General features: G+C 57.1%; 45 protein-coding genes and 1 pseudogene. 22 read left to right on the forward strand and 24 right to left on the reverse strand.

Annotation, left to right across the window (positions count from 1 at the left end; all coding sequences use genetic code 11):
• Positions 1-499: 499 nt before the first annotated feature.
• Positions 500-781 carry a hypothetical protein gene (locus C6W55_RS15245; protein WP_286893617.1) on the reverse strand — a complete coding sequence of 94 codons (282 nt, stop codon included), beginning with the start codon at positions 779-781 and terminating at the stop codon, positions 500-502.
• A gap of 63 nt (positions 782-844) precedes the next feature.
• Here C6W55_RS15245 and C6W55_RS15250 point away from each other — a divergent pair, with 63 nt between their 5' ends.
• On the forward strand, positions 845-2,206 hold the full coding sequence (locus C6W55_RS15250) for a sodium-dependent transporter (protein ID WP_286893619.1): 1,362 nt from the start codon (positions 845-847) through the stop codon (positions 2,204-2,206).
• Between the two features lie 108 nt (positions 2,207-2,314).
• Here the strand turns inward: C6W55_RS15250 and C6W55_RS15255 are convergent, their stop codons facing one another.
• On the reverse strand, positions 2,315-3,061 hold the full coding sequence (locus C6W55_RS15255) for an NADPH-dependent oxidoreductase (protein ID WP_286893621.1): 747 nt from the start codon (positions 3,059-3,061) through the stop codon (positions 2,315-2,317).
• A gap of 149 nt (positions 3,062-3,210) precedes the next feature.
• Between C6W55_RS15255 and C6W55_RS15260 the strand changes: the two genes are divergently transcribed.
• On the forward strand, positions 3,211-3,717 hold the full coding sequence (locus C6W55_RS15260; RefSeq protein ID WP_015256219.1) for a MarR family transcriptional regulator: 507 nt from the start codon (positions 3,211-3,213) through the stop codon (positions 3,715-3,717).
• Between the two features lie 83 nt (positions 3,718-3,800).
• Here C6W55_RS15260 and C6W55_RS15265 read toward each other — a convergent pair whose 3' ends face one another.
• Together C6W55_RS15265 and C6W55_RS15270 are read right to left on the reverse strand one after the other, a co-directional pair.
• Positions 3,801-4,844 (reverse strand): FecCD family ABC transporter permease, encoded by a 1,044-nt coding sequence (locus tag C6W55_RS15265; RefSeq protein ID WP_286893622.1) that lies wholly within the window; start codon positions 4,842-4,844, stop codon positions 3,801-3,803.
• 2 nt (positions 4,845-4,846) lie between these two features.
• Positions 4,847-5,854, reverse strand: a complete 1,008-nt coding sequence (locus tag C6W55_RS15270) for a FecCD family ABC transporter permease (protein WP_286893624.1) — start codon at positions 5,852-5,854, stop codon at positions 4,847-4,849.
• Between the two features lie 184 nt (positions 5,855-6,038).
• Here C6W55_RS15270 and C6W55_RS15275 point away from each other — a divergent pair, with 184 nt between their 5' ends.
• The gene (locus C6W55_RS15275; protein ID WP_286893626.1) at positions 6,039-7,073 is read left to right on the forward strand and encodes an ABC transporter substrate-binding protein; all 1,035 of its coding nucleotides are present in this window, start codon (positions 6,039-6,041) and stop codon (positions 7,071-7,073) included.
• Between the two features lie 90 nt (positions 7,074-7,163).
• On the opposite strand, the gene C6W55_RS15280 is transcribed toward C6W55_RS15275, so the two are convergent.
• From C6W55_RS15280 to C6W55_RS15300, 5 genes are all read right to left on the reverse strand, one after another.
• On the reverse strand, positions 7,164-8,516 hold the full coding sequence (locus tag C6W55_RS15280; RefSeq protein WP_286893628.1) for an LLM class flavin-dependent oxidoreductase: 1,353 nt from the start codon (positions 8,514-8,516) through the stop codon (positions 7,164-7,166).
• A 49-nt stretch (positions 8,517-8,565) separates the two neighbouring features.
• On the reverse strand, positions 8,566-9,573 hold the full coding sequence (locus C6W55_RS15285; protein WP_286893629.1) for an ABC transporter substrate-binding protein: 1,008 nt from the start codon (positions 9,571-9,573) through the stop codon (positions 8,566-8,568).
• Positions 9,574-9,597: 24 nt separating this feature from the next.
• Complete coding sequence (locus tag C6W55_RS15290) at positions 9,598-10,434, reverse strand: ABC transporter permease (protein ID WP_286893630.1); 837 nt, start codon at positions 10,432-10,434, stop codon at positions 9,598-9,600.
• Positions 10,431-11,231: an ABC transporter ATP-binding protein gene (locus tag C6W55_RS15295; protein ID WP_286893632.1), complete on the reverse strand. Its 801-nt coding sequence runs from the start codon at positions 11,229-11,231 to the stop codon at positions 10,431-10,433. Before C6W55_RS15295 ends, C6W55_RS15290 begins: the two co-directional genes overlap by 4 nt.
• Before the next feature lie 308 nt (positions 11,232-11,539).
• A complete protein-coding gene (locus C6W55_RS15300) occupies positions 11,540-13,006 on the reverse strand; it encodes an Eco57I restriction-modification methylase domain-containing protein (RefSeq protein WP_286893634.1) in 1,467 nt (488 codons plus the stop codon).
• Positions 13,007-13,155: 149 nt separating this feature from the next.
• Between C6W55_RS15300 and C6W55_RS15305 the strand changes: the two genes are divergently transcribed.
• On the forward strand, positions 13,156-13,803 hold the full coding sequence (locus C6W55_RS15305) for a 2OG-Fe(II) oxygenase (protein WP_286893635.1): 648 nt from the start codon (positions 13,156-13,158) through the stop codon (positions 13,801-13,803).
• 112 nt (positions 13,804-13,915) lie between these two features.
• Positions 13,916-14,188 (forward strand): annotated as a pseudogene (locus tag C6W55_RS15310) (DoxX family protein); the annotation flags it as partial.
• On the opposite strand, the gene C6W55_RS15315 reads toward C6W55_RS15310, so the two are convergent.
• Entirely contained in the window at positions 14,182-14,334 is a 153-nt protein-coding gene (locus C6W55_RS15315) for a hypothetical protein (RefSeq protein WP_286893637.1), read from the reverse strand. The pseudogene C6W55_RS15310 and the gene C6W55_RS15315 overlap by 7 nt on opposite strands.
• Before the next feature lie 269 nt (positions 14,335-14,603).
• On the opposite strand from C6W55_RS15315, the gene C6W55_RS15320 reads away from it, so the two are divergent.
• The 3 genes from C6W55_RS15320 to C6W55_RS15330 are packed head-to-tail and all read left to right on the forward strand — an operon-like array spanning position 14,604 to position 15,408.
• The gene (locus tag C6W55_RS15320) at positions 14,604-14,921 is read left to right on the forward strand and encodes a PadR family transcriptional regulator (RefSeq protein ID WP_286893680.1); all 318 of its coding nucleotides are present in this window, start codon (positions 14,604-14,606) and stop codon (positions 14,919-14,921) included.
• Positions 14,918-15,055, forward strand: coding sequence for a hypothetical protein (locus C6W55_RS15325; protein ID WP_286893639.1), 138 nt, complete (start codon positions 14,918-14,920; stop codon positions 15,053-15,055). The genes C6W55_RS15320 and C6W55_RS15325 overlap by 4 nt, the downstream gene beginning before the upstream one ends.
• Positions 15,052-15,408 carry a hypothetical protein gene (locus C6W55_RS15330; RefSeq protein ID WP_286893641.1) on the forward strand — a complete coding sequence of 119 codons (357 nt, stop codon included), beginning with the start codon at positions 15,052-15,054 and terminating at the stop codon, positions 15,406-15,408. Before C6W55_RS15325 ends, C6W55_RS15330 begins: the two co-directional genes overlap by 4 nt.
• A 513-nt stretch (positions 15,409-15,921) precedes the next feature.
• Here the strand turns inward: C6W55_RS15330 and C6W55_RS15335 are convergent.
• The gene (locus C6W55_RS15335; protein ID WP_286893642.1) at positions 15,922-16,254 is read right to left on the reverse strand and encodes a sensor histidine kinase; all 333 of its coding nucleotides are present in this window, start codon (positions 16,252-16,254) and stop codon (positions 15,922-15,924) included.
• A gap of 2 nt (positions 16,255-16,256) precedes the next feature.
• Between C6W55_RS15335 and C6W55_RS15340 the strand changes: the two genes are divergently transcribed.
• From C6W55_RS15340 to C6W55_RS15350, 3 genes are all read left to right on the forward strand, one after another.
• Positions 16,257-16,685 carry a Ger(x)C family spore germination C-terminal domain-containing protein gene (locus tag C6W55_RS15340; RefSeq protein WP_483316370.1) on the forward strand — a complete coding sequence of 143 codons (429 nt, stop codon included), beginning with the start codon at positions 16,257-16,259 and terminating at the stop codon, positions 16,683-16,685.
• A 196-nt stretch (positions 16,686-16,881) separates the two neighbouring features.
• A complete protein-coding gene (locus C6W55_RS15345) occupies positions 16,882-17,988 on the forward strand; it encodes a GerAB/ArcD/ProY family transporter (protein WP_286893643.1) in 1,107 nt (368 codons plus the stop codon).
• A 99-nt stretch (positions 17,989-18,087) separates the two neighbouring features.
• The gene (locus C6W55_RS15350) at positions 18,088-19,632 is read left to right on the forward strand and encodes a sensor domain-containing diguanylate cyclase (RefSeq protein ID WP_286893645.1); all 1,545 of its coding nucleotides are present in this window, start codon (positions 18,088-18,090) and stop codon (positions 19,630-19,632) included.
• A gap of 57 nt (positions 19,633-19,689) precedes the next feature.
• Here the strand turns inward: C6W55_RS15350 and C6W55_RS15355 are convergent, their stop codons facing one another.
• From C6W55_RS15355 to C6W55_RS15385, 7 genes are all read right to left on the reverse strand, one after another.
• A complete protein-coding gene (locus C6W55_RS15355; RefSeq protein ID WP_286893646.1) occupies positions 19,690-21,678 on the reverse strand; it encodes an ABC transporter permease in 1,989 nt (662 codons plus the stop codon).
• Entirely contained in the window at positions 21,671-22,438 is a 768-nt protein-coding gene (locus C6W55_RS15360) for an ABC transporter ATP-binding protein (RefSeq protein WP_286893648.1), read from the reverse strand. The genes C6W55_RS15355 and C6W55_RS15360 overlap by 8 nt, the downstream gene beginning before the upstream one ends.
• Positions 22,439-22,575: 137 nt before the next feature.
• Positions 22,576-23,580: a sensor histidine kinase gene (locus tag C6W55_RS15365; RefSeq protein ID WP_286893650.1), complete on the reverse strand. Its 1,005-nt coding sequence runs from the start codon at positions 23,578-23,580 to the stop codon at positions 22,576-22,578.
• A 2-nt stretch (positions 23,581-23,582) separates the two neighbouring features.
• Entirely contained in the window at positions 23,583-24,254 is a 672-nt protein-coding gene (locus tag C6W55_RS15370) for a response regulator transcription factor (RefSeq protein WP_286893652.1), read from the reverse strand.
• A 237-nt stretch (positions 24,255-24,491) separates the two neighbouring features.
• Positions 24,492-27,845 carry a DEAD/DEAH box helicase family protein gene (locus tag C6W55_RS15375; RefSeq protein ID WP_286893654.1) on the reverse strand — a complete coding sequence of 1,118 codons (3,354 nt, stop codon included), beginning with the start codon at positions 27,843-27,845 and terminating at the stop codon, positions 24,492-24,494.
• Positions 27,846-27,870: 25 nt separating this feature from the next.
• The gene (locus C6W55_RS15380) at positions 27,871-29,034 is read right to left on the reverse strand and encodes a restriction endonuclease subunit S (RefSeq protein ID WP_286893656.1); all 1,164 of its coding nucleotides are present in this window, start codon (positions 29,032-29,034) and stop codon (positions 27,871-27,873) included.
• Positions 29,027-30,496, reverse strand: a complete 1,470-nt coding sequence (locus C6W55_RS15385; protein WP_286893658.1) for a type I restriction-modification system subunit M — start codon at positions 30,494-30,496, stop codon at positions 29,027-29,029. The genes C6W55_RS15380 and C6W55_RS15385 overlap by 8 nt, the downstream gene beginning before the upstream one ends.
• Positions 30,497-30,705: 209 nt before the next feature.
• Here C6W55_RS15385 and C6W55_RS15390 point away from each other — a divergent pair, with 209 nt between their 5' ends.
• On the forward strand, positions 30,706-32,148 hold the full coding sequence (locus C6W55_RS15390) for a hypothetical protein (protein WP_286893659.1): 1,443 nt from the start codon (positions 30,706-30,708) through the stop codon (positions 32,146-32,148).
• 78 nt (positions 32,149-32,226) lie between these two features.
• Here the strand turns inward: C6W55_RS15390 and C6W55_RS15395 are convergent, their stop codons facing one another.
• Together C6W55_RS15395 and C6W55_RS15400 are read right to left on the reverse strand one after the other, a co-directional pair.
• A complete protein-coding gene (locus C6W55_RS15395; protein WP_286893661.1) occupies positions 32,227-32,952 on the reverse strand; it encodes a CPBP family intramembrane glutamic endopeptidase in 726 nt (241 codons plus the stop codon).
• A gap of 57 nt (positions 32,953-33,009) precedes the next feature.
• Positions 33,010-35,280 carry an alpha/beta hydrolase family protein gene (locus C6W55_RS15400; RefSeq protein WP_286893662.1) on the reverse strand — a complete coding sequence of 757 codons (2,271 nt, stop codon included), beginning with the start codon at positions 35,278-35,280 and terminating at the stop codon, positions 33,010-33,012.
• Positions 35,281-35,431: 151 nt separating this feature from the next.
• Between C6W55_RS15400 and C6W55_RS15405 the strand changes: the two genes are divergently transcribed.
• Complete coding sequence (locus C6W55_RS15405; RefSeq protein WP_286893664.1) at positions 35,432-36,160, forward strand: response regulator transcription factor; 729 nt, start codon at positions 35,432-35,434, stop codon at positions 36,158-36,160.
• Positions 36,150-37,610, forward strand: coding sequence for a sensor histidine kinase (locus tag C6W55_RS15410; protein ID WP_286893665.1), 1,461 nt, complete (start codon positions 36,150-36,152; stop codon positions 37,608-37,610). Before C6W55_RS15405 ends, C6W55_RS15410 begins: the two co-directional genes overlap by 11 nt.
• A 4-nt stretch (positions 37,611-37,614) precedes the next feature.
• On the opposite strand, the gene C6W55_RS15415 is transcribed toward C6W55_RS15410, so the two are convergent.
• A complete protein-coding gene (locus C6W55_RS15415; protein ID WP_286893667.1) occupies positions 37,615-38,658 on the reverse strand; it encodes a DUF1835 domain-containing protein in 1,044 nt (347 codons plus the stop codon).
• Between the two features lie 103 nt (positions 38,659-38,761).
• Positions 38,762-39,319 carry an NADPH-dependent FMN reductase gene (locus tag C6W55_RS15420; protein ID WP_213483936.1) on the reverse strand — a complete coding sequence of 186 codons (558 nt, stop codon included), beginning with the start codon at positions 39,317-39,319 and terminating at the stop codon, positions 38,762-38,764.
• Positions 39,320-39,606: 287 nt separating this feature from the next.
• On the opposite strand from C6W55_RS15420, the gene C6W55_RS15425 reads away from it, so the two are divergent.
• Both C6W55_RS15425 and C6W55_RS15430 read left to right on the forward strand, forming a co-directional pair.
• On the forward strand, positions 39,607-40,008 hold the full coding sequence (locus C6W55_RS15425) for a DoxX family protein (protein ID WP_286893668.1): 402 nt from the start codon (positions 39,607-39,609) through the stop codon (positions 40,006-40,008).
• A gap of 44 nt (positions 40,009-40,052) precedes the next feature.
• Positions 40,053-40,430 (forward strand): VOC family protein, encoded by a 378-nt coding sequence (locus tag C6W55_RS15430; RefSeq protein WP_213483934.1) that lies wholly within the window; start codon positions 40,053-40,055, stop codon positions 40,428-40,430.
• Between the two features lie 381 nt (positions 40,431-40,811).
• Here the strand turns inward: C6W55_RS15430 and C6W55_RS15435 are convergent, their stop codons facing one another.
• Complete coding sequence (locus tag C6W55_RS15435; protein WP_213483933.1) at positions 40,812-41,282, reverse strand: MarR family winged helix-turn-helix transcriptional regulator; 471 nt, start codon at positions 41,280-41,282, stop codon at positions 40,812-40,814.
• Between the two features lie 234 nt (positions 41,283-41,516).
• On the opposite strand from C6W55_RS15435, the gene C6W55_RS15440 reads away from it, so the two are divergent.
• Genes C6W55_RS15440 through C6W55_RS15450 form a run of 3 tightly spaced genes read left to right on the forward strand, consistent with a single transcriptional unit; the run spans position 41,517 to position 45,533 of the window.
• Positions 41,517-42,704 (forward strand): FAD-dependent oxidoreductase, encoded by a 1,188-nt coding sequence (locus tag C6W55_RS15440; protein ID WP_286893669.1) that lies wholly within the window; start codon positions 41,517-41,519, stop codon positions 42,702-42,704.
• Positions 42,705-42,739: 35 nt separating this feature from the next.
• Positions 42,740-44,833 (forward strand): multicopper oxidase family protein, encoded by a 2,094-nt coding sequence (locus tag C6W55_RS15445; RefSeq protein ID WP_286893671.1) that lies wholly within the window; start codon positions 42,740-42,742, stop codon positions 44,831-44,833.
• Positions 44,834-44,843: 10 nt separating this feature from the next.
• Positions 44,844-45,533, forward strand: coding sequence for an MBL fold metallo-hydrolase (locus C6W55_RS15450; RefSeq protein WP_213483930.1), 690 nt, complete (start codon positions 44,844-44,846; stop codon positions 45,531-45,533).
• A gap of 44 nt (positions 45,534-45,577) precedes the next feature.
• Here the strand turns inward: C6W55_RS15450 and C6W55_RS15455 are convergent, their stop codons facing one another.
• Positions 45,578-46,675 carry an oxidoreductase gene (locus tag C6W55_RS15455; protein ID WP_286893673.1) on the reverse strand — a complete coding sequence of 366 codons (1,098 nt, stop codon included), beginning with the start codon at positions 46,673-46,675 and terminating at the stop codon, positions 45,578-45,580.
• Positions 46,676-46,808: 133 nt separating this feature from the next.
• On the opposite strand from C6W55_RS15455, the gene C6W55_RS15460 reads away from it, so the two are divergent.
• The 3 genes from C6W55_RS15460 to C6W55_RS15470 all read left to right on the forward strand — a co-directional run bounded on the left by C6W55_RS15460 (position 46,809) and on the right by C6W55_RS15470 (position 50,147).
• The gene (locus C6W55_RS15460; protein ID WP_286893675.1) at positions 46,809-47,675 is read left to right on the forward strand and encodes a LysR family transcriptional regulator; all 867 of its coding nucleotides are present in this window, start codon (positions 46,809-46,811) and stop codon (positions 47,673-47,675) included.
• 168 nt (positions 47,676-47,843) lie between these two features.
• On the forward strand, positions 47,844-48,962 hold the full coding sequence (locus C6W55_RS15465) for an SIR2 family protein (protein ID WP_286893677.1): 1,119 nt from the start codon (positions 47,844-47,846) through the stop codon (positions 48,960-48,962).
• A gap of 9 nt (positions 48,963-48,971) precedes the next feature.
• Entirely contained in the window at positions 48,972-50,147 is a 1,176-nt protein-coding gene (locus tag C6W55_RS15470) for a helicase HerA domain-containing protein (RefSeq protein WP_286893679.1), read from the forward strand.
• Positions 50,148-50,295 lie beyond the last annotated feature (148 nt).

Consider the following 50,295-nt stretch of genomic DNA (forward strand, 5'->3'; position numbering starts at 1 on the left):
GAAAGGGCAAGAAAGGCCAGGCGAGAACGGAACATGAAAACCAACCTTGGTTCAAAGACTTGCAGCGCTACCGTGCAGCAGGAGAGGCCAGGATCAGCCTCCTCAAGCGAAAGTACGGTTTAGGCCGAAGCAGGATGGGGATGAGGTGATGTTCACGATCGGACTTTTTCAGGAGCAACCAATTAAGGTGCAACACAATGCTCATTCAATGCGCAAGGAATATCAAGGTAAATTCATACCTATAGTCCATGAGCATCTGCTAATTTTTCGGAAGTAACTTTTTACGACTGAGTATGGTTTCAGTATGCAACCACATCAAACAACCAAATTATTACTCAATTCCTAACTTAGCCTCAACCTTTTAATTCGACATCTTGTAGGTGACGGAGCCGTCGTCGTTGATTGTGGCTTCGCTGACGCCTTTGGATTTCGCGTTCTCGATCGCCTGTTCGACGTCCTGGTCGCCGAAGAATGAAGCGGGGAGGGTGATTTCGACATTTCACGAGCCTTTGTCAACCTCGATCCCCGACGAATTGCCGTCTTCCTGCTTGCTGTTGTCCTGATTGGATGCTGCATCCGTTTGTGCGTCTGCATCAGTCAGCGAAATGTGCTCATTCTTGCTGCCGCCCGAGCAAGCCGACAGGGTCAATAGCGCGATGATTGCCATGAAAACAAGCTTCTTCATAAAAGTAAAAATCACACTCCGTTCAATATTCTTTTGCAATATATAAGGATTTCCTGATTTTTGCAATTCATCTTGTCGAATTGCATGTTTGCTCATGTTAAGCACTGTGCTATATTTGAATCGTCTCGCGCGAATTTGTACAGAAAGGACCGACCAGGCGTGAACCATCCGACATCTCGGAACGGGGCCGACCAACCGTCGAAAAAAGAACTGTTCACGTCATCCGGCTTCATTCTGGCCGCGATCGGCAGTTCGGTCGGACTCGGCAACATGTGGAAGTTTCCTTATATTACGGGACAGCACGGGGGAGCGGCATTTTTTCTGCTGTTCATCGTCTGTCTGCTCATCACGGGGCTGCCGGTGCTGCTCGCGGAGATGACGATCGGACGCAGCGGGCGCCGAAACGCCGCCGGTTCCTTGTACCAGCTCACGGGAAACCGGTTTTGGGGCGTTGTGGGGCTGCTGTTCATCCTGACCGCTTTCCTGATCATGTCGTACTATGCCGTGGTGGCGGGATGGACGCTCCATTATACGGTGGAATCGTTCACCGGGCTGCTGTTCAGCGAAGGAACGGATTATAAGGAGAAGTTTATTTCCTTCGCTTCGGGCTATCTGCCGGTCTTCTGGCAGGCGCTGACGATGCTGGTCACCGGCTGGGTCATTGCCCGGGGCGTATCCGGCGGCATTGAGAAGTTCAATAAAATCTTGATCCCCAGCTTTTTCATCATTCTGGTCGTGTTGATGTGGCGCTCGCTGACGCTCCCGGGTGCGGGTCAAGGCGTGGAGTTCTTTCTGCGGCCCGATTTTTCGAAGCTGGATGCGGAGTCTGCGCTGATCGCCCTGGGACATGCCTTCTTCTCGTTGTCTCTGGGGATGGGCTGCATGATGACCTACGGTTCCTATGTGAATCAGAAGCAATCGCTCGGATCCGCAACGTGGGCCATCGGTTTCGGGGACATGCTGTACGCGTTTATCGCGGGTCTCGTCATTTTCCCGACGGTGTTCTCCTTTGGCCTGGAACCGGGGGAAGGCGTGGGGCTGGCGTTCATGGCGCTGCCGGCGGCGTTTTCGCAGATGCCGCTCGGCTTTCTGTTCGGCGGGTTGTTTTTCCTGCTGCTCAGCATCGCCGCGTTGACCTCCGCTGTCTCCATTCTTGAGGTGCCGGTCGCCTATGCGATGGAACGGTGGAAATGGAGCAGAAAAAAGGCAGCGGTCATCGTCTCGAGCGTCTGTTTCGCTGTCGGTGTTCCGCCGGCGTTGTCCGTCGGCGGCGTGCTCGGTTCATGGCAGCCTGGCGGCAAGACGATCTTTGATTGGGTGGATTTCAGCACCGCGTATATTTTGATGCCGTTCTGCGGCCTGATTGTCACCCTGTTTGCCGGTTATGCATGGAAACGGGCGGGAGAAGCAGCGGGATTGACGGGATTTTGGTACCGGGTATGGATGTTTTTGCTGCGCGTGGTAGCGCCGGCCATGATTGTGCTGGTGTTCCTTTATTTCATGGGTGTCATTTCGGTGTAGGCTGCCGGTGAATGAGCTGCCGGAAGCCGCCGAATAGCTGGACGGATGGATCCCCGCTCGGCCGTGTGCCGGGCGGGGATCCTTTCGCTTGGGTCCCTGCGGTCCCGCTTATTCGACCAGATAGAACCCTTTGTGCCGGACATATTTCGTGTACATGTCGACCGGCAGCTTCTGGCCCAGAATCGCGGTGAGCTTGCCCGACCAGTCGGCCTTCCGGCGGTTGAACAGGCGCGAGCCGTAATAGTCCGCGATCTGCCGGTCAAATTCATCGATGGCGGCTTTGAGATTCGGATTGTACCGGTTCTCGAAAAATACGGCGGAACGCGGCAGACGCGGCTTCTGTTCGGGGGATTCGTCGGGAACGCCGACCGCCAGCCCGCACAGCGGGATGACGAATTCGGGCAGCTCAAGCCACTTGTCCAGTTCGGGGAGGGCTTCGTTGATCCCGCCGATCATGACGGCCCCGAGTCCCATCGATTCGGCCGCGACATTGGCGTTCTGCAGGGCAAGCCCGGCGCACAGCACGGCGGTCTGAAAGACGTACGTGGAGCCGAGGTTGCGCTTCATGGCCGCCTGCCGGGCCGGATCGCCGGCCGCCAGGATGCGGTACAGATCGGCGCAGAAGATGAAGAAGTAGCCGCATTCGCCGATGCAAGGGTTGTTCGAGCGCTTCGCGATTTTCTCCAGCAGCTTCGGGTCGGTAACGCCGATGATCGAGAACGGCTGCATGTGCATCGAGGAAGGCGCCATCTGCGCCGCTTCCACGATGGCGTCGATCTGTTCGTTCGTCAGCGGAACAGGCTTGAACTTGCGGATCGAGCGGTGACTGCGGATGACTTGCAACACGTCGTTCATTCAGGTTTGCCTCCCATTCATCGATTGGGGCCATCCAGATGGTTTCCACGGAAACCATAATAGCAGGCGGCGATGGGGTTGTCAAATGGTTTCTGTGGAAACTATATCGGTGCCATGCTATAATCGACGGTGAAAGGCAGGGATCCCGCGTGGATGAACGGTTGCTCGATTTCAAGAAACGGATCGAATCCGCCATGTACCGGATCTACGTCAGCGAGTCGGACGAAGACCAGGACCGGCTCTGGCTGATGGAGCGCATCACGGACGACAGACTCAGGAAACTGCTGCCCCGCATGTCCATTTCCGGCCTGCATGTTCTGGACGTCATTGAGGCGCACCCGGACGGCATCAAAGGCATCGATATCGCCCGCGAGCTGGGCATCACGAAGGGGACGGTCTCGAAAATTACGCGCAAGCTGCTGGAGCAGGAGTTGATCCGGAAAGTGCAGCGGCCGGACAATTTGAAGGAGATTTATTTTCTTGCGACCCCGCTGGGGGCGGAGCTGGCCGGGCTGCACCGGTTGTTCCACCAGGAGCAGGACAAGAAAGCGATGGCGCTGCTGAGCGGTTACGATGCGGCGTCGCTGGAGATTGTGGCGGATTTTCTGGAGAAGCTGGCCGATCTTCGCCAGGAGGCGGAGCCGGAGGAAGGCTGAAACATTTGAAAGCGGTCGACCAAATGAAAAAATCCCCGCCAGGCCGTGTGCCGTGCGGGGATTCCATCCTTTTATCGTTATGCTCAGGCCCGCCGATGGCGGAAGATCAGGTAAATAAAGAACGGCGCGCCGATCGCGGCGGTGAAGACGCCGGCCGGAATATCCAGCGGGATGAACGCGGTTCGCGCGGCTAGATCGGCCAGCATCAGGACGAGCGAGCCCGTGAGCGCGGATACGGGCAGGACGCCGCCGTAAGCGGGCCCGACCAATTTGCGGGCAATGTGCGGCGCCATCAGGCCGATGAAGCCGATGGTGCCGCCGATCGCGGCCGCCGACCCCGCCAGTGCGACGCTGATGATCAGAAGCATCGTCCGGTTGAATTGCACGCGGCTGCCGACGCCGATCGCCACTTCATCGCCCAGCGCCTGCACGTTCAAATGTCTCGCGTTCATGAAAGCGAGCGGCATGAGGATCACCCACCAAGGCAGCAGCGTCAGCACGTCGCGCTCCCATGAGGTGCCGTAAATGCTGCCGGTCATGAAGGTGAACGCTTTGACGGCCACCGCGGTGGGGGTGAACTGCGCGCTCAGGATAAGCATATAGGTTACCGCCGTGATCGCGGTCGCCATGCCGATGCCGATCAGCACGAGCCTCAGCGGCGTGATCCCGTGCCGATAGGCAAACAGATAGATCAGCAAAGCCGCGCCGAATGCGCCGATGATGGAGCTGACGGGCATGAACTGAATGCTGAGGTGGGAGAAATACAAGATAAAGACGACCGTCCCCAATGCGGCGCCCCCGGTGATGCCGATCACATCCGGCGAGGTGAGCGGGTTGCGCACGATGCCTTGCAGCACGGCGCCGGATACGGCCAGCATCGAGCCGATCATGATTGCGATGACGACGCGGGGCAAGCGAAGCTTGAGGATGATCATCGACGCCGCGGCGTCGCCATGTCCCAGCAGGGCTTTGACCACGTTGACGGGACTGATCATCGTGCTGCCGAGACCGGTGCACAGGATCATGACGACCGCGTTGGCGATCAACAGCAGCACGATCATGGACAAGGTTCGATTGCCGATACGGAAGGCACGCTTGGCGCCTTGCGGCGTCAGCCCGTTGTTCATGCTCAGGACGCATCTCCTCTTCTGGCGATATACACAAAGAACGGCACGCCGATAACGGCGGTCATGACGCCAACCGGCACTTCTTTCGGAAACGCGATGTAGCGCGACCCGACATCCGCATACAGCAGCAAGATGCCGCCCAGCACCGCGCTGTAGGGAATGACCCACCGATGGTCGAGGCCGACCAGATGCCGCGTCAGATGCGGGATCATGATGCCGACAAACGCGATGGGACCGGCAATGGACACGGAGCCGCCGGCCAGCAGGACGACGAAGATGCCGGCGATCAGCTTGATGGTGAGCGTCTTCTGCCCGAGTCCCGTGGCGACATCCTCGCCCAATGTCAGCAGGTTCATATGCCGGGCCATGATCCATGCGCCGATCAGGGCGACGGCCATATAAGGAGCCGCCGACAGGAAAATATCCAGATCCCGGCCGGCGACGGAACCGACGAACCAGAACAGGACCTGGTCAAACGTCTGTCCGCTGGTCATCAGCACGCCCAGGGAGAGGGAAGAGAAGAAAGCGGTCATGGCGGCGCCCGCCAACGTCACTTTGAGCGGCGTGAGCCCGTCGCTTCCGATGGAGCCCAGAATATAGACCAGTGCGGCGGCAGCGGCGGCGCCGATGAACGCGAGGGTCGCGAAGGTCGAAAGGCCCCCCGCCCCGAAGAAGGCGGAGCCGGCGACGACGAAGAACGCGGCCCCGGCATTGATGCCGAACAGGCTCGGCGACGCCAGGGGGTTGCGCGTGACGGCTTGCATCAAGGTGCCGGCAACGGCAAGGCTGGCGCCCGCCGCCGCGGCAATCAACGCGCGGGGAAGTCTGGCCGTCGTGACGATGAGATGCTCCTGCGAGCCGTTGAAATTCGTGAACGCCTCGATGACCGTCCGCCAATGGATGTTGGCCGCGCCGAAGGCGATGCTGCAGATCATGCCGATGATCAGGATGAGGAACGCCAGGATGAATCCCGCGATTCGCTGTGCGCGTGTATGGAGAAGCGCGTTCATAGAATCCCCGTTTCAGCCAATGAAATGGAAAGAATCAAGTGTAATTCTAGCGGATCGGGGAACAAGCGTCAATGATTTTGAAAATCATTATCAAAAATCTATTGACTTCGGGCGGCGCCCCTGCTATAGTTTTGCTTCGAAATGTTGTTGAGAATGATTTTCACTTGCAAGGGAGAGAGATGACTTGTTCCAGTATAGGGCACACAAGACGGTCTGGGCGGCAGCCGCGATTGTGCTGGCCATCTCCTTGATCCTGGCGGGGTGCGGCCAATCGAACCCGAACGCCTCGAATGACGGAGCGAATACGCCGTCGGCAAGTCCGCAGTCCGGGAATCCGGCGCCGGAGCAGCATGGACCGAACGGCGGCGACGGCGGCCGGAAAATCGTCCACGCCATGGGCGAGACCGAAGTTCCGGACAACCCGCAGCGCGTGGTCGTGCTGACGAATGAAGGCACCGAAGCGCTGCTTGCGCTCGGCGTCAAGCCGGTCGGCGCGGTCAAATCGTGGACCGGCGATCCGTGGTACAAGCATATCGAGGACCAAATGGAGGGCGTAACGGTCGTCGGCGATGAAAGCCAGCCGAACATCGAGCTGATCGCAAGCCTGCAGCCCGATCTCATCATCGGCAACAAGCTGCGCCAGGAGAAAGTGTACGACCAGTTGAACGCGATCGCGCCGACGGTGTTCTCCGAAACGCTGAGAGGCGAATGGCAGACGAACTTCATGCTCTATGCCGAGACGCTCGGACTGAAAGCGAAAGGCGAACAGCTCATCGCCGATTTCGATCGCCGCGCCGCCGAGTTCAGAGAGAAGGCGGGCGACAAGCTGAACGAGAAAGTCTCCGTGGTCCGTTTCATGGCAGGCAAAATTCGCATTTACCTGGAAGACACCTTTACCGGCGTCGCCTTCTCCAAGCTGGGCCTCACGCGTCCCGACCATCAGCTGAATTACAAGGATACGTTCGTGGAGGAGATTACGAAGGAACGTCTGCCGGAAGCGGATGCGGACCGGATCTTCTATTTTACTTATGAGACCGGCGACGGCAAAGGCAGCGAGATGGAGCATGAGATCCTGAACGATCCGCTCTGGAAGAGCCTGAAAGCCGTTCAGAACGGGAAAGCGATCCGGGTGGACGACGCGATCTGGAACACGGCGGGCGGCATTATCGCAGCCAATCAGATGCTGGACGAGATCTACGAAATTTACGAGATTGAATAAGCTTCATGCAGGCAGTGCAAGGGAAGTCCTTGCGCTGCCGATTTTGCATGGGCCAAGCTTTCCGCTTGGTCCATTGCCTGTTGAACGGTCTTAGTTCTGTGCCACCGTCTGTCTGGCGAATTGGTTGACCGGCCGCTCCAATCCCAGATGCTCGCGCAGCGTGCTGCCTTCATATTCCTTGCGGAATATGCCGCGTTCCTGCAAGATCGGGATCACCAGTTCCACGAATTCGTTCAGGCTTTCCGGGAATACCGGCGGCATGACGTTGAAGCCGTCGGCGGCGCCGTTCTCGAACCATTCCTGCAGTTGATCCGCGATTTGTTCCGGGGTGCCCAGGATCTCCCAATGCCCGCGTCCCGTGATGACGCGGCCGATCAGCTGACGAATGGTCAGCTTCTCACGCTCGGCCATGCTCCGGATAAGTTCGAACCGGCTCTTGTTGCCGTTGATCTCTTCCACCGGCGGCAGCTGCGGCAGCGGTCCGTCCACATCATACCGGCTCAGATCCACCCCCAGTTGGAACGACAGCCGTTCCACCCCGACCTGCAGGGGGACCAGCTCTTCCAAATACTTCTTCTTCGCCCGGGCCTCTTCTTCCGTCCGGCCGATGATCGGGAAGACGCCCGGCATGATCTTCAGCTCATCGGGCGAGCGGCCGTATTTGGCCAATCTGCCTTTCACATCGCGATAGAATGCCTGCGCTTCCTCCAGCGTCTGCCATGCCGTAAAGACGACTTCGGCGGTTCTGGCCGCCAGTTCTCTGCCGGCTTCGGAAGAGCCGGCCTGCACGATGACGGGATAGCCTTGCGGCGGGCGCCCGATGTTGAGCGGACCGCCGACCGACAAATGCCTGCCTTCGTAATTCACTCGGTGGACTTTGCGTTTGTCCAGGAATACGCCTTTCTCCTGATCGTAGAGGATCGCGTCGTCTTCCCAGCTGTCCCACAGTTTCTTCACGATGTCCAGAAATTCATGGGCGCGCTCATAACGCAGGTGGTGCGGCCAGTCCTGGTCCCGCTTGCCGAAGTTCCGCGCGGCCTCTTCGCCGGTGCTCGTCACCACGTTCCAGCCGGCGCGGCCTTTGCTCAGGTGATCCAGCGACGCAAATTGACGGGCCAGGTTGAAAGGCTCGTTATAGGTGGTGGAAGCGGAGGCGACGAAGCCGATCTTTACCGTCACGGCGGCCAGGTAGGAAAACATCGTGAGCGGTTCGAACTGGGTCACGCGCGCCCCGTATTCGAACGCCCTGGAGGTATAACCCGCCGACACGCCGTCCGCCACAAAGATCAAGTCGAATTTTCCTTTCTCGGCCGTTCTCGCCAGTTCCGCCAGATAGCCGGGGTTCCACAGATTCTCCCGCTTCGTGGAAGGATCGCGCCAGGCTCCCGCATGCTGACCGGGCAGCATGAAGAATGCGCCGAGGCTCAATTGACGTTTGCTCATCGGTTTCTCTCCTCTCCTTGTTAACGGATTTTTTGAATCTATGAGTGGTTTAGTCGACGTAGGGATTGAATTCATTGGTGAAGACATCGGCAGCTTTCACCCGGCCGGATGCGATCTCGCCGTTCTCCTCCAGCCAATCCAGCACCACCTGGAAATCTTTTTCCGAGAGCCGTCCGCCTTCCGTCGAGATGCCGGGTTTTTTGTAGTATTGAAGCAGCGCCGTCGTCTCATTGTTCCCGCGGCTGCTTACGATGTCTTCGAATTTGGCGATGACTTCTTCCAGCGGTGTCGCCTTGATCCATTCGATCGCTTTGGCGACGCCTTCCGTGAATTCTCTGACTGTACCGGGATTGTTCTTGATGTACGATTCGCTGAAGAAGAAGCTGTTGGAAATGTAATCCCCGACCACCTGATGTTCCGCAAACAGCTGCTTCAACCCGCCGTTCTCAAGCGCCAATTCCTGCTGCGCGCCGCTGAGCAGAACCAGGTCGACCTGCCGGTTGCGCAGGCCCAGCTCGTAGTTCGACGCAGGCAGGGTGATGAACGAGACGGTCTTGATTTCGTCATCCGTCAGCCCTTCATTTTTCAGATAAGCTTTCGTCACGAACTCCAGATTGGCGCCCAAAATATTGACCGCCACTTTCTTGCCGATCAGGTCTTTGCCGGAGTTGATGCCGCTGTCTTCGAGCACATAGCCGAACAACCCGTTGCCGTTGCTTGTTCCCGATGAAGCGACCACCGCCTTGACCTTGACCCCTTTGGCATAGGACTTCAAGATCGCGCCCTGGAAGGCGATGCCGAAATCGATCTCGCCCGTCGCCGCCAGTTGAATGCTTTCCGGCCCGCCGACGGCATTGCCCACTCTTTCCAGCTTGATCGTCTCGAAGTATCCCAGCGCTTCTGCCAGTTCGGGGAGGATCACCGCGCCCGGCGAACCGAGATATTGCAGCACCTTGTCTTCCTCACCGCTTTTGGCGTCGGAGGTGGCGCATCCGGCGGCGGCCAGGGCGATCAGGGTCACAGCAGTCATCATCCGCGACAGTCTTCTGGTTCTCATCGCACTTCCTCTTTTCTCACAGTTTCATTGCGGGTTCGGTTCCTGTTTCCAACGGGACAACCGGCGCTCGATGCTGACGAGTCCGTAGTTGATCAGCAGGCCGAGCAGGGAAATCGTCAGAATGCCCGCGTACATCTCCGAGATCAGGAAGTTGTACTGGGCGTACGTAATGTAGTAGCCAAGCCCGGCTTTCGCGCCCACCATTTCGGCGGCGATCAGGACCAGGATGGCGCCCGTGCCCGCCATACGTATTCCGGTAAAAATAGTCGGGATTGAGGCGGGCAAAATGACGCTGCAGAACAGTTTGAACGAGCCGAGATTCATCGAGCGCGCCGATTTGATGAGCAGCGGATCGACATCCCGCACGGCCGAAATCGTATTGAGCAGCACCGGCCAGAAGCAGGCGAAGGTGACGATGGCGACTTTGGACACTTCGCCGATTCCCAGGATCAGGATGAATACCGGAAGCAAGGCCAGCGCCGCCGTGTTGCGGAACAGCTCCAGAAACGGCTGCAGCAAATCGCGCGCGAGCGGATACCAGCCCACCAGCAGCCCCAGCGGGATGGCGGTAAGCAGCGCCAGCGAAAAGCCGAAGACGGAACGAAAGATGCTCGATTCAAAGTGATACCACAGCTCGCCCGAAACCATCATGTTCCACCAGGCTTGCACGACGTCGGAGAACGGCGGCAGAAACAGCCGGTCCACCAGGTTGATGCGGGAGGAGAACTCCCACAGCAGGAGGAACAGGAGGATGACGATCGACTTTTTCAGCGCACCCAGCAGGGAAAATCGGTTCCACCAGAGCCTGGAGGGGATGGTGACGGGTTTGCCGATGCTCTCGGTTTTGTGAAGCGATGTCATGGTTTCTTCCTCCGATAGTCCAATTCGTGGAGCAAATTCCAAACCTCCGAACGCGCCTTGAGATATTCCGGATGGGCGTTGATGTCCGTTTCGAACAGGCGGTTTTTCAACGGAACCTCGACGATCTTTCTCACGGTGCCGGGATGGGGAGTCAGGACGACCACCCGCTGCCCGAGAAACACGGCTTCATCGATGCTGTGCGTAATGAAGATGACGGTCTTCCGCGTCTTCTCCCAAATCCGCAGCAGTTCGGCCTGCAAGGTCTCCCGGGTCTGCGCATCCAGTGCCGCGAACGGTTCATCCATCAGCAGCACATCCGGATTGCAGGCCAGGCTTCTCGCAATGGCGACGCGCTGCTTCATTCCGCCGGACAACTCGTGCGGGTAGTGGTTCACGAAGTCCTTGAGGCCTACCAGCTCCATGTAGTACTCCGCCCGTTCTTTGCGCTCTTTCTTCGGAACGCCCTGGGCTTCCAGGCCGAATTCCACGTTTCCCCTCGCGGTCTTCCACGGGAACAGCGCATACTGCTGGAACACGATGCCGCGGTCCAGACCGGGTCCCCTGATCACCCGCCCGTCGATCAGAATTCGCCCTTTCGTGGGCCTGCTGAGCCCGAGCAGCAGATCGAGCAGGGTGGACTTGCCGCAGCCGCTGGGGCCGACCAGGGTGAGGAACTCCCCGGACTTAACGGCAAAATCGATGTCCCGCAGCGCGGTGAAGGTCCGGGTTCCGCCGTTTCGTCCGGCGTCCCGGATTTCGAACGTCTTGGTCACGCTCTCCAATCGGATTTTCTCCATCTCCAACTCCTTTGCACCCGTCATGATGAAACAACAAAGAGGCATAAACGCTCGATAGGAAAGAATCCTGCGATTCGCTTCATATCAAGCATTATGCCTCTATTCGCATAGTGGGCTGTTCGAATGAACAACAGCTTGGCCGCCGGCAGGCCTGAGGTTATGGAATTCCAAGATCACCCCATCAGGGTGAGTGAGCCCAATATAAACCAACCATTCACATGTGTCAAGTGTGATTTTTCACCCGGGCCGGGGGACCGGGTTGGCCGCGGCGTCGAAAGTTTTGTTGAGTTTTGTTGATGTCCCCGGCTTCATACCGCTTCATACAGGTTCCCGCAAAATTGCTCCAATAGCTTTCTGTCGGCAGGATCGACACCGTAAATCTCGTAAATCAACGCGTCGATCTCGCACTGCAGCGGACGATAATCGAACTGCGGGTTTGCTTTTTTGGACGCGACGATGGTCCGGGCAATGTCCGCGATTCGGGTCTTGAGTTCCGGAGCCGGCTCGATGTACGGGATTCTTTTGATATAACCGGCTGTCACCATGTTCGTCCGGTTGAACACGGCCCGGATGATATATTTGGCCAGCGTGCTGTTCAGCAGGGCCAGCACATAGAACAGGTGCTCCCGGTCATCGGAGAAGAAGTTGGCGTTGACGCCGAAGAGGCAGCCGGCGGGCATGTAGGAGGCCGAGAACTCCACGCCCATCGAGGAGCAGGTGATGCCTTCCTTGAAATAATGCTGCGCGTTCCGCGTCATGAAGTCTTTGTACTGGCGGCCGGGGGTTTCCCAGTCCCGGTGGATGCGGTACGGCGTTTCGTAGAACCAGGCGTCCTTGGTCCCGCCGTTCTTGTAGAAAGGCACCCAATCCGGGTCTTCTTCCGCGGTCCCGGATGGCTTCCGGAGGAATTTCGCGTCGTTTCCGGTCGAAATCCCGGTCCCGCCGTCGACGACATGCCCGAGCTTAAGCGGCGTTTTCAAAATGATGTCGATGATCGACACCGGCACATTGATGAAGAAGTTGTGCTTCTCCATTCGTTCGAAGTACCGCTGCTCCAGCTTCTGGACCTTGTCCTGCGGCGGATGGAAATAGTCGTCTTCCTCCTGCAGGCGGTCGATCAAGGTCATCACGTGGGCGCTTCGTTTTTCCCGATTTTCCGGTCCCGTGCATTTCGTCAGCGTGATGATGGCCGTGCGGACATCGGCGTCGGTGTGATGGAACAGTTTCCGCGGGGCCAGCACAATCTCATCGATCAGGCAATGGTCGAGGATGAACCTTCGAAAATCCTGATAATAGACGTTCGTCAGAAAAGAGTCCTGCACGATGAAACAAAGCGTGCCGCCTTCTTTCAGGTTCGACAGGGCATGATGGACGAACATGGCATACAGATTCCGGATGCCGATCTCCCCGAATTGCCGCTCCAGTCTCGCCTTGTTTTCTTTGATATACCGGCTTTCCCGTTTCGATTTGTAGGGCGGGTTGCCGATGATGGCGTCGAATTCCCCGCCCTGCACGGTCAGGAAGTCCTGGTGCCGGATGTTCGGGATATGGGCGTTCGCCTGCACCGCATCGGGATCAATGTCGAAGGCATGGATGAACGCGGGGTTTACGCCGCTCGCCATCAATCGTTCCACGAAAACTCCGTCGCCGACCGCGGGATCGAGAATTTTCGGCGATTTGAGGTGCCGGATTTTTTCGATGACCTTCCGCACCATGTAATCGACGGTCCGCAAGGGTGTCGAATATTGTCCCAATGCTCTTTTGGCGGTCAGCATGCGCGTGCTCCTCATGAAATCTTTCCATCTATTATACCTGATCGAAATGTCGGGCGCGGGGGATATTCGGCAGGCGCCGGCTGTTGTATAATTAATGTATCAGTAAAAAAATGTAAATTCCATTCTGCAGTCCGCAAGAGGTGAGGGATATGAGCGAGGAGATGTCCATCTTGCCGGTTCAATCCTTCTACTCGCTCGATGACGGCGTCGTGGAAGCGACGGTGCTCCATCAAGAGCCTTTGATCGTAAGGTTCGAACGGCTGCTCTCGGACGACGAATGCCGGCAGTTGATCGAGACGGCCGCTCCCCGTCTGAAAGAATCGAAGCTCGTGAACAAGGTGGTCAGCGACATCCGCACGAGCCGCGGGATGTTTTTCGAGGAAGAGGAGAGCCCGTTCATTCACCGCATCGAAAGGCGCATCGCGCAGCTCATGAATGTGCCGATCGAGCATGCGGAAGGGCTGCAGGTCCTTCACTACGGTCCCGGCCAGGAATACAAGGCGCACCATGACTTCTTCACCCCCGGCAGCCCGGCCGCCCGGAACAACCGGATCAGCACGCTGATCATCTACCTGAACGATGTGGAGGAGGGCGGAGAGACGGTCTTTCCCTTGCTCGAGATTGCGGTGAAGCCGAAGCGGGGATCCGCGCTCTATTTCGAATATTTCTATCGCAACCAGACCCTCAACGACCTGACCCTGCACAGCAGCGTGCCCGTCGTCCGCGGCGAAAAATGGGTCGCCACGCAATGGATGCGCCGGCAGCGAATCCGACAGTATGGTCTCATATCGAGCTGATCTGGAGTTGTGTAAATGCGAATCCACTGCCGTTCGGGTGGTGGATTTTTTTGTTGTTACAGATGTTTACAGGGCGCCGAATGGCGGCGTATAATAAACGCGGCACCAAAAGGTGACGAAAATCGGTTATCCGCTCTATGTCCTGACCATTCTCGGGGTATGGAAGCTGCTCGGAGCCGCCGCGCTCGTCGTGCCGGTTTTTCCCCGGCTGAAAGAATGGGCGCATACGGGCATTTTCTTCCTCATGACCGGAGCGGCCCTGTCTCATGTGATGGCCGGCGGGCCTTGTTCTGCAAGGGGTACAGATCCAGCGCCAGGAGCTGCGGAATCGTGTTGTGGATGCGCAGCACTCCCTTCTGCCTTATCGCGTGCAGACGTTTATTGATGCTTCAGTTCTTGCAATAACCAGTCCAGCCACTTGCCCTCCATTTCGTAATAGGACTTCAAAAATCTGACGTTGGCTCTTCGCCTCAGATAAATGTCCTTGTTCTCGATATCTTCCTGCGAAAATTCCGACAGGATGCTGTCCACGAACCAAAGTATTCTGACGAGGAAAGGTGGACAGACTTTATGCGTACAGTAAATGTAACAAGCTTTGATGCCAAAGGGATGAAGCTTGTGAAAAGAAAATCTCGTCAGAAGAAGAATGCCGCTTTATTAAATGCCAAGGCTTCTCTCGCAATCGAAGGGATGCATTTGACTCCGCAAGAGGATCAACTGTTGTCAGTACTCAATAATGTTGATTACCAACGTTGCAGAGTAGTTCGAAGAAGGTGGTCATCCTGGACAATCTGAGCGAAATGCTGAAAGGCGTGCTGGAAGGGATCGTGCTGGAGATTATCAGCCGCGGCGAAATCTACGGCTATGAAATCACCCGCAGGCTGCACGCCATGGGGTTTGAGGGACTCGCGGAAGCGACGGTGTACGCCCTGCTGCTGCGGCTTGAAAAAAACAAACTGGTTCACGTCACCAAAAGGCCTTCGGAGATCGGACCTCCGCGAAAGTTCTACACCCTCAACGAGCGGGGGATGGAAGGGCTCGCGCAATTCTGGGCAAGATGGGACTTTCTGAGCGAGCGCATCGAAAGGTTGAGAAATCAAGGAGGTAAGCAGTCATGAGTTTCAGCCGTGAAACGATGGACAAAATCCGAAAATTTGCGAAGGAGCAGTCCCAATATTATCTGGAAGATGCCGAGATGACCTACATGGAGAAGATGCGGCGCAAAGGCGCCCAGACGAGGGACCGCAAATGAACGATCTGATCGCACAAGGGTATTCCGAGCAGGAAGCGTTCGAACGCGTCCGGCAGGATCTGCAGTTTCGCAGCGACTCCGACAAGTCCGCCGATTTGAAGGAACGGTTCACGGAGTACTATGAAAACCTCGATTCCGCCGCGTCCGAAGCAATCGGTCTGTTTTACGCGGGGTTTCTTTTCTTCGGGGTGGCCATTGGCGGGCTCGCGGGATTTATCGCCGGCGGCGGCAAGGATGCGTTCCTCTCGGGAGGCTGGATCGATACGCTGGTCGGCGTCCTCATCGGCAGCGTCATCGGTCTCGGATTCGGGATGATCAGCAACGCGGTCGTGGCGTTGAAGAACCGGAAATAAAGCGGGGAGGGATGAGGTTGACCCCTGCCATTGAAGTAAGCGGGCTGAGAAAAAGCTTCACGGTCAATTCCGGGGGCAAGAGGACCACGGTGCGTGGTGGCCTGGGCGACAAATGTTTACAAGAAAGCTGTCGCGTAAGACGGATACGGTTGTTTCTCAGACATAAATTCGATATAATGAACGTAACATAAAGGAACCGCGGGTGTTGCCGCACCCACGGTCCTGTACAGCGTCCGCTTCAAGAGCGGTCGGCTGCTGGTTTTGGGAAAAGTAGACCTCCCCGCTTACCAGGTCAAGGGAGGTCTACTTCTTTTTGTGCGACATGATAAACGCCACCAACGACCCAAAAGAGATCATCAGTACCAGCGCTTGATACACGTCCACGGGCATCACCTCCTTACCGGAGGCTAGCCGACCGCCCTTGTAGCCGTTTTCGCTGTACAAGGCTATTCTACCATGGATTGGGAGACGCGGCCATGAATTTTGCGATCATACGTTCTCGTGTTCGAGCCTTCATTTGGAAGCATTCGGACTTGCAGCCGCGAGCGAAAACGAGAACGTGGTCGCCACATTTTCCTCGCTTCTGACGCGGATCTCGCTTCCGTGCCGCCGGATGATCGATTGCGCGATCGAGAGGCCCAGCCCGCAGCTTCCGTCCTGATGCGTGCGGGAGCGGTCGGCGCGGAAGAAGCGGTCGAATACCCGCGGAAGGTCTTCCTTTGCAATTCCCGGTCCGCTGTTCGTGATGGAAAACGCGATGCGTCGGCCGGTCCGGGCAAGCGACAGCGCGATCCAACCGTCCGGATTCGCATACTTGATGGCGTTGTCGAGCGGGATCTCCACCACAAATTCCGTGCGGCCGGGAAAGCAAATTGTCGGAAACCCTTGAAATTGTGCAGGCGCATTCGAAGATAATGCCGATGCTCCAGGGAGATTCGGTGTCCGCCCGGACCGATGTGAAAATCAAGGCTTCGATCGGGGAACTGGTCTGCACCACGATCCGGAATATGGCGGATGAAGACCGATATGCGAAGAAAATCGAGCAGCATTTCAGAGAACAAATAGAATCCGTCGTGAGCACGCTTCAGAAGCAAAAAACGGACGTGCTCGGCATCGGGCACAAGCTCTATCTGCGCCATCCTTCCCGGTGGAAGAAAATCAAGCCGGAGTGGCCGGAACGTTTTGTCCGCATGCCGATCGAAATCAGCGTCAAGGTTGACGTCATGAATTCGAAGATGATGAATCCCGGTCCGTTCTCCCGCATCGGCGAAGACTGAATCGGATTGGAGGTCGAAATTTCATGACGGAGCGCTTGCCTGCCCTGCTCCTGACGGGCATTCGTGATGTACATTACGGACAGCGGCTGGCCCAGCCTGCATGATCTGGCCAATCAGTCGATCGGACGGATCGCCCATCTCATCGTGAAATGGCTCGAACAAACCTGATGATCCCGAACGGAGGCGGCGCTTGAGGATGAAGGCGCTCGGAAAGCAGACCATCAGTGCCGGACAATTGGCCATCTTGTATATCAGCTTTATGGTCGGATCATCCATCGTCTATGTTCCGAACCCGATGACCCAGTTCGCCGGCAACATGGCCTGGCTTTCCATCACCGTGTCCGCCTTGTTGGGCATGCTGCTCCTGAGTCTGGTTCTGTATTTGTTCCGCTGCTATCCGGACGATGGATACACCGCCCATTTGAACCGCGTCTACGGCAGATGGATCGCCGGCGTGTTCATCGCGCTGCTGATTCTGATGCTGTTTCTCATGTTCAGCTATATTGTCCTCGGGATCGGGAACTTCTTCAACAACACCATGATGGTGGAAACCCCGATATACGTGTTCAACGGGCTTACGATCATTGTCGCCGCCTATACCGTGCATGCCGGCATCGAGGTCATGGGGCGGATGTATTTTCTGTTGACGGCCTCCATGATGCTGGCCGTTGTGGTGATCGTCCTTCTGGCGATTCCGAGCGCAAAGACCGAGGCGCTGCTTCCCCAGTTTGCCGAAGGGATCAAGCCGGTCCTTCACGGCATCTATTTCTCGTCCGGCTTTCCCATCGCGGAGCTGTTCCTGTTCTCGGTCATCCTGCCGTTCGTAAGGAAGGACAGCAGGCGGGATGCGGGGAAGTGGCTGTATGCCATGACCGCCTTGAGCTGGCTCCTGCTGCTGACCGTCGTCATCATTACGTTGATGACCCTCGGACCGCTGGCCGGCGACCGGAAGTTCTCCCTTTTCGCCGTCGCGCGGCTGATCGAGATCGGCAATTTCTTGCTCGGCCTTGAAGCGGTTGTCGGCATCGCCCTGATCTCCGGCTCCTTCATGAAAGCCACCATCGTGCTTTACATTCTCAATCATGTTACGGTCCGCTTCTTCAAACTGGACGACGACAAATTGCTGCTGCCGGCCATATCGTTCATTGCCTTCCTGCTTTCCATGACGATGTTCCGGTCGGAAGCCGAATTTGTCTTTTCCATTTACGTGGTATGGCCGTTTATCGTCATGACCGTCGGCATCATTCCGCTCATGCTGGCCGCGCTCATCACGTCCGTGAAGCGAAAATCGGGGCAAAACTGACAGGGGTCATCTGTCGAATCTTCCCGAATGGGTGTACAATAGAACGGAGCTTGCGGAACATCTGCGGCATCCCCAATCAGCAGAAGGAATGGTGAAACGATGTCCCTGGCGGTTTCCGTCGCTCCGTTGGTGACCCATTTCGTGCCGATCGTCTACTTTGTCTACATTCTGATGGATGTGCTGTCCCGCAGCCGCAAGAGAACGGAGTATCTGCTGGTCGGCGGCATCATCGCCTGCTGCCTGTCCATGTTCCTCGAGGAATTCGTCCGGCATTATCTGCCCATTGAATACAGCCCGATCATCACGGCGGCGTGGTTCAGCGTGTCGGGGATTACGATCGTCGGGCTGGGCCTGCATCTGTTTGTCAAGCTGACGAACATCGAGCACCGATTCCCGAAATTCATCTACCCCTGGCTTTTTTACCTGCCGACGGCACTGGTGATCCTCAATCTGTTCCTCAATGACGAGATGGTATCGGGAAGCGCTTTCCAACAAGCGGGCATCTGGAAGATGCCGGAGTACAATACGGCCTACTATGCCGCCATGTTCGGAAGCAACGTGTTCAACGCGGTCTACATCCTCATCCTGTGGCGGGGCATCGTCCATACCGGCCAGAAGGAGCTCCGCGAAATTTACAAGCAATTGATTTACGGCGTGCTGATCACCGTGTTCTTCAATCTGGTGATCGGAACGATCGATTTCAAAGGTTACCTGCCCCCGTATCCCTACATTTACGGCACCTGGGTGTGGTGCGTGTTCCTCCGCCATACAATGAAAAAATACGAGTTCCTGAACCATGTGGAGATCCGTTTCGAGAAACTGTTCAACATGAGCCCCGCCGCCATCGTTCTCACGGACCTCGACGGCCATGTGCGGGAAGCGAATCCCGCCGCCCGGAAGTTGTTCGCGGCGCTCAATATCCGTCACGGGAACATTTCGAATATGCTGCAGGGCGAGCTGCTTCACCGCATCCGGAACCAAACGGCCATCCAGGACGTCGCCCTGTCCGTCCATGGCGGAGCCGGCCCGGTCGAACTCGTCATCGACGGGGACTACGTATCGGTCGATTACCGTCCCCACCTGATTCTGATCATGCGGGATGTCACCGCCCAGATGGCCGACCGGCGGGAACTGGAGTTCATGGCGTATCACGACATGCTCACGAAGCTGCCGAACCGGAAGCATTTCTTCGAGCAGCTGGGCAAGGCATTGGCCGAGGCCGGGCCGTCCGGCGAGCGTCTGGCGGTGATGATCTTCGACCTCGACCGGTTCAAGGCGATCAATGACCGGTTCGGGCATTCGGCCGGCGACCGTGCGTTGATCCAGGTTGCCGATTCGATCCGTGCCATGCTGTCGGGGGACGACTTTGCCGCGCGCCTCGGCGGTGACGAATTCATCATCTTCTTCCGGTCCGCCTCGGAGGACCGGGTGGTTCGGAAGATTGGCGAGCTGCGCGCGCATCTGGCCGGCAATCCGCTGGCCGCGGGCGGGGAAAGCCATCCGATTCACATCAGCATCGGCGTGAGTTTCTATCCGGAACACGGCCGCGACAGCGACACCCTGCTCAACAATGCGGACAAGGCGCTGTATCGCGTCAAGCACGGCGGCCGCAACCACTACGCGTTCGCGTCGGAAGCGGAGTGAGGGCATGGAACGGCAAGAGCCTGCCGAGGGGCAGGCTCTTGATTGAGTTGCTCCATTTTAACGAACGATCCGGTAATACGTCCGCGCCGTCAGGCTGTAGATCATCGCATAGCAGACCGCGAACACCAGAATGGTCAGCGCGGTGCAGATCGCATACAGCGGGACGTTGGTCATGTTGAAGATGGTCAGCAGTTTGCAGATGACCGGGAACGCCGCGGCGATATGGATGACGGCCATGATGAGCGGCAGGAAGAACACGGACAGCACCTGGAAGCGGATCGTTTTCTTGATCTCGCCGCGGCTCAGGCCGACCTTCGACATGATCGCGAAGCGCTCCTTGTCATCGTACCCTTCCGAAATCTGCTTGTAGTAAATGATCAGCACCGTGCCCAGGATGAACAGCGCGCCCAGGAACAAGCCGAGGAAGAACAGTACGCCGTACAGCGAGATGAATTCATTTTTCGACGCTTCACGTCCTTCCACGAATACGTGAACGGACAGATCCCTCATCACGTACTGCAGCGAGGACACGAGGTCGGCCTGCGCCTTCCGGTCCGCCTTCGTATCGAACAGGTAGTTGTATTGGAAACCCGGAAGCCATTCTTCGCCCTCGTTCAAAGCCTGCCGGGCGCGGTTCAGATCCTGTTCATCGGCCGTGACGATCACGTAACTCTGCGCCAGCATGCTGTTCTTGAGGGGAGAGAACTCTTCAATCGTCTCCATCTTGTCCAACCGGCCGCGGATGTTCAGGGAATAGCCGCCGAAGTCCAGCGTTTCGCCTGGCAGCTTACCCTTCACGATATACACGAGCGCTTCGCCTTCGGACAGCTCGACGCTGACGCCTTCAATCCGGTGATATTCTTCCGCCGTGATGAACATCAGCATGGAGAGGCCGGAACTGCTGAAACCCGCACTTCGGATCCCGGTGAACGCATTCCCGTCCTGAATCGCCGCTTCCGACGCATAGCGCAGACGGATCGGATTGTGGATGGACAGCCCTCTGATTTTCACGGTTTCGGCAATCGCGTCATCCACTTGCTTGATATCGTCGGGTGTCGTATCGCTCGCGGACACGGAGATTTCCCGAATGTAATTGGTGCGGAGAGAGTCTTCCAGTCCGATGTACAGGGACACGGTGGACGACACCATGACGATGACCATCGTGGCCAGGATGCAGATGCTCGCGAGGCCCGCGGCGTTCTGCTTCATCCGGTAGATCATCCCGGACACGGCGATGAACGGATTGGTGCGGTAGTAGAACCGCTTGTTCCGCCGGAGCGCCTTCAGGACCGCGATGCTGCCGGCCGTGAACAGGCAGTACGTCCCGATGATGACCAGAATGACCGCGACGAAGAACAGATTGAGGGCCGCGAGCGGCGATTTCACCGTAAGGGCAATGAAGTACCCGCCGCCCAGCGCGGCCGCGCCGGTGAGCGCGATCAGCCATTTGGTCTGCGGTTCTTTCTCCCCGACATTGCCGCCCTTCAGCAGTTCGATCGGCTTGGACACATGCACCTGGAAGACGTTGTACACCAGGTTGATCAGGAAAATGGCGCCGAACAAGATGACGGTGATGGAAACCGCCCGAAGCGGGACTTCAAAGCCGAAGGATGCGTTCATCGCCAAAATTTTCAGCAGGAGCAGCAGGGCGAGCTTGCTGAACAGCACGCCGGCGATCAGGCCCAGCCCGATGCAGAGCAGGCCGATCATCACCGTCTCGAGCAGCATGATCCGGGCGATATGCTTCTTCTCCATGCCCAGGATGTTGAACAGCCCGAACTCTTTCTTGCGCCGTTTGATCAGGAAGCTGTTGATGTACAGCAGCAGGATGAAGGCGAAGATGCCGGTGACGATGCTGCCGAGCCCCAGCACCGCGGTCAATGTCGAGCTGTCGTGCATGCTGTTCACATCTTTGGACAGCAGCAGGTACAGCAGGTTGTAGAACATCATGACCGTCGCGGAACTGGCGAGCATATACGGAAGATAGGTTTTCGAGTTCTTGCGGATGTTCGTTACGGCGAGTTTCGTATAGAACCCTCTACGCATGACCGCCACCGCCTGTTGCGATTACGGTGAGCGCATCCGTGATGTTCTGGTAGAACGCTTGCCGCGATTGCGTGCCTTTATAGATCTGATGGAACACTTCGCCGTCCTTGATGAACATGACCCGGTTCGCGTGGCTGGCCGCCTTCGCGCTGTGCGTGACCATCAGAATCGTCTGCCCCTGGCGGTTGATCTCGCCGAACAGATTCAGCAGCTCGTCGCTGGACCGCGAGTCCAGCGCGCCGGTCGGCTCATCGGCCAGAATGATGCGCGGATGGGTGATCAGCGCCCGGGCGACGGCCGCCCGCTGTTTCTGCCCGCCGGACACTTCGTACGGGAATTTGTCCAGGATCTCCGAGATCCCGAGCGTCCGGGCGATCGGGAGGAGCCGTGAGCTCATCTCCTTGTAGGATTTTCCGGCCAGCACCAGCGGCAGGAAAATATTGTCCCGCAGCGAGAACGTATCGAGCAGGTTGAAGTCCTGGAACACGAATCCGAGCTGATCCCGGCGGAACGCGGAAATTTCCTTCTCCGGAATGGACGTCATGCTTTTGCCGGCGAGCAGCACCTCCCCGCTGGTCGGCTGATCGAGCGCCGCAAGAATGTTGAGCAGCGTCGTCTTGCCCGAGCCGGATTCCCCCATGATCGCGACGAACTCGCCTTCTTCTATCGTGAAGGACACGTTCGACAGCGCCTGTACCTGGTGCTTGCCGAAGCGGGTCGTGTACACCTTCTTCAGATTTCGCACATCCAAGAGTGCCATGGTTGTTCCTCCTTCGCTGATTTCCACACCTCCATCGTACAAAAAAAGAAAATGCGCAGCCTTAAGCTTGGCTTACATTTTCTCAGGCAAGCTTACATGTTTGTAAGATTGCGGCGCAGTCTGCAGGGCAAAGCCCGCTACCTCACATCCAGCGGGGCGCTCTCCAGGCCGAGGATCACCTTCGTGCCCCGGCCGACCTCGGACTCGATCTCGATCGTGTGGGACAGTTTGTCCATGATGCGCTTGCACAGATAGAGGCCGATGCCGGTCGATTTCTTGTCCGCGCGGCCGTTGAACCCGGTGTACCCGTGCTCGAACACGCGCGGCAGGTCGGCCGGGTCGATGCCGATGCCGGTATCCTCAATAACCAGCGCTTGCGGCCGCTTTGGATGCATGTAGATCGAAATCTCCCCCTGTGGGGTATATTTCAGCGCGTTGGAGAGCAGCTGCTCGAGGACGAAGACGAACCACTTCTCATCCGTCAGGACCTCGGCGTCGACCGGGTCGTAGTTCAGCCTGATCTGCTTGCGAATGAACGATTTGGCGTATTTCCGCACCGCCTGCTTGATGCAGTCGTCCAGCGATACCGTGCGGAACACGAAATCCGTTCCGGTGCCCCCAAGCCGGATGAATTGCAGCACCATCTCCGTATATTGCTCGATGCGGAACAGCTGCTCGGCCAGCTCGTCCTTGTCGGGGGCGCTGTCGGTCTGGAGCAGCAGCCGCATGGCGGCGATGGGCGTTTTGATCTGGTGCGCCCAGATCGTATAGTACTCCACCATCTCCTGGAACGCCCGGTCTTTGTCATAGACAATCCTGCCGCGCTCCTTGTCGAGCAGGCGGATCAGTTCCTGGTAGTCCCGTTCGATCAGGCTCGCGGTTTCGGGCAGCGGCACGGCGGGTACGGTAATCTGGCCGCGCAGTTCTTCCAGCGCCCGGTGTTTCAGACAGAAATGACGGAAGCGAATGAAGCCGACGGCGAGCAGGAAAAGCGCGGTCAGCACCGAGGCGTAACCGACCGTTTCGGCCGGCAATTGGTACAAGGCGATGACCGCAAGAAAAATGCCCGCCGATCCCGCGGCCGTCAGGATCAGGAGGAGATTCTGCTTGACATAGGCGGCGAGCAGTTTCCAGCGGCTCATGCTCATTCCACCAGATAGCCGAGCCCTTTTTTCGTGACGATCCATTGTTCCAGCCCCGCTTCGGCCAATTTCTTGCGCAGCCGCGTAATGTTGACGGTCAGCGTATTGTCGTCAATAAATTGGTCGCTCTCCCACAGCCGCTGCATCATCTCGTCCCGCGAGACGACCCGGCCGGCATTCTCCATGAGGAGCTGCACGATCTTGAAATCGTTCTTCGTCAGCTCGATCTTGTGGTTCTGGTACGTCAGCGTGGCGTCATTCAGGTTCAGCACGACGCCGTTGCGTTCCAGGACGTTGACCTGTCCCTGGAAGGAATAGGTGCGGCGGAGCAGCGCGCCGACCTTGGCCGTCAGCACGTGAAGATCGAACGGCTTCGCGATGAAGTCGTCACCGCCCATGTTCATCGCCATGACGATGTTCATGTTATCGGAAGCGGAGGAAATGAAGATGATCGGCACCTTGGAGAACTTGCGGATCTCGCTGCACCAATGGAAGCCGTTGTAGAAGGGGAGCGCGATATCGAGCAGCACAAGCTGCGGCTCCGCGCGCAGGACCTGGTCCGCCACGTTATGGAACTCGGTCACGTAGCCGGCATCGTAGCCCCACTGGCTGAGGTGCTCGCTGATCGCTCTGGCGATCGTCAGATCGTCTTCGATGATCATGATCTTGAACATGGCCGTCCCTCCATGGGTTTATTATAGAGGGTTTGGGGGCGGGGGAGAAAGAAGGGATCAAGGGATTGACTTATTCCATCCGTTCTCTGTATGATTATGGTAAATGCTTTCCTCCTTCTCTACGGAGGCGGAAACCACCAAGCAGAAGAGTCACTCATTCCTCGGATTGCGTGGCTCTTTATTTTTTTCGGATGAGCGAAACCCGGTCCGCATGGGGGACCGGGCTGTTGAATAAAGTTAACCGACGATCTTTACCGCATTTTCCTTGATCGCCTTTACCGTCTCCACCAGCTTCTTCTGCTTCGCGCCGTCAAAAAGCTTCAGGAAGCTTTGCGGTTTGTCGAACGGCGGCTTGGCCAGATCGGCGACGTTCTCGATATAGCCGTTCTGCACGATATAGTCGATCACTTTGCGGACGAACACGATCTGTTGCTGTGTCAGCGATTCGTCGTTGATGAATTCCGAGAAGGCCTGATTGACCGCATCAGGCTCGAGTTTGGCGATCTTGCGCACCAGCAAACCGAACGGCGTATCCTTGAACTCGCGCTTGTAGTCTTCAGCGGTACCCAATTCGCCGGTAAAGATTCTTTCTAGCGCTTCGTAATCGGCCGCCGTCAGCGGAGTGTTATTGCGCAGCTTGTAGATCGCAATATGGTCTCGATTCTCCTCGATATAGCGGTTCACTTTCAACTTGTAATCTTCAAAGTCATACCCGCTGTCGATCGGCTCGCCTTCCTTGACGTACAGCACCTCGTCCCGGAGATTCGTGTAGATCGGGCTGGCACCGCCCGATTCGTCGACGGTGAACTTGGCCAACTCGCGAAGTTCTACGCGAATCCGCTCGAAATCGAAAATGGTCGCGTTCTCCCAGAACGCTTCCGACTCGATCGTCCGGATGAGCTCCAGCTTGGCGCGGACGGCGGGAATCGTTGCGCGTTCCGTCAGCAGGTTGCGCGCGATCTCCTTCAACGCGTTCTTGTTCCGGGCGAACTGCCTGCTTCCCTCAAGCGAATATACCATCAGACCGTACATCAGATTGTCGAACCGTTTCGCATGCTCGTCCCGCTCATCCATGTACACGATAGGGCCCAGTTCCCTGCCCAGCGTGAGCACGTCCGATTCGGACAGCGCGAGGAAAGCGCGCCGGTGCTTGTATTTCTCCACAACTTGCAGCCTGAGCTTCACGGCGATCAGATCGGGATTGAGCGCCTCGATCTGCCCGACGACGATGTCGATCAGACCCTCTCGCATCTCCCGGCCTTCGGCGGCCGCGAAATCCCCGTGCTGAAGCAGGTGGATCAATTTGATCCGTTTTCGGAAAATGGCCTCTGTGAGGCTGACGACTTCGCCTTCGGACAAGCCTTCCTTGTGCTGCCGAAAAAATTCGAAGTTGCCGAGATAATCGAAGATCACGAAGTGTGCCTTGTCCTCACCAGGACCGAACAGATCCCGGCACAGCCGCGTGCCCCGGCCGATCATCTGCCAGAACTTCGTTTTCGACCGCACCCGCTTGAAGAACACGAGGTTGACCACTTCCGGAACGTCGATGCCCGTGTCCAGCATGTCGACGGAGACGGCGATGTGCGGGTTGTTGTCGGCTTTTTTGAAGTTGGTGATGGCGTCTTCGGCATAGGCGTCTTCGTACGTGATCTTCTGGATGAACTGCCCGCCCAGATGCGGATACAGCTTGTGGAACCGGTCGACGATGTATTGGGCGTGGCGCTTGTTCTGGGCGAAGATGATCGTCTTGCCGATCCGGTCGCCGCCCGCGACCTTGATGCCTTTCGTCATCAGATCCTGGATGACCGTATCCACCGTGTGCTGGTTGAAAATGAACTCGTTGATCTCCGGCGAGGGAATCTCTTCCGGCATGTTGCCGTCCTCATCCGCGAAATCTTCCTCGTACCTCGCCTTGTCCTCCTCAGACAGTTCGTCGTAGGTGATGCCCTCGGTGAGGAACTTCAGTCCGACCTCAATATTGTAGTACGGCACGAGCACATGATCCTTGTACACGGCTGTTTCATACTCGTACGCATAGGTCGGGACGCCGCGCTCGACTTCGAAAAAATCGTACGTGTTCCGGTCGACCTCCGCTTTCGGCGTCGCCGTAAGGCCAAGCATAAGGGCATCGAAATATTCGAAGATGGCGCGATACTTGTTGAAGATGCTGCGATGCGCCTCGTCGATGATGATCAGGTCGAAATGCGCCGGCGTGTAAAGACGAGAACCGTCTTCCGATTTGGCGGTGTCGATTGTGTTGAGGATCGTCGGATAGGTGGAAAAGACGATCCTAGCCAGCTTATCCTCCCGTTGGTCCAGAAGATTGCAGAGCGTCATGTCCTTCAGGTACTTGGCGAAGTCGTTCTTCGCCTGCGACACCAGCGACCGGCGGTCGGCGAGGAACAGTACGTTGGTGACATAGCCCCCGCGCGACAGCACGTCGGTCAGGCTGGCGGCGGTTCGCGTTTTTCCCGTGCCGGTGGCCATGACGAGCAGCGCCTTCCGGTGCCCCGCTTCGAGATGGGCGGCGACGGCGCGAATCGCTTCCTTCTGGTAAGGGCGATCCGTGATTCGATCGTCGATGCGGATCTCGTGCAGTGACCTTCGGCTCGTTCGCCGGTTAATCAGCTTCTCCAGATCGCGGCGCGAGAACAGCCCGCTGACCTTGCGCTGCGGCACGTCGGGCGATTCCCAGATGTTCGTCTCGAACCCGTTCGTCGTGAAAATGATCGGACGTCGGCCCGTCATCCGCTCCAGGCAGTCGGCGTAGAGCTTGGCCTGGTGGGTGCCGATTTTCGGATCCCTGGACGTGCGCTTCGCCTCGATCAGCGCCAGGGGCAGGCCGTCCTTGCCGTACAGCACGTAATCGACGTACCCCACACCTTCGGCGTTCGGCATGCCGGTCACTTCGACCTCTTCGCGCACATCGTCCCCGAACGTCCAGCCGAGCAGTTTCAGATCGACGTCGATATATTTCTTGCGCGTCTCGTATTCAGACGGATCAACAGGCGTGAAATGCCGCTCTTCCTTGTGACGTTCCTTCTCGCCCGTGTACTTCGCGCTGAGCGCGGCGACCTGGGCCCGCAGCGCATTGATCTCCGATTCCTTCTGTTCCAGCAGGCTTTGCTGCTCCAGGATTTTTGCTTCATCGATTTCGAAGGTCTGGGAGGGCACTAGGTTCTCGTCAAAGAAGCGCTCTTCATATTCCGAGCCGTAGCAATAGTCGATCCATTGTACGAACTCGAACACCGCTTGAAGGGCAAGCAACGCTTCGCTCCGTGTCACGGCCTTGTCGGTGTGGACCGCGATGTTGCCCAGCTTGACGACATAGAGCAGCTTCGACCATGTTTTGTTGTCGACGGCGAATCGGAACGTCGGCTCGTGCAGGAGGGACTGCAGGTTGTCCTTGTAGGGCATCCGGATTGTATTGTCCGCCGCGTACACCCACTTCAGGGCCAATTCCAACGCTTTCCGGCTGCCCACGGCCGACATCGCGGGCGACGTCGCGAGCACACGCTCCGCCTCGATGCAAGCGGCCGCAAACATTCGGTATTCGGTTCGGTTACGGAGGAAATCGAAGTTTGCAGCCATGCTTGCTCACTCCTTCGGCATCGGATCAGTCGTCGAAGTATTTGCTCATGAGGCTGTCAAACAGTCGCTGCGTCTCGTCGATGGATTGTTTGACTAGGGATTTTTGGGATTCGATTTGATTTACGATCCTTGTATATTTTTGTTGCAAGGAAAACGGCGGCAATCCGATCAAGAACTTGTCGAAAAATGATACGGGCACCCGTTTTTGCCCTGCGCTGCCGGTCATGTTCTTTTCTGCGTGTGCTCGAAAAGCAGGCAGGCTTGTGAGACGGTACAACCACTCGCTGTCAGTCACGTCTTCAATGGGCCGCAACACGTGAAATTCCGTGGAGCCGAATCCGATTCCGTTGCAAAGATTTCGCGCTACGGCTCCCTTTCCGTTTTCCATGCACGGAGTGATCTTGGCGAACAATACGTCATTTTCTCTAAAATAGGTGTATCCGGTTTTGACTTCTCGATATTCTCTCGTTTGGCTTGTATCCATTTCGCCGGTGTCCGATACGGAATTCATGGGTATGAAAGTAAACAAGGTATCGTCATTCAATTCTCCCATTTCACTCTTATTGGGGTTAATGACGCATATCTCGGAAATTCTTTTTTTCTCCCATCCTTGTTCGTTTCTTAGCGGATCCCCAAACATCTCATAAAACACCGACTTGATCAGTTGATTCAATTCTTGAAGGTGGTACCTTTGAAGATCCAAAATAATGGAGGTTAAATCAAGTTCATGCGCAATCTTTTTCTGAATGTCCAAGGGCGGGAGCGTAAATTGATACTCCATAACATCTTTCTCATTGATTCTTGGCAGGTTAGCGCCGGATGATTTGGTACTGGCGTAATTAACAAATGATGGGCTTCGCAGTATATAATAAACGAAATTTTTATTTGCTTTGTTAGTTACTAAAATCGGGTAAATATCTGTACTGCAAACTCCATTAAAATTTGGTCTGGCAACTTTATTCAAGTACGGACGCAGTTTTCCGTACAAGATATGACTTGTTGAAAAGCGAAATTTTGAGCTCTTGATCTTACTTTCCGATACTGTTGGTTTAGCTGTTATTATCCCTGAATCTTTTTCTATATGTTCGAGACCAATGTAAATTGAATCGGGATCCAATTCATTAACTTCAACTTGCTTTTTATCAATAACAATAACATCCCCCAACCGAACCTTCTCCCACTTACTCACCGAGCATCCCCCTCAGCTCCTGCATCTTCGATGCAATCTCGGCGTTCAGCTTCTCAAGCCGTTCGAGAATGACGGTTGGAGTGTCATAATCAACTTTCTCGTAAACAATCTCCTTGTAACGGTTGATCGACAGGTCATAGTCGTTCGCCGCAATCGAATCCTTGTCCACGAAGAAGCTCTGCTCCGTCCGCTTGCGGTTTTTCTCGGCCTCGAGGTTGTGGAAGCGGGCGAGGATATCCGGAATATCGTTCTCTTCGATCGGATTCCGCTTGTCGTCCAGCGAGAAGCCGTCCGCCTTCATGTCGTAGAACCAGACCTGGTCCGTGCCGCCGGCGTCCGTCTTCGTGAACACCAGAATGGCCGTGCTGACGCCCGCGTACGGTTTGAACACGCCGCTCGGCATGGAAATGACGGCTTCGAGCTTGTGGTTCTCCACCAGTTCCTTGCGCAGCGACTTGTGAGCCTTCGTCGTGCCGAACAGGACGCCGTCCGGCACGATCGCGGCGCAGCGGCCGCCCTTGCGGAGCATCCGAAGGAACAGCGCGACGAAGAGAAGCTCCGTCTTCTTCGTATTGCAGACGGCCTTCAGATTGTCGTGAATGCTCTCGGCATCGACCGTTCCCGTAAATGGCGGATTGGCGAGGATGATGCTGAACTCGGATGCGTGGTTGTTCTCCTTGGACACACTGTCCAGATAGTCAATCCTCGGATTCGTGATGGAGTGCAGCATCAGGTTCATGGCCGACAGGCGCAGCATCGTCCGGTCGGTATCGAACCCGGTCATGAGCGAAGACGCGAAATGTTCCCACTGTTCCGGTGTCATCCTGTTGCCATGGGTTTCGCGTATGTATTCCGCAGCGGACACAAGGAAACCGGCCGTCCCGCATGCGGGGTCACAGATCCGGTCGTCCGGCGTCGGCTTCAGCAGCCGAACCATCAGATCCCGGATATGTTTCGGCGTGCGAAATTGTCCGTTCTGGCCCGCCGTGGACAGCTTGCTCAGCATATATTCGTACAGGTCTCCCTGCATGTCGAGATCCTCGATGTCGTGCTCATACAGCTCGTCCAGTCCCGTGATGATTTTCTGCAGCACCTGCGGCGTAGGAATGAGGAAAATCGCATCCTGCATGTAACGGGAAAATGCCGTCGCCTGCTCGCCGCCGAGCGTCTTGATAAACGGGAACACCTTCGTGCTCACGATATCGTAAATTTCTCGCGGGTCTTTCGTCTTGAACTTGCTCCACCGCATGGATTGCCCTTCGGCATCCTGCGGAAAAATCTTCGGCACGGATTCCCCGGTGAGCGCCTCCAGTTGCTCGTTTTCCAGCTCCTTCTCGTCCAGGGAACGGATGAACATCAAGTACGTCAACTGCTCAATGACGGTAATCGGGTTGGTGATTCCACCCGCCCAGAGGTCTGTCCATATCTTGTCTACTTTGTTGCGAATTTCACCGGTCAGCATGGAAATATCAGCCTTTCTATCTTCTCTATCTTTTATTTTAGCATGAATCGTTAAAGTTACATATTTCTATATTATTTATCGACAAGACTCCGATGTAAAAAACTTTCCTTGCCCTTTATACGTCTAATTGTGCAAACAAGAATCCGGCAAAAGGAGCAGGGATGACGGGGATGCGCGCTGCAACGGGTGGATCAAGGCGGGAAATCATTTTGGGACGGATGTTGCTGTTAACGGTGTTGGCTGCCGTTCTGGTTCTGTCAGCCTGTGCGGACAAGGCCGGGAAAGAGGCAAACCCGGCTCAGCAGACAACGAATGTTTCGCAGGATGGGGAAAAGGGCGTCACCGATCCGTCATCTGACTCCACCCAAGGGGAAGACGAACGCCCCCTGTCTCCTTTCACCTACGAGATTTCCCGGTCGGCGGACGCGGACCCGGCGACATGGGAAAGGGGCATCCGCGATTATGTGCTGGCCGGCGAAACCCATGCGTACCATGTGACGTTCTCCCATCCTGTGGACCACGCGAGCGTCGAGTCACAGGGGCTCGTAGCTGAGGGGCTTGAGGTCGAATACGACTGGCATTCCGACAGCGCGGTGACGGTTCGCCTCAGATGGGAAGACACGGCCGCCACAGAAGAATACGGGGACTTCTACTTTGGGTTCGGCCATGCCCGTGCGGCGGATGGCCTGGCCCGGCCAGTGCAGGAAGACCACGGCATTTTCATACAACCAACCCGTCCCAAAACTTTTGCGTTCTTCGATCCGTCGACGGGCAATCGCGACACGTTCCTGAAATCCCTCATTTCCTACACCCGGCTCGACCGTTCCCCGTCCGGAAAAGATGTGCTGGCGGAAGAGACGGCGGCGAGGGAAAGTTTCTTTGTTTACCACTACACCCTCCTTGACCGGGAGGGTAACCGGCTCATGCTGCTCGATACGGCGTCGCCGGTTTGGCTTAGGGATGATGATGTTCTGCTCTATCGGAAGGACCGGTCCATCGTGCTTTACGATGTCGGAACAGGTCTGGAACAGGTGGTCTGGGCGGCATCGGCGCCGGTTGAATGGGTGTATTTCGACTACCATGCGCCTTCCGGCAAGCTGGTCGTGGTGACGCTGCACGAGAATGAGAAACGGGAGTTGGAAGGGGATCTGTACCTGCATGAGCAGGTGACGGATCGTGAGCCGCGGGTATTCCGCGATGTGTTCCGCGACAGTGGCCAATATATGGGGGTTTATCCCGAGGGCGTCAAGTTCATCGACGGTAACAAGCTGTTCGTCGAGTATATTGAAAATCGGGATACGTACCATCGGGAGCGGCGCGTGATGGACTGGACGACCGGGGAATTGATCGCCCTCGAGCCGGCGGACGATATGCTCCCGCTGACCCGGGGCAGTGTGCTGAAGCATGCCGAAGGCAAATGGCAGATCGTCGGATTGGCCGACGACGGCGCCCAACCGCTCGCAGTTGACGACGGGCAGTGGTATAGAGCGATACCGGTCAACGAGGACTGGGTGGCGCTGATCGCCGGCGGCGATGCCGCGGATTTGCTCCATGTGCCGACCGCTTCCATCCATGCCATGAAGGAGCGTCTGATGGTGCCCTTTCCCTGGAGCGGGGAAGCGGCGTACTCGATTCCGGAATTGAACAGGTGAGTGCTTATGGGTGTCACTTGCCGGAGGCCATATCGAAAAGCAAAGCCCGGTCCGCATCGGGACCGGGCCAGGCATGGGTTACATGACATTGAACAATACCGGAAGCAGGATCAACTGATTGATGACATGGGTGGAGATATGTCCGAGCATCGCATAGGCCAGTCCGTGTTTCCAGTACAGATAGCCGAATCCGATGCCTGGCAGAAAATTCAGCAGCATCGTGCGGGTGACGGTCACGGCGCTGAAACCGAACAGTTGCACAGCGGCAGGAAGATGTCCTGCTGCAAAAACGAATGCGGCAATGATGATTCCCGCGATATAGACGCCGCTGCGATCCGCGGATTTCATCAGCCGGCCGAGCAGCCAGACGATGACCGTCATGAGCCCGAACCGGAGAAGAATTTCCTCGATGACGCCTCCGTAGAGCACGCTCCCGAGAAAGTACAGCCAGGAAAACTCAAAACGATCCGGGAGCCCCAACGCTTCCGCGAATATCAGCTTTTCCGGAATGGCGATCAAGCCGGCCGACAACAGTCCGATGCCTGCCGCCGCAGCAATGCTTCTTCTGCTGACAACAAACGGTTTGTTCAGGTTGACTTTCGGTGAAGCCCACGCTCCCGCCAGGGTGGCAACACTCGCCCATGCCGCGGTCTGCAGCATGGCGAGCAGCACAAGCACTTGCTTCGAACCCAGTTGGGCGACGATCATAGCTTCCTGATCAGGGGTCAAGGTCATCGTCTGCTGCAATCCCAGTACGGCACCTGCCGCCAGTCCCAGCACCAATGCGGCGAACACTTTTTTCACAGTCAGCACCTCTTTGTCGTTGTCATAGGGTTATGGATGGTCAACTTTTCCAATCTCTCATTCGTCCGCATGGCTGACGGCAACGTCGTCACGAATGCCGACATCGCGCAGATAAATGGAGCCTGCGGCGGTTTTGTCAAATACGAGGCGGATCCGGCTGAGCCGCTCCGGCTGGAACGCCGGGTTGACGCGGCCGAAGTCGGACAGCCGGAATGCGAAGGTTTGAAATACCGGCTCCCTGGTCGGCATCAGCGACGTCAACGGCCATTTCACAATACCGCCTTCCAGCATCGGTAGCAAGCCTCCGGCGGCGCTCAGCGGCATGGAAGCGGTGTTGCCGTGCACATCCTCGACCTGTACGGTCAGATCCGTCATTTCTTCCCGCGCCTCCGACCGGTCCGCCACGGAGAAGACGATCGAGCCATCCGGCGGGACGGCAAGCCCGGTATCGGGCAGAACGATCGTATAGGAGGGCGTGCCGCGGGCCCGGTCCCGGTCCCATCCGAGGCGAACGGCGCTGTACGGACCGGGGGCGAATTTCATTTCGACCTTTTCTTCTTTCCATTCCGCCAGCTGCTCGCCAATCAGTTGACCGCCGGGCAGCGTGGTCGTGGTGAGATCGATATCTTCGTCGAAGGTGCTGACGAGCGTCGTCCGGGAATCCGCATAATCGTGGATGTACATCGTATCCGGCAGCCATTCCCTTGCGTGGCCGAGATCCTGGAAGATCGCGCGATATTCCGTCTTCTCGTACAAGGTTGCCTCGAGGAAGGACGAGATCAGCACCTTCGCCGCCTGCAGCTGCTCTTCCTGCGGGATCAGCTGGGCTCGGTTATACAGCAGGTTGCCGAGTCCCGGCGCATCGCTGCGGCCCCATACCGTGTTGAATTGTCCGTGATTGGCCCCGTAGATATAGACCGACGCTTTGAAATAGTCGCTGCCCGGCGTAAAGCCGATCCGGCTGTACTGTGCGGCTCCGGCGAAGGAACTGACATCCATGTCGTGGGAGCCTTGAAGGGCGAGGTAGTTCAGGTCGGTCAGCTCCGTCGGCCGGCCCGCCGGCTCGTATTGGCCGTCAGTGCCCGCCAGCGAGATGACGGATCGGATGCCGAAACCGTAATCGAACGCGATGCCGCCGTTCTCCGGCGATGCCGGCAGCCGGTTGTAAGCCGCCGCCACGGTCACCGCCTCGCCGCCGCGGGAATGGCCGATCAGCGCGATCCGGCTCATGTCCGCTTTGCCGTGGAACGGATTGCCTTCCGTCCCGTTCCATTCTTCCCACACCTTCAGGTGCTCCAGCATGAGCCAGCCGCGTGCCGGGTTTTCGTTCTCCAGCACGTTCAGCATGAACAGGTCGTCGAAGGGCGACGTATTGAGAAAATTTTCGTCGATCGACACGACGATATAGCCGCGGCTCGCCAGCAGTTCCCCCAGATAGGCATACCCCGGGTCCGAATAATCGGTGGCGAGATGATTGCCATGCACGATCATCACGAGCGGGAACGGCCCGTCGCCGTCCGGATACCAGACGAGCCCGTTCAACGGCATCGCTTCAGGTCCGAAGCCGAATGTCTTCGTACGGAGGGAGGACCAGTTCGCCACGAAGGCCGAGCCGTCCACCGGCTCCGTGATGAGCGAATCTTCCGCGTTGAAGACGGCGCGGTAGCTGTCCTTGCTCCCGTAGGTCAAGGTGCGCACCGGATACGGCCCCGGCTCCGCCGGATTGTCCAGCACGGCCGGGTAACGTTCAGTCGGCTTCGTGACCGACAGCCGGTAAGGCTTGGCCAGCTTCGCGCGCCCGTCATCGACCAGCCAGGTTCCGATGCCGATCGTCATCACGGCTGTCACCGCCGCGGCGATGCCGGCCGCCGTCTTCTTCAGCGTCTTCGCCTCGCGATACGCGCCCCGCATCCACCGGCACACAAGCGCACCCGACAAGGAGCAGCCCGCCAGTATGGACAAGGTGACGATCACCATCACCGTCATCGGGCCGATGAAGCTGATGAACAACAGGATGAAGGAAGCAATCGCCGGGCCGATGTACCTTGAAGGGATGCGCTTGGCAACATGCAGCAGGCCCGCGATACCGCCGCTGATCAGCGCGATGGCGAGCAGGAACACGGCGGTTCCGATCACGTAATCCCCCGGTCCCCGCGACCCGATCAGAAGATAGCTCTGGACGAGAAAAAGGATGCCGGCGGTTCCGGAGAGCGCGATCGCCGCCCCCTTCCATCCCGGAGACAGCGGAGGCAGACGCCGGACGGTCGTCATCAGCCGCTTCCGCCAGGTCCGGTTCATGACACGTTCAGAAAGCTTGGTTTCAGCCATTTCATGACCTCTCTCCCAGGTGAATGTTGCTGCCAAGCTCAGGATAGAATCCGTGTCTTTCCGCCTCCTGTCGCCTTCCTTAAATTATCCTTACATGGCAGGAGATCGGACGCGCGGTGCGAACATTACGAGGTGGTGAGGTGGTGCGGCGATGCGCAAAACGATACTGCTGGTCGACGACGAACAGGACATCGTGGACATGCTGAAACTATTTCTCGAGCCGGACTATGACGTTCTCGAAGCCTCTGACGGACAGGCCGCGATGGAGATGTTCGCCCGCGCGTCGATCGACCTGGCGGTGATCGACATCATGATGCCTTATGTGGACGGTTTCAAGCTCCTGCAATGGATACGGAAGTCTTCCACGATCCCCGTGATTGTCTTGTCGGCGAAAAATCAGGAAGCGGACAAAATTGCCGGACTTGGTCTCGGCGCGGACGATTTTATCTCCAAGCCGTTCAGTCCATTGGAAGTTGTGGCGCGAATCCAGGCGCATTTGCGGAGAACATATGAATTTAACGAAGCGGGTGCGGCGGGAACGGGGGCGAACGCGGTTGCCGCGGAAACAAGGCTTGGCGAGCTGGTCCTGGATCATGAAGCGTGCCTGTTGTACAAGCGGGGGGAGCCGATCGTGTTGAGCGCGATAGAATACAAGCTGCTGAAGCTGTTCATGAGCAAGCCGGGGCGCATTTATACGAAGAAACAAATATTCGAGCAGGTGTGGTCCGATTCGTATATCGCCGATGACAACACCATTATGGTGCAGATCAGCCGGCTCAGGGACAAGATCGAGGATTTGCCGCGGGAGCCCTTTTACATCCGTACGGTTCGCGGGCTCGGATACCGGTTCGCGAAGAAGGAAGAACTCAATGCGCCGTAAACCGAGAAAGCTGTCCGGGATGCTGCTCAGGAGCTATATCCTTTTTTCCCTGTCGCTTGGCGTAAGCTTCATCGTGTTGCTGCTGTTTTTCGTGGCGAGGACCAACGCGCGGATGCCCGCCGAAGATATGTCGCTGCTTCAGGCCCATGCCATCGCCCGTCCGGATCAGGCCGATATCCGGACCGATGCGATCGAGGCGGTGGATGGCTGGGTGGAAATTCTCGACGAGCAGCTGCGGATTCTGGAGGTCAGGGGGGAGAAGCGGGACGGTGCGGCGGCGGGCTATACGGAGCGGGAGCTGATCGCGCTGTTTCATGATACGGACGACAATCCGTTCTACGCGTCGATCGCGCCATTCCATACGAATGACGGAGAGCGCCGGTACGTCCTGGTCCGGCTGCCGAAACAGCATGTCCGGACGGATGTCGTGCTGAGCGAGATGACAGCGGCCAACTGGAACATCTTCTGGATCGCGCTGGCCGAGACGGGGGCGTTGTTCGTCCTGCTGTTCGGGCTCAACGTGTACGTGTACAGCCGCCTGACCGCGGTCAGATTGACCAACCCGCTCGGCGCGATTGCCGCGGGCATCCGCAGCATATCGGACGGGCGCTACCACGAACGGCTTCGCGTCGAAGCGAATTACGAGCTTGCGCAAATCCAGGAGAGCTTCAACAAGATGGCGGAAAAGCTGGAGCAAGCCGAAGCGGACAACCGGCGGATGGCCGAGAGCAAGCAGCGGATGCTCGTTCATATTTCGCACGATTTGAGGACGCCGATCACGACGATCCGGGGTTACGCGGAGGCGCTTCAGCACGGGGTCATCAAGGATGAAGCCGCGCGGCAGCGGACGCTCAGCCTCATCCACGGCAAGACGAAGCTGGTCTCGGAACTGATCGACGACGTGTTCGAGCTGGTGAAGCTGGAGGTCCCCGACTATCCCGTCGTCAGGACGACATGCGATCTGGCAGAGTTCACGCGCGAAATGGCTGTCGACCATTACGATCTGTTCGAGGAGAAGGGGATGGTGTTCGAATGCGACATCCCGGCGGACGAACTGCCCGTGCCGATTCATGCGAAACTGCTGTACCGGGCGGTTTCCAATCTGCTGGCGAACGCGCTGAAATACAACCAGCCGGGGACGCATGTACGGCTGTCGCTCATCGACGGGCCGGGTGAAGTGCGGCTTGAGGTCGCCGATAATGGCATCGGCATTCCCGCCGAACTGCGGGCCCGTGTGTTCGAGGCGTTCGTCCGCGGTGACGCTGCGCGCAAGAGCGATGGCGGATCGGGGCTTGGCCTGACCATCGCCAGACATATCGCGGAGAAGCATGGCGGCAGACTCGAGCTCGACAGCGGCGGCCGTTGGACGCGGTTTGTGCTGACATTGCCGAAGGCGGGGGAGACGGCTGCGTCCATGGGCGGCATCAGCGCGGCGGAGCGGAGAAGGTAAGGGACTATTTTCGCCTGACGCTGTAATAGCGCAGCCCCGCCGGGATTCCCCGGACCTCCAGGACACCTGCATAGATAAGCTCTCGCAGCCGGTATTCAAAATAGGCGTCACCGATGTCCTGTTCGCAATGGCCGATGGCCGCCCCGACCATGCGTGCGGCTTTGACAAACCCGCCGGCATCGGCAACGTTCGTCACCTGTTCCAGCATCTCCAGCAGGTACGGGTCAAAATGATCCGCCGGAACCTCCCGCACCGCGCCGTCCCGCCAGATGCGCAGCACGCCGCCCTGTTCCGCGATCGCTGTCCACTCTTCCGCAAGCCGCCGGATGTCGCCGGCGGACAGCCGGCTGCCGTGTTCCGCTTGCAGGAGCGCTTCCCGCAGCTTGTCCGGCACGATTTCACCGGATCGTCTGTAGGTTTCGGAATGATCGGGACGCTTGTCGAGCGTATCGCAGATCGCGCAGGCGTCGCATACGCGGATGGCGTTGGGCTTATGGCGGAGCAGATGCAGCGCGTACCGCATGCCCGTCTGCTCATATACGCTGCGGCTGGCCCAGACGATGATTTCCGCCTGCTCCGGAATTTGATCCAGTTTCCGGAGCAACGCGTCGTATTCTGCTTCGGAATCCGCGTCATCCTCAAGCGCGGCCGCGATGTTGTGCTTGAACCAGTCGCGCCGCGCCTGCCGGCCTTCCGGCGTGTCGAGGCCCCCGATCGGGCCGATGGCGTAATTGTCATTCAGCGTGACGATCTTGTGCGTATCTGCCCGGCCAAGCTCCCGCAGCGCCAGCTTCATGCTGCCTGCGAAGGATTCGCCCGTCACGATGTGGACATGGGTGCAGCCGGGATCCGGATCCCAGGAAAGCTTGCGATCATCGTACGTCATCAGCCGGTCGTACAGCTCCATCAGTCCGGCGGCGGCGCCTTCAGGGGACGCCGTCTGTTCTTTCAGCAGCCGGATCTGGTGCAGCACAAGCCGCAGGATCGACTTCGCGTTGTCGGGGCTCAGACGATCGACGGCTTTTTTGATGTCCATGATTTCGTTCATCCGCTCCAGCCTCCTCTTATAAAGGATCTTACCCGTTCGCATCCCCCAAGACAAGACGAGAAGCCCTGCACATCCGTACAGGGCTTTGCTCGACGGCGACTGTTTATTGCTTCGCTCTCAGCGGCTTTAACGCCGCGCTCCAGGCGATCAGCTGATTCAGCATTTCGTTCACGGTCTGCCGGTGCCGCTCGGCCGGCTTGAAGACGGTCATGTTTTCGAAGTCGGTGAACAGGGACAGCGTCGGATGCGTCCGGACGTCCGCGATCATCAATTCGCCCAGTATGCCCCGCAGATGCTCCGCCGCGCGCGCGCCGCCCGTGGAGCCGTAGCTGACGATGCCCGCCGCCTTGTTGTTCCACGCCTCGCGGGCAAGGTCGAGCGCGTTTTTCAGCGCCCCCGTGATGCTGTGGTTGTATTCCTGCACGATGAAGACAAACCCGTCGAGGCTGAACAGCTTCTCGTTCCATCTGGAAACGGCGGGATCCGCATCGTCCGTCGTGCCGAGAAAGGGCAGATTGTAGTCGGCGATATCCACAATCTCATACTGTGCGTCGCCGCGCATGTCGGCGATGCCTTTGACCCATTCGCCCACCTGCGGGCTGACCCGGCCTTCCCGCGTGCTGCCCAGGATGATGCCGATGTGCAGTTTGTCGTTGGACATTGTATTTCTCTCCCTCCGAATGTGATATCCCGCCATGCTTGAGAAGAAGGCAGTTTCTTGAAAGCTGGTATAAAATAACATACCTGATGACCGGCGGAATTATGCAAGGCGCTCTGCCGCCGCACCGGCCGAATGTGGTGGAGATGAAGGGTGGGAGCATACCGGGATGGCGCAATGTGAAGAAAAAATAGCAGGCGCATCGGAAATTTGGGACACCGCCGATGAATTGCCCGGTCGGTGTTCGTCAATACAGGTGAACGGCTCCAGTATAAAGGAGGTGAGGAACCATGAAATGGGCAGTCCGCATTCTGCACATCGTGCTTGTTCCGCTCATGGGGTTCGCCGGCTTCTTCAAGCTGTTGTCCAGCGCGGAGACGATCAGGGAAATCTATACCGATCCGCTTCAATTGATCGGTTACAGCGTCGGGTTTATTTATGCAATCGGGTTTTTCGAATTGCTTGCGGCAATCGGCTTGATTGTCGGGTTGTGGAGAGCCGCGATCGGCTACGCTTCTCTCGGTGTCATTTTCATCATTCTGCTGGGGGCGGTCGGGTCGAGTCTGATCGCAGGCCTGTACGCCGAGGCTGTCTCGCCGTTTATCGTAATGCTTCTCACCGCCCTGGTGTTCCTGGGAAACCGATATGTGTCGAATCACTCGCGAAGGAGCGCCGGACTCTCGCGGCAATGACATCGGCGGATTACATTTTTAATTAAATAAAGGAGCGATAAACCATGATACAAAAACTCGGTCAAGTCATGTTGTACGTCAACAATCAGGATCAGTCGAAGGCTTTCTGGACAGAGAAACTGGGGTTCAAGGTCAAAGCGGAAGAGGACAACGGCGAGGGCATGCGGTGGATTGAAATCGCCCCGCCGGGCGCGGACACGACCATCGTGCTGCAGAACAAAGCGTTCGTCGCCAAAATGCATCCCGAACTGAATCTCAGTACGCCGTCCCTGATGTTCTATACGGACAATGCGGAACAACTGTACAATGACTTGAAAGGCAAGAACGTCAAGGTCGGAGATCTCGTGGAGATTCCCGGCGGCAAGGTATTCAATTTCGCGGATGAGGAAGAGAACTATTTTGCCGTGATGGAGAGAAAGTAAGGTTCGATTTAAAAAGCGGCGGAGGAGCCTCAACAGGTCTTCCGCTGCTTTCAGTTTTGGCCGGCGACATCAGATGCGGCGCGTCTTGTCCGGATATTTTTGGAGTGTCATCCGAAGCCGAAAGCTATATCTGGTCGGATTCGGTGACGGCGGAGCTGGCCAAGCTGATGAAAGATTTCCACGATGCGACGGAAGGATTTGCATCAACCGCGCATTCCCCTCGCGGATTCGCTTTCTGTGCGCCCTGTTGTCTGACCGCGCCGCAGCCGGCGACCCGGCCTTTTTGAAAATGGTGGAGGAAGGCCATCTGGATCATTACAGGAAGGAAGTGGACTTCCTTGAGCGGCACTTTGACGACTGGATGCGGACGAATGAAAGGAGTTAATCCCTCTTCAACCGCTCCGCCTGCCGGGCAAGCACCTGAATGGAGCGTTCGATGTAATCGAGGATGAGCCGGAGCTCGTCCGTGCTGTAACGGGAGAACAGCTCGGCCATCTCCTCGCCGAGGGGGCCGAAGACGCCCGCGAGCGGATGGAGATTTTCCGGGATCGGCTCGACGTAGACGATGCGCAGGTCGTTCGGGTCCTTCGCCCGGCGGACGAAGCCAGCTTTCTCCAGCCGGTTGATCACGCTGGTGATGGCGCCGGTCGTCAGCCCCGTGAGCTCGGCGAGCTGTCCGGCCGTCGCCCGGCCCATGCCGAGCACAATGTCCAGGCATTTGTGGTCGGTGATGTTGAGGCCCAGATATTTGGCCGCCGCCTGGTGGAAGAAGACGGTCTGGGTCGACAGCCGCCGGGAAGCTTCCAGCAGGGATTCGAAAAGTTCCGGCGGAACAAATTCGCGATGATTCATGGACGATCCATCCTCCGATCATGGCAATGGTACCCCGACCGAAGTCCAGATTCAAGACCGGGCTCTGGCCGGTATTGACAATTCGCTCGTTGTGCGTAAGATGGAGTTAGATATCTTAATTATTAAGATATAGCAAACCTTCACCGGATGCAAATCCGGCAACCTGCGGCGTAATATCTTAATTATTAAGATAAATGCCGGGTTGACTGCATTCTCAAGGAGGAGATCATGACCATGGAAAACAGGAAAGCGATCATCATCGGCTGCGGCATCGCCGGGCCGGCCGTTGCCATCTTCCTGAAGCGGGCCGGGTACGAGCCTCACATCTACGAGGCGCAGCCGGGCCATGACGATTACACCGGCCTGTTCCTGAACGTGGCGCGCAACGGTCTGCGCATCCTGCGCGAGCTGGGCGTGGAAGGCCGCATCCGCGAAGAAGGCATCGAATTGCGCGCCATGAACTTCCACAGCGGCAGCGGCAAGTGGCTGGGCAAGATCGAGGACCCGTCCGGCGAGCCGCAAGGGTTCACGGTCAAGCGGGGCTTCCTGCACAAAGTGCTGCGCGAAGCGGCGCAGCAGGAAGGCATCCCGATCGAATTCGGCAAGCGGCTGGCCAATCTGCACATCGCGGGCGACCGGGTGACCGCCCTCTTCGACGACGGGACGTCCGCGGAAGGCGATCTGCTCGTCGGCTGCGACGGCATTCATTCGCGCACGCGCAGGCTGATTCTGCCCGGCGCCCCGGAGCCGGATTACACGGGCCTGATCAGCTTCGGCGGCTTCGCGCGCGGCGTCGACATCCCGCACGAGCCGGCCCAGCACATGGTGTTCGGGAAGAAGGCGTTCTTCGGCTACCTGGTCAAGCGGGATGGTGAAATCTACTGGTTCGGCAATCTCGACTATCCGGGCAGACCGTCGCGCAAGGAATTGCAGTCCATCCCGCAGGCGGAGTGGCGCCGGGTGCTTGACGACCTGTACCGCAACGAGATTCATCCCGTTCCGGACATCATCCGGGCGACGAAGAGCGAGATCGGCGTCTATCCGATCTACGACCTGATGTCCGTTCCCTCCTGGTACAAGGGACCGGTCGTGCTCATCGGCGACGCGATTCACGCGACCTCGCCCAACGCGGGGCAGGGCGCATCGCTGGCGCTGGAGGACGCGCTGGTGCTTGCCCGCTGCATCCGGGACAACCGCAGCCCGGAGGCTGCGTTCCGGCAGTTCGAACTGCTGCGCCGGGAACGGGTGGAGAAGGTCGTCAAATATTCGAGAACCATCGGCCAGCGCAAACATGCGACGAATCCGGTGCAGGTCTTTTTCCGCGATCTGATGCTGCCGTTCTTCCTGAAGCAGGCGAGCCGTCAATCCAACGCCTGGCTGTACGATTACCGCGTGGATTGGCACGACAAGGTGCCGGTGTGAAGCGCGGCGGAAGGAGGCGTTAAGGAGGCAGTCCGGTGTTTGAAACCTTTTCCGCGCTTGAAGTTTTGCTGCTCATGGGACTGTCGATCGCCGGGGTCATGGCCGGAATCGCGGCGAACGGGTTGAAATATGCGGTGTTCCGGCCATCCCCTCATCCGCTCTGGAGGCGGGCGGCGCACATCGGTTCATGGGCGGGCATCCTGCTGGTGATCCTGTGGGGTGCCGTCACGGCGGCGGTTTATTTTGCGCTGGGTTGGGCATTCGTCATGGACCGCGTCGTCGTCATGCTGCCGCTCCTCGCGCTGCCGGCGCTGCTCGTCGCCGCACGCGCGCTGCCCGCGCTGAGAGGGGACAAGGCGATGACGCCGGAGGCCGCGGCGAACGTTGCGGCAGCCGTGCACACGATGGCAGCCGGCACGCTGCTCGTGCTGTACCTGGTATGGTTCGATATCCCCTCCGTCCCGGATCTGCGGGAATCGACGATGTACCTGGCCATGCTGGCCGGAACCGCGGCGCTCTTGCAGCTGTACCATCGGCGGCGCGTCCGGACCATCGAGGCCCGGGGGCGCGGCTATCTGGCGATGGCGATCCGCAGCGCCGCGTTCACGCTGTCGGCCGTCGTCCTGCTGATGGCATGGTTCCTGTGGTCGATGGAGCGCAGCAAATTTCCCGCGTCCATGTCCATGCTCCACCCCGAGACGTTCGAATATGGCGGAGGTGCCGTGCCTGCCGGAGCGGTGTCGTCAGCGCATCATGATCATCATGCCCGCCATGCCGTTGCGTCCGCGGCCGGCAGCGCGGCGATCAGCGTCACCGATCTGACCGGTCCGCGGACCGGCGAGCCTGACGCGCGGTTCACGCTCGTCGCGCAGAAGCAAATGATCGAGCTTGCCTCGGGACACACGGTCGAAGCGTGGACGTTCAACGGCCAGGTGCCGGGCCCGCAGCTCGTGGTCCGCGAAGGCGATCTGGTCGAAGTGGAGCTCATCAACAAGGACATTGAGCTTGGCGTCACGGTGCACTGGCACGGCGTCGATGTGCCGAACGCCGAAGACGGGGTGGCGGGCCTCACCCAGAACGCCGTCATGCCCGGTGAATCCCATACGTACCGCTTCGTCGTGAACGAGACGGGCACCCACTGGTACCACTCCCATCAGGCTTCCTCGGTCCAGGTGGCGAAAGGGCTGTTCGGCGCCTTCATCATACTGCCGAAGGACGGCGCCGAAGCGGGCGGCGGGACGGCGGATGTCACGATTTTCTCCCACGACTGGGAGACGCCGGACGGGACGCGGACGGTGCTGCATTTGCCCGGGCCGGCGTCCGGCGGGCAGCGGATCATCCCGCCCGGCACGGAAGTGCGGCTCCGGCTCGTCAACAGCGCCAGCTACACGAAATTGTTCTCGCTCCACGGAACGCCTTTCCGGGTATCCGCGATCGACGGCTGGGACATCCACGAACCGGAAGCCGTCACCGGCATGCGGCTGAAGATCGGAGGCGGCGGCCGGTACGACGTGACGTTCACGATGCCGGACCATCCGGTCGCCTTGACGCTGGACGGGCGGGAACCCGAGACCACGATTATATTCAGCAAAGACGGGCAAGAAGCGGCGGATATCCGGACGGGAGGCCCGATCCTGGACCCGCTGGCATACGGCTCGTACGCCCCGGCGCCCATCGACGGCAATGCCGTGTTCGACCGGGAGTTTCTGATGGTGCTCGACCAGATCTACCTGGGGCATTATAATGGACACTCGAACACGCTCTGGGCCATCAACGGGGAAGTGTTCCCGCGTACGCCGACGTTCGTGGTCGAGGAAGGGGATCTGGTCAAAACGCGCATCGTCAACCGGACGTTCTCGGATCACCCCATGCATCTGCACGGCCACCATATGGTCGTCCTGAGCCGGAACGGCAAGCCGTACAAAGGCAGTCCGCTCGTGCTCGACACGCTGCTCGTGGATCCGGGCGAAACGTATGAGGTGGCGTTCCGCGCCGACAATCCGGGCATCTGGATGGACCACTGCCATATCCTGGACCACGCGGCATGGGGGATGTCGATGCATTTGACGTACGCCAATGTCACGACCCCTTATACGGTCGGCGAGGCTTCGGGGAATCATCCGGAATAGAGGTGGGCTTGTGAACATCATCGAACTGAGCTTGCCGTTCGAATTGAACGGTCAAACCGATGTCATCTATCCGAGTCTGATCGCGGCGGATCATGTGCTGGCGCTGGTGGATGCCGGGTATCCGGGCTTTCTGCCGCGCATCGAGCAGGAGATCGCAAGACACGGCTATGACGCGCGGAATCTGACCCACGTCATCATGACGCATTACGATATCGATCACATCGGGGCACTGCATGACCTCAAAGCCAAATACCCCGGGGTCCGGATCATCGCCAGCGAGCGGGAAGCGGGGGCCATCAGCGGCGAGCGGAAGTCGGAGCGGCTGATCCAGGCCGAGAACATGCAGCAACATCTGCCCGAGGAGCAGCAGGAGTTCGGCCGCTGGTTCATCCGGCAGCTGGAGAGCTTGAAGCATGTGCCCGTTGACGAAACGGTGCGCGACGGCGACGAGCTGTTCGACGGACGGTGCCGCGTCATCGCGACGCCCGGTCATACGCCCGGACATATCTCGCTGCATATTCCCGAATTGAACAGCGTGATTGCCGGCGATGCGGCGGTGAACGAGAACGGACGGCTCGCCATCGCCAATCCGCAGTTCTGTCTCGATCTGTCCGGCGCGGAGCAATCGCTCGGGAAGCTGACGGCACTGCGCGCGGCTCATTATTACTGCTACCACGGCGGGAAGCTGGATATGGCCTGACAGAACGTCCCCCGGCCGAATGCGCGGCCCGGGGGACGTCTTCTTTATCGGAGCGCGCACTCCTCGTCCCGGATCGTGGCGATCGGGTGCAGGAAGGCGTGATCGAACGGCGCGAGCGGAAGGCCCGTTTTCACCTTGCGCGGCCAATCCGGATTGACGAGGGCGCTCGTCCCGATCGCCGCGAGGTCGGCATCGCCGTCCGCCAGCAGGCGCTCCGCCCGTTCGGGTTCGCCCAGCTTGTCGTTGGCGATGACGGGCAGGCCGCCATAGGTCTTGGCCAGCGCGGCGAGTGTCGGCCCGTCTTCTCCAAAGGCCGGGCGGAACGCCTTGTACTCGGTGGTATGGATATAGTCGGCCTTCGCCGCGGCGAGTGCGGTGAAGATGATCCGGGCGTCCTCGAGGCCGTTCCGCCATTTGTGGTCGAAGTCATTCACCTTGCCCTGGGAAATGCGGACGCCGACGACGAAGTCCGGTCCGACCGCATGTCGGATCGCTTCCAGCACCTGCACGGTCAGGCGGACGCGGTTGGCGGCGGGGCCGCCGTATTCATCCGTCCGCATGTTGATCCCTTCGCTCAGAAACTGATCCAGCAGATAACCGTTCGCCGCATGCACCTCGACGCCGTCGAACCCGACTTGCTTCGCTCTCCGCGCGGCCGCCGCGAACCCGCTGATGACGGCATCGATCTCTTCGCGCGTCATTTCGCGGGGGACGGCGAACTCGCCGCTGCCGCCGTGCTCCTCAAGCTGCCTGCCCTTCGGCTTCACCGCCGAAGGCGCGATCGCCTCCCGGACGAACCGGTTGTACTGCACGAGCGCGCCGGCATGCATCAACTGGCAGATGATCCGGCCGCCCGCGCGATGCACCGCTTCGACCACCGGACGCCACGAAGCCGCCTGCTCCTCGTCGGCGATGCCGGGCTGGTTCTCGTACGCCTGGCTGTGCGCCAGGTCGGGATACGCGCCCTCCGTGATGAGCAGGCCGAACCCGCCCTCGGCAAACCGGGTATAGTACCGGACCATCCGGTCATTCGCGAGGCCGGACGGCTCCGCGATCGTGCGCGTCATCGGCGCCAGCGCGATCCGGTTCGGCAGGGACAGCGGGCCGAGCCGGTATGGTGCAAAGAGATGCGCGTCATGCATGGTGATCGCTCCTTCCTGAAAGCGGAATGTTGGTTGCGATTGTATTGTAATGCTCTGCATCCATGTCGTAAAATGATGAGTATAGATAGAATCATCAAAATTTTTGATAGTCAAAATGTGCGGTGAGAAGCTCATGGAACTGACGGATCTGAAGGTTTTCCTGGTGGTTGCGGAGGAGGGCAGCGTGTCCGCCGCGGCGCGGCGATTGGACTATGTGCAGTCGAACGTTACGACCCGGCTGCGGAAGCTGGAGTCGGAGCTGGGCGCTCCGCTGTTTCATCGGCATCCGAAAGGGGTTGTGCTGTCGGAACGGGGGATCATTTTCCGCGAGTATGCCCTGAAAATTCTGCAGCTGGCGGATGATGCGGTCAACGCGGTGCGGGAGCGGGAGGAACCGGCCGGCACGCTCGCGATCGGCGTCGTCGAGACGGTCGCGTCCGCGGGGCTGCTGCGCGTGCTGTCCGATTTTCAGGCCCGCTATCCGCACGTCTCGCTCTCTCTGGTGACGGGGACGTCGCCGAATCTGCGCGCGAAGGTGCTGAACTATGAGCTGGACGGGGCGTTCGTCACGGGCGAGATCGGCTCGCCCCTGCTGGTGTCCGAATACGAGATTCGGGATGTCGTCGGGCTGGTGACGCACAGCGGCGTGGAGGAGATTTCAACCTCGGATCTGTCCCGGGTGACCTGGGTGGTGTTCCAGAAGGGATGCCCGTTCCGCGCGTTGACGGAGGCGTGGCTGGAGAGCGCGGGCCTGAAGCCGGCGCAGGTGATCGAGACCGCCACGCTGGAAACGATGCTGGGCTGCGTGCGGTCCGGCCTGGGAGCGACGCTGCTGCCCGTCTCCGCGCTGCCGCAGGAAGACGGGCAATTGCGCGTGCTGCCCGTTCCCGAGGCGTACTGGTCCATGACGACCCGGCTGATCCGCCGCCGGGATCGGTTCGTCAGCAAGGCGTTCACCGCCTTCGTCGAGCGGCTCAAGGCGCACGGGTTTGGTAAGTAGAGGGGGCATAGCATCAAGTCCTATGTGGAGATGTTGGTTTTTTGAACAGAGTTAGTCCATTAGCATTAAAAACTATTTACAGCACATAGTGGATGTGAGAACATGTGTATATATTTGGAAAATGGGTAGAATTAGCAACTTTGTATAGATTGCAAGGAGGAGTTTTTGATGAAGAAAATACTAATTAGCCACTCCAATAATATCGAATACGATGAAGATACTGTCAGATTCAATGGGAAAGAAGTTGCTGATTATGAAGATATGAGTCCAAAAGAATATGCATACGATAAATTAAGAAAGTTTTACAGTACATATTTATCAAATCAATTCGAGAATCTAATAGTTTTAACAGGATCAGGCTCATCAATTGGCATAGGTGCTGATACGAAAAAAGGCAAGACGATGAAAGAACTATGGGAGACTGTAACCGAGGAAATTGGGAAAGAGGAATTTTCTCGCTTTTGTGAGGCCATAAAATTTGACGAAAGCAATCCTGATCTAGAGGCATTGCTCTCAAGGGCAATTAGTGCTCAGGATTTTGTTCCCCGTAATGTAGAAGGAATGATTAGGAGAATCCAAAATATTATTAAAGAAGAATGCACACTAATTCTTCCAGAGAACTCTCATCACGAATTGTTTCTAAAGAAACTTACCTCCAGAAAGCTAAAGTACCCGCGTTTAAAAATTTTTACACTTAACTATGATACATTATTTGAACAAGCTGCAAGTCGATGTGGGTACACCATAATTGATGGATTCTCGTACTCATTCCCAAGACGATTTAATGGAAAATACTTTGACTATGATATAGTTGTCCGTGAGAACAGCAGAATTAAGACAGAGGAAAATTACGCGCCAAGAGTATTTCATCTTTATAAGCCGCATGGCTCTCTGGATTGGGAGAGAGAAGGAGAGTTCATAAAAAAATCTGAGAACCCCTCTAATCCAGTGATGATTTTTCCTCAATATAGTAAATTTGAATCCTCCTATGAACAGCCATTTTTTGAAATGATCGCTAGATTTCAGCAGGCATTACGAAGGGAAAATGTTTTGCTAATTTGTATTGGATTTAGTTTTTACGATAAACATATATCTTCAATAATCCATGAAGCATTGGATATCAATAATAGTGTTACTTTACTGGTGGTTACACTTGACATAGATAAAAATCCGAGTTTAGAAAGATTAAGACAAAAGGCTGAGAAGAACAACAACGTTATTTTAATCGAAGAGAAGTTTAAGGATTTTGTCGAGAATTATCCTTTTATTGAACTTTATGGAGAATAAGGTGATCCTGTGAGACCCACTCCATTTGATCATAATTATTTTATTGGATATGTCAGTCAAGTTAATCCTCAATTTGTAAGAATCCACTTTCCTTCATCAGTTCTTCTTAATAAATTTATTTTTTCCGGAGAAGAATTTAATGGAGGACTAGTGGGGAACTTTATTGTAATTGAAGGTGATAATTTTGGGTTTATAGGAAAGCTACTAGAATTGAGCTTACCAGAAAAGGAACGACTAGATTTGAATGAAAAGGCTTTTCAACTTGCGGATTTCCATCCAACAGCTAAAGCGGAAGTATTATTGAGTTTTAATTATTTTGATCCGCTTTCAGTTTCTAAAGGGTTAGACTGCTATCCCAACATTGGTGCTAAAGTATTTGTTTGTTCATCTTCGTTTATTCAAGATTATTTTAAACGGTTTGGGTTAAAGGAAGATGAGGATAGTACGCCATACATTAAGCTTGCTACCTTAACTTCTAACATCGGTACTGAAGTTACTGTTTCTCAGCAAGCCATATTTGGCAGGCATTGTGCTGTTGTAGGAACTACAGGAGGTGGGAAAAGTTGGACAGTTGCAAAACTAATTGAAGGAATAAAGAATAATAACAACAAAGCCATCTTAATTGATCCGACTGGAGAATATGAGAATATTGTAGACAGTAGTGTTGTCTCTGTCGCTCTTGCTCAAGACGTTTACTTTCACTATAGCAAACTTAAAAATGAGGACCTGTTTTTTTTACTACAACCTGCAGGAAGGGTTCAACTCCCCAAACTGATGGAAGCTGTTAGATCACTAAAAATGGTCTCTTTAGATCAAAATGGGGAACTTTTAGACTACATTGACAACGGGTATTTGGTCAAGCAAGGGCGTTTAAAGCGACCGATTGAAAAATTTTATTATAATAATTTCAAAAAGATAGAAACTGGTTTTTTGGATTTCGATATAAAGAAACTGCCTCAACAGATAACTTATGAATGTGTGTTTGATACAGATAGGGTGGATACCGGGAGATTTGGTCCACGGAATGAAGCTGATGTTTCTAATTGTGTTAGTCTAATTTCCCGAGCTAATAATCTTTTAAATACATTTAATAGCATTTTTGGATTCGACGAAAAAGCTGACCAAGACAACGACTTAACTAAAGTTATAGATACGTTTATTAATAACTCAACTTTCGCACCTTGAAAATTACTGCTAAGCCTTGATATGACTAGGATTTCTTATTGAAAAATCTCGTTCTTGACAGAAAAACACCTTTCCGTTTGGTAAAATGGAAGTGGATAGTCTTCCCATCCCAAACAGAAAGGTGCGTAACTCTATGGTACAACACAAC

Source organism: Thermobacillus sp. (assembly GCF_003390775.1).
In the GTDB taxonomy this organism is placed as follows: Bacteria; Bacillota; Bacilli; order Paenibacillales; family Paenibacillaceae; genus Thermobacillus; species Thermobacillus xylanilyticus.

What these genes read in the sequence shown, in the direction of transcription:
- C6W55_RS15385 (WP_286893658.1), bottom strand. Translation starts at nt 30,496, where the DNA reads ATGCTGACCGGTGAAATTCGCAACAAAGTAGACAAGATATGGACAGAC.
- C6W55_RS15375 (WP_286893654.1), bottom strand. Translation starts at nt 27,845, where the DNA reads ATGGCTGCAAACTTCGATTTCCTCCGTAACCGAACCGAATACCGAATG.
- C6W55_RS15460 (WP_286893675.1), top strand. Translation starts at nt 46,809, where the DNA reads ATGGAACTGACGGATCTGAAGGTTTTCCTGGTGGTTGCGGAGGAGGGC.
- C6W55_RS15325 (WP_286893639.1), top strand. Translation starts at nt 14,918, where the DNA reads ATGAGTTTCAGCCGTGAAACGATGGACAAAATCCGAAAATTTGCGAAG.
- C6W55_RS15440 (WP_286893669.1), top strand. Translation starts at nt 41,517, where the DNA reads ATGGAAAACAGGAAAGCGATCATCATCGGCTGCGGCATCGCCGGGCCG.
- C6W55_RS15320 (WP_286893680.1), top strand. Translation starts at nt 14,604, where the DNA reads ATGCTGAAAGGCGTGCTGGAAGGGATCGTGCTGGAGATTATCAGCCGC.
- C6W55_RS15255 (WP_286893621.1), bottom strand. Translation starts at nt 3,061, where the DNA reads ATGAACGACGTGTTGCAAGTCATCCGCAGTCACCGCTCGATCCGCAAG.
- C6W55_RS15425 (WP_286893668.1), top strand. Translation starts at nt 39,607, where the DNA reads ATGAAATGGGCAGTCCGCATTCTGCACATCGTGCTTGTTCCGCTCATG.
- C6W55_RS15295 (WP_286893632.1), bottom strand. Translation starts at nt 11,231, where the DNA reads ATGGAGAAAATCCGATTGGAGAGCGTGACCAAGACGTTCGAAATCCGG.
- C6W55_RS15430 (WP_213483934.1), top strand. Translation starts at nt 40,053, where the DNA reads ATGATACAAAAACTCGGTCAAGTCATGTTGTACGTCAACAATCAGGAT.
- C6W55_RS15415 (WP_286893667.1), bottom strand. Translation starts at nt 38,658, where the DNA reads ATGAACGAAATCATGGACATCAAAAAAGCCGTCGATCGTCTGAGCCCC.
- C6W55_RS15405 (WP_286893664.1), top strand. Translation starts at nt 35,432, where the DNA reads ATGCGCAAAACGATACTGCTGGTCGACGACGAACAGGACATCGTGGAC.
- C6W55_RS15365 (WP_286893650.1), bottom strand. Translation starts at nt 23,580, where the DNA reads ATGAGCCGCTGGAAACTGCTCGCCGCCTATGTCAAGCAGAATCTCCTC.
- C6W55_RS15265 (WP_286893622.1), bottom strand. Translation starts at nt 4,844, where the DNA reads ATGAACAACGGGCTGACGCCGCAAGGCGCCAAGCGTGCCTTCCGTATC.
- C6W55_RS15360 (WP_286893648.1), bottom strand. Translation starts at nt 22,438, where the DNA reads ATGGCACTCTTGGATGTGCGAAATCTGAAGAAGGTGTACACGACCCGC.
- C6W55_RS15345 (WP_286893643.1), top strand. Translation starts at nt 16,882, where the DNA reads ATGAAGGCGCTCGGAAAGCAGACCATCAGTGCCGGACAATTGGCCATC.
- C6W55_RS15465 (WP_286893677.1), top strand. Translation starts at nt 47,844, where the DNA reads ATGAAGAAAATACTAATTAGCCACTCCAATAATATCGAATACGATGAA.
- C6W55_RS15305 (WP_286893635.1), top strand. Translation starts at nt 13,156, where the DNA reads ATGAGCGAGGAGATGTCCATCTTGCCGGTTCAATCCTTCTACTCGCTC.
- C6W55_RS15270 (WP_286893624.1), bottom strand. Translation starts at nt 5,854, where the DNA reads ATGAACGCGCTTCTCCATACACGCGCACAGCGAATCGCGGGATTCATC.
- C6W55_RS15420 (WP_213483936.1), bottom strand. Translation starts at nt 39,319, where the DNA reads ATGTCCAACGACAAACTGCACATCGGCATCATCCTGGGCAGCACGCGG.
- C6W55_RS15350 (WP_286893645.1), top strand. Translation starts at nt 18,088, where the DNA reads ATGTCCCTGGCGGTTTCCGTCGCTCCGTTGGTGACCCATTTCGTGCCG.
- C6W55_RS15285 (WP_286893629.1), bottom strand. Translation starts at nt 9,573, where the DNA reads ATGAGAACCAGAAGACTGTCGCGGATGATGACTGCTGTGACCCTGATC.
- C6W55_RS15370 (WP_286893652.1), bottom strand. Translation starts at nt 24,254, where the DNA reads ATGTTCAAGATCATGATCATCGAAGACGATCTGACGATCGCCAGAGCG.
- C6W55_RS15300 (WP_286893634.1), bottom strand. Translation starts at nt 13,006, where the DNA reads ATGCTGACCGCCAAAAGAGCATTGGGACAATATTCGACACCCTTGCGG.
- C6W55_RS15400 (WP_286893662.1), bottom strand. Translation starts at nt 35,280, where the DNA reads ATGGCTGAAACCAAGCTTTCTGAACGTGTCATGAACCGGACCTGGCGG.
- C6W55_RS15355 (WP_286893646.1), bottom strand. Translation starts at nt 21,678, where the DNA reads ATGCGTAGAGGGTTCTATACGAAACTCGCCGTAACGAACATCCGCAAG.
- C6W55_RS15290 (WP_286893630.1), bottom strand. Translation starts at nt 10,434, where the DNA reads ATGACATCGCTTCACAAAACCGAGAGCATCGGCAAACCCGTCACCATC.
- C6W55_RS15280 (WP_286893628.1), bottom strand. Translation starts at nt 8,516, where the DNA reads ATGAGCAAACGTCAATTGAGCCTCGGCGCATTCTTCATGCTGCCCGGT.
- C6W55_RS15330 (WP_286893641.1), top strand. Translation starts at nt 15,052, where the DNA reads ATGAACGATCTGATCGCACAAGGGTATTCCGAGCAGGAAGCGTTCGAA.
- C6W55_RS15410 (WP_286893665.1), top strand. Translation starts at nt 36,150, where the DNA reads ATGCGCCGTAAACCGAGAAAGCTGTCCGGGATGCTGCTCAGGAGCTAT.
- C6W55_RS15245 (WP_286893617.1), bottom strand. Translation starts at nt 781, where the DNA reads ATGAGCAAACATGCAATTCGACAAGATGAATTGCAAAAATCAGGAAAT.
- C6W55_RS15435 (WP_213483933.1), bottom strand. Translation starts at nt 41,282, where the DNA reads ATGAATCATCGCGAATTTGTTCCGCCGGAACTTTTCGAATCCCTGCTG.
- C6W55_RS15455 (WP_286893673.1), bottom strand. Translation starts at nt 46,675, where the DNA reads ATGCATGACGCGCATCTCTTTGCACCATACCGGCTCGGCCCGCTGTCC.